We start from the raw sequence: 57,490 nt of genomic DNA, 5'->3' as shown, positions 1-57,490 counted from the left end.
GACAGGGCAAGCGGTCGCTGCGGATGATCAACCGGATGCACGGGCGCTACGACATCAGCAACGACGACATGCTCTACGTGCTGTCCACCTTCGTCTACGATCCGATCCGGTGGATCGACGCCTACGGATGGCGTTCGTTGAGTGAGCACGAACGACTGGCCGCCTACCACTACTACCGGCAGGTGGGACGGCGTATGGGGATCCACTCCATTCCGGACTACGTGGAGTTCGAGCGGTTCAACCGGGAGTACGAGGCGGAGCACTTCGTGTTCGCCGAGAGTAACCGGGCCGTGGGCCTGGACAGTCTGGCGATGGTGTGCGCGTGGTTTCCCCGTCCCATGCGGTGGCTGGTCGCCCGCGGTTTCATCGCCGGGTTGGAACCGGCCATGCGCACGGCCTTCGGGTTCCCCGAACCGAGGGAGTGGGAGGAGCGGGCGGTGGCCGGGGCCCTCCGCTGGCACGGTCGGCTCGAACGGCTGCTTCCCTCCCGACGGGTGAGCAGGCTCGGCCGGGGCAGGAAACTCAGCTATCCCGGCTACCCACACGGCTACGACCTCGACGACCTCGGGGCGTTGGACCGTTGTCCGGTGGAGGCGAGCGGGTGACTCGCGCTCCGGGCCCCGGAGGAGGGCCACCGCCTGGCTTCGTGGGTGTGCGTACCGGCATCCTCGGAGGATGTCCCTTCCTTCGATCAACGGCCTGAGGTCGCTGCCCGCCACCGAGCACCCGGAACTGCTGGCCCCGCCCGTCGCCGAGGCGCTGTCCGGCTGGCCACACGCCTCCGCCGTCGCCGTCGCCGAGATCGAACCGTCGGTCGCGGACACGGCGGCGTTGATGTCCACACTGGAGGCGCCCCTCTCGGCTGCGGCCAACTGCGTGGTCGTGGCCGGACGACGTCAGGGCGAGGAGCGGATCGCCGCCTGCGTGGTGCGGGCGGATCGGCGGGTCGACGTCAACAACACGGTCAAACGCACCCTCGACGTACGCAAGTCCTCGTTCCTGAATCCCGACAGGGCGGTCGAGGAGACGGGAATGGAGTACGGGGGGATCACCCCGCTGGGACTGCCCGACTCGTGGCGGGTGCTCGTGGACGGCGCGGTGCGCGACGTCGAGGTGGTGATCATCGGTTCGGGCACGCGCCGGTCCAAGCTGCTGCTGTCCGGGAAGTCGTTGACCGAGCTGCCCCGGGCCGAGGTGCTCGACGACCTGGCACGCGGGGCCACGTGAGGGACCACGTGGGACGGGCGGCCGTCCGTTTCCCGGTGGTTCCGGGTTCCCTCCTCGCGGGTGCTGTCGGATTCCCGGGGACCTGCTCGCTGATCGCCGTCCGAGACGCTCCGCCGTGGGTGAACTGTGATCTCTTGTATCCAAGTCGTATTCAAGCTATGATCCACATGACATCGCCGAACCCGTTCGACGACGGCGAGACGAGGAGGCGGGCCATGGAGTCCGGCGCCCTGACACCTCCAGCCCGACAGGAGCCCCGCGGCGACCTCGACGGGTGCACGGCGCGGCTGAGGGAGTTGCTCGGTCGGGAGTCGGTGATCACCGACAGACAGCGGGTCCGCACCTACGAGTGCGACGGCCTGGCCAGTCACCGCACCGTCCCCGCCGTGGTGGTGCTGCCCGAGAACGCCGAACAGGTCCGTGCCGTGGTCGCGACCTGCTCGGCGCACGGGGTTCCCTTCGTCGCACGCGGATCCGGCACGGGTCTGTCCGCCGGGGCCCTGCCCCGTTCCGACGGGGTGCTCGTGGTGACCTCCAGGATGCGCCGCATCCTGGAGCTGGACGTCGCCAACGAGCGTGCCGTGGTCGAACCCGGCGTCGTCAATCTCGACGTCACGAGGGCGGCCCAGCCGTACGGCTACTACTTCGCCCCCGACCCCTCCAGCCAACAGGTCTGTTCCGTGGGCGGCAACGTCGCGGAGAACTCCGGTGGGGCGCACTGCCTGAAACACGGGTTCACCGTCAACCACGTCCTGGCCGTCTCCGTGGTCACTCCGGACGGGCAAGAGGTCGAGCTGGGCGGACACGCCCGGGAGGCACCGGGCTACGACCTGCTCGGCGCGTTCGTCGGCAGCGAGGGAACGCTCGGAGTGGTCACCTCGATCACCGTGCGGCTGCTGCGCGTTCCGGAGAGCGTGCGGACGCTGCTGGCCGGTTTCCCCACCACCGACGACGCCGGGGCGGCCGTGTCCGCGATCATCGCCGCCGGGATCACCCCCGCCGCCGTCGAGATGATGGACGCCCTCTCCATCAGCGCGGCCGAGCAGGCGGTGCGGTGCGACTATCCCGAAGGGGCCGGGGCGGTGCTCATCGTCGAGCTGGACGGTCCGCACGCCGAGGTCGAACACACCTTCACGGAGGTCTCCGAGCACTGCGTCGCACACGGGGCCTTCGAGATCCGCACCGCCGCCGACGAGCGGGAACGCGCACTGATCTGGAAGGGACGCAAGTCGGCCTTCGCCGCCGTCGGACGGATCAGCCGCGACTACATCGTGCAGGACGGGGTGATACCGCGTACCGCCCTGCCGGAAGTGCTGCGCCGCATCGCCGAACTGTCCGCCTCCTCCGGGGTGCGGGTGGCCAACGTCTTCCACGCGGGGGACGGGAACCTGCATCCCCTGGTGCTGTTCGACGGTTCCGACCCCGGCGAGACCGAACGGGCCGAGGAGGTCTCCGGGGCGATCCTCGACCTGTGCGTGGAACACGGCGGTTCGATCACGGGGGAGCACGGCGTCGGAGCCGACAAGGTGCGCTACATGGGACGCATGTTCACTCCCGAGGACCTGGACACCATGCAGTCCCTGCGCTGTGCTTTCGACCCCGAGGGGCTGTGCAACCCGGGTAAGGTGTTCCCCACGCCGAGGTTGTGCGGGGAGACCCCGGGCCGGCGGCGTGGCGTGCACCCACTGACCGAAGCGGGATTGGCCGAGCAGTTCTGATGGGTACCCCGGCGAAGGAAACCGTCCCGGAGGAGCTCCGTAGGGCGGCCGGAGAGGAACGGGTCGGGCGTCCCGGCCCGGCCGACGTGGTCGACGGAGGCGCTCCTCGTTGGGTCGCTCGGGCGGACGGCACCGACAGCGCCGCCGCGATCCTGCGGGTGGCCGCCGAGCACGGGATGACCGTGGTGCCGCGCGGCAGCGGCAGCAAGCTCGACACGGGTGGGCCCGCCGCGGAGGTGGACCTGCTGCTCGATTTGTCCGCGGCCGACGAGGTGCTCGAACACGCCGCCGGTGACCTCGTGGTGCGCGCCCAGGCCGGTGCGCGGCTGCGGGACGTGCAGCGCGTGGTGGCCCGTGCGGGACAGCAGCTGTCCGTGTCCGATCCGCGCCCCACGGCCACCCTGGGTGGCGTGATAGCGACCGGGACCTCGGGACCGTGCCGCCAGCTGTACGGGGGAGTGCGGGACCTGCTGCTCGGCCTGACCGTGGTTCGCGCCGACGGCACCGTGGCACGGTCCGGGGGAAAGGTCGTCAAGAACGTGGCCGGATACGACCTGGGCAAACTCTTCACCGGTTCGTACGGCACGCTCGGTGTCGTGACCGAGGCGATCTTCCGGCTGCACCCGCTGGCGGGGGAACGCCGGTGGGTCGCGGTGCGGGTTCCCGATCCGGAGAGCGCCGCGGAGGCCGCCCGGTTGTTCCGGGTCTGTCAGGCCGCACCGAGCGGCGTCGAACTGGACCGCCCCGCCGGTGGGGAGGGGATCACCGTCTGCGCCGAGCTGGAAGGGCGCGTCGGGGCCACCGCACACCGGGCCGAGGAACTCGCCCGTTCGTTCGAGCGGACCCTGGGAACCGCCGCCGAGGTTCTCACGCGGGCCCCGGAATGGTGGGACGAGCTGCCCCACGAGTCCGGGGGAACACTGCTGCGGCTGGCGAGCGCCCCCGCCGACCTCGGCGAGCTGGTCGAGCTGATCGGCCGAGTGGAGCGGGAGCACGGGGTGTCGTTGGCGCTTCGCGGGGCGGCGGGACTCGGGGTGCTATACGGTGCCGTTCCCGCCGGGGTCGCGCCGGAGTCGGTGGCCCGGCTGGTCGAGGGGGTGCGGGCGGAGACCGGAAGGCTCGCCGGCTACACCACGGTGGTGCACACCCCGCCTCGGGTGAAGGAACTCGTCGACGTGTGGGGGCCGGTGGCCGCCGGTGTCGGGGAACTGATGCGGCGCACCAAGGAGCGGTTCGATCCCGAACACCGGCTGGCGCCGGGACGTTTCGTCGGAGGGCTGTGATGAACGAGCGGACTCCCGAACAGGAACCGGCCCCACGGGAGAGTGGCCGACTCGATCCGTCCGCACCGGTCTCCTCCGGTGCCGGTGGCGCGTTCGACGCGTTCCACCCCCCGCAGCGGGAACTGATCGACGACTGTGTGCACTGTGGATTCTGTCTGCCCGCGTGCCCCACCTACGAGCTGTGGGGCGAGGAGATGGACTCCCCCAGGGGGAGGATCCACCTGATGGAGACCGGTCTGGACGGGGAACCGCTCTCCGAGAGTATGGTCGAGCACTTCGACAACTGCCTCGGCTGCATGGCGTGCGTGACGGCCTGCCCGTCGGGAGTGCGGTACGGTCCCCTGATCAACAGGACCCGGGCCCAGGTCGAGCGCAACCACCGTCGTGAACTCGGGCAGCGCCTGCTGCGTCGGCTGATCTTCGGACTGTTCCCCCACCCGCGACGGTTGCGCGCGTTACGCGGTCCGCTCGCGCTGTACCAGCGTTCGGGACTGTCCGAACTGCTGCGCCGCACCGGGTTGACGGACGGCTTGCCCGCCTCGCTGCGGACGATGGAGGAGTTGGTCCCTCCGGTCCGGAGCGCGCCCCGGATTCCGGAACGCGTCCCGGCACGGGGAGAGCGTCGGGCGGTGGTGGGGATGCTCACCGGCTGTGTGCAGCACGCCTTCTTCCCCGAGGTCAACACCGCCACCGCGCGGGTACTGGCCTCCGAGGGGTGCGAGGTGCTCGTCCCGCGGGGACAGGGGTGCTGTGGCGCGCTCAGCGAGCACACCGGCCGGGAACGGGAGGCCGTGGCGTTCGCCAAGCGCGTCGTGGACACCTTCACCACGGCGGGGGTGGACTACGTGGTCGTCAACTCGGCCGGATGCGGTTCCACGCTCAAGGAGTACGCCCGGTTGCTGGCCGACGAGGGGGAGTACGCCACGGCGGCCGCGTCGTTGGCCGAACGGGTGCGCGACGTGGCGGAGCTGGTGGCCGAGCTCGGTCCGGTGGCCGAACGGCACCGGCTGGAGCTGACCGTGGCCTACCACGACGCCTGCCACCTCAGCCACGGACAGGGGATACGGAGCCAACCGCGTGAACTGCTGCGTTCCGTTCCCGGGCTGGAGGTGCGGGAGATCGAGCGCGGGGAGATCTGCTGCGGTTCGGCCGGGGTGTACAACCTGCTGCGTCCGGAACCGGCGGCGGAGCTGGGCGAGCTCAAGGCGGGCAACGTCCGTGCCACGGGGGCGGAACTGCTGGTGACGGCCAATCCCGGGTGTGCGATGCAGATCGGCGCCGCCCTGCGTCGTCGTGGTGAACGGATGCCGGTGGCCCACACCGTCCAGGTGTTGGACGCGGCCGTGCGGGGGCTTCCGGCGGAGACGTTGTTGGGCCGCCGGGCACCGGCGGAGAGCTGACCCCGAGGACACGGGTCTCCCGCTCCCCACCGTGGTGGGGAGGTTGTCCCGGTCCTCCCGAGTGTTTCCCATTGACTGTGACAGTGTTGGTGTCACACTCTTCATGGAGGAAAGTCACAACGAGGAGGCTCCCCACACATGTCCGAGGCGTTTGTCTACGACGCGATCCGCACTCCGCGCGGTCGCGGCAAGAAATCCGGTGCGTTGTACGGGACCAAACCCATCAGTCTCGTGGTCGGGCTGGTGGAGGAACTGCGTCGCCGTCACCCGAACGTGGATCCGGAGGTGCTGGACGACCTGGTGCTCGGTGTGGTCACTCCGATAGGAGACCAGGGCGGGGACATCGCCAAGTCGGCCGCGCTCGCCGCCGGACTGCCCGAGACCGTCAGCGGTGTCCAGCTCAACCGCTTCTGCGCCTCCGGGCTGGAGGCGGTCAACACCGCCGCGCAGAAGGTGCGTTCCGGATGGGAGGACGCCGTGCTGGCCGGAGGGGTGGAGTCCATGTCCCGGATCCCCATGGGCACGGACGGAGGTGCCTGGGCGATGGACCCCGAGACCAACCTGGAGACCTCCTTCGTCCCCCAGGGCATCGGAGCCGACCTGATCGCCACCCTCGAGGGCTTCGACCGGGAGACCGTGGACGCCTTCGCCGCGGAGTCGCAGACCCGTGCGGCCAAGGCCTGGGCGGACGGCCGCTTCTCCCACTCGGTGGTGCCGGTGACCGACCGCAACGGCAGGACGGTGCTCGACCGTGACGAACACGTGCGCCCGAGCACCACGGTGGAGGCTCTGGGGGAGCTGGAACCCTCCTTCGCGGGTATCGGGGACATGGGCGGTTTCGACGCGGTCGCCCTGCAGAAGTATCACTGGGTCGAGCGGATCAACCACGTGCACACTCCCGGCAACTCCTCCGGGATCGTCGACGGGGCCGCGCTCACCCTGGTCGGCAGCGCGGACTTCGGCGAGCGGTCCGGAATGCGACCGCGAGCCCGGGTCGTCTCCGCGGCGCTCAGCGGGGCGGACCCGACCATCATGCTGACCGGCCCCGGTCCGGCTGTGCGCAAGGCCCTGGACAAGGCGGAACTGGGGATCGACGACATCGACCTGGTCGAGATCAACGAGGCCTTCGCCGCCGTGCCGCTGAAGTTCATGCGGGACTTCGGGGTCCCGCACGAGAAGGTCAACGTCAACGGCGGAGCCATCGCCATGGGGCACCCGCTCGGGGCGACCGGCGCGATGATCCTCGGCACCCTGATCGACGAACTCGAACGCCGTGGCCTGCGCTACGGGCTGGCGACGCTGTGCATCGGGGGAGGCATGGGCATCGCCACCGTCGTCGAACGCGTCAGCCAGTGACCGGACCCCCTCCCTCCCGCCGGGCAGCGGCGGAGCTTTCCGCCACGACGGTCCCCGTCGGACACACCGGTCGCCCACAGGCGGTGCCTCCCCGCGCGGCCCGGCGCGAACCCGCCCATCCCGAAGTCTGTGAAGGACGAACCACATGAGCGAACAGAGCACCATCCGCTGGGACGAGCCCGACGCCGACGGTGTCGTGGTACTCACCCTCGACGACCCCGCGCAGCAGGCCAACACCATGAACGAGCGCTACCTGCGTTCCATGGAGGAGACGGTACGACGCCTGGAGGACGAGCGGGACCGCCTCTCCGGCGTGGTGATCACCTCGGCCAAGAGCACGTTCTTCGCCGGGGGTGACCTGCACGAGCTGATCAGGGCGCGTCCGGAGAACGCCGCACGGGCGTCCGAGACGAGCACCCAGGCCAAACAGCAGTTGCGCAGGCTGGAAACCCTCGGTGTCCCGGTGGTGGCCGCGCTGAACGGAACGGCCCTCGGCGGTGGACTGGAGATCGCGCTCGGCTGCCACCACCGGGTGGCGTTGAACGACCCGAAGGCGCGTTTCGGCTTCCCCGAGGTCAGTCTGGGACTGCTGCCCGGGGCCGGTGGTGTGGTGCGCACCGTGCGGATGCTCGGGATCGCCGACGCGCTGCTCGGAGTGCTGACCCAGGGGCAGCGGATGCGGCCGGGCAAGGCCCACGAGCTCGGGCTGGTCGACGAGCTCGTCGAGGACACCGACTCCCTGATGCGGCGGGCCAAGGAGTGGATCCGGGAGAACCCCCAGGCCGCACAGCCCTGGGACAGGAAGGGATTCCGTATCCCCGGCGGCACTCCCTCCGACCCCAAGTTCGCCGCGAACCTGCCCGCCTTCCCCGCCAACCTGCGCAAGCAACTCAAGGGAGCCGATCTCCCCGCGCCGAAGAACATCCTCTGCGCGGCCGTGGAAGGCGCCCAGGTCGATGTGGACACCGCTCTCGAGATCGAGGGACGCTACTTCGTGGAGCTGGTCTGCGGGCAGACCTCCAAGAACATGAGCAAGGCCTTCTTCTTCGACCTGGAACACATCAACTCCGGCGGCAGCAGGCCGGACGGCCAGCCGCGGTGGTCGGCGAGCAGGGTCGCCGTGCTCGGCGGGGGGATGATGGGGGCGGGCATCGCCTACGTCTGCGCCCGGTCCGGCATGGAGGTGGTGCTCAAGGACCTCTCCCGCTCCGCCGCGGAGAAGGGCAAGGAGTACTCGGCACGAGTGCTGGAGAAGGACCTCGGCAAAGGACGGATCACCGAGAGCGAACGGGACGGGGTGCTGGCCCGGATCACCCCGACCGACCGCGGCGAGGAACTGGCCGGCTGCGACCTCGTGATCGAGGCCGTCTTCGAGGACCCCGAGGTCAAGCACGGGGTGTACGCCGAGGCCGAGGAGTGGATCGAGGCCGACGCCCTGATCGCCTCGAACACCTCCACGCTGCCCATCACCGAACTCGCGGAAGGAGTGCGGCGGCGGGAGGACTTCATCGGGCTGCACTTCTTCTCACCGGTGGACAAGATGCCGCTGGTCGAGATCGTTCGCGGTGAGCACACCAGCGACCACGCCCTGGCCAGGGCGTTCGACGTGGTTCGCCAGATCAACAAGACCCCGATCGTGGTGCAGGACAGCAGGGGTTTCTTCACCAGCAGGGTCATCGGCACCTTCCTGAACGAGGGGGTCGCGATGCTGGGCGAGGGGGTACCCGCCGCCTCGATCGAACAGGCCTCCGCCCAGGCCGGGTTCCCCGCGCCGGTGCTGCAACTGTTCGACGAACTCACCCTGACCCTGCCGCGCAAGATCCGGGAGGAGACCAGAAAGGCCGTCGAGGCCGCCGGGGGAACCTGGCGGGACCACCCCGCCGACCCGGTGCTCGACCGGATGGTCGAGGAGTTCGGACGCAAGGGCCGCTCCTCTGGGGCGGGTTTCTACGAGTACGCCGAGGACGGACAACGACTGGGACTGTGGAGCGGACTCGGTACGCACTTCGGAGCGGGCAGCCTCTCCCCGGAGGAGATCCCGTTCACCGACCTGAAGGAACGCCTGCTGTTCGTGCAGGCCCTGGAGACCGTGCGGTGCCTGGACGAAGGGGTGCTCACCTCGGTGCCGGACGCCAACATCGGATCGGTGTTCGGGATCGGATTCCCTCCGGCCACCGGCGGGGTGGTGCAGTACATGAACGGCTATCCGGGAGGACTGCGTGGCTTCGTCGAACGGGCCAGGCAGTTGGCGACCCGCTACGGTGACCGGTTCGAGCCGCCGGCCTCGCTGGTGTCCAAGGCCGAGTCCTGTGAGGTCTTCGACGTCGGCGAGCCGGATCCCGAGGTGGTCACGGCCGTGGCGGCGTGAGTCTCGCCGCGGACGGATCCGGGCGCGGAGTCGGACTCCGCGCCCGGGTGTTCGTTCAGCCCGCCTGTCGGGGAGCGCGGAGCACGTCACCGACCGGCAGGGTCCGGGCGAGGCTGGTGCCCTGTCCCACGGAGAGGGTCTTCGAGGGGTTCTCCACCACGCCGGTGATGGCGTCGCGGACGGCCTCGGAGGGGTTGTCGTCCAGCCTGCGCACGGTCGGCACCTGCTTCGTGGCGGGAACCACGTGCTCGACCTCGGGGAGTTCGACCGGGTTGTCCGAGGCGTTCAGCGGTGACTCGGTGACGGCCTTGGCCAGTGCGCCCACCGGGTTGGTCAGTGGCTCGGCCTCGTATCCCTCGGCCACGGTGGCGTCCACAGCGGTGTCCAGCGTGGACATGCCCTCGTGGTTCTCTCCACGTGGGCCCACCTTCGCGTCCAGTAGTTCGGCCCTGCCGTTTCCGTCGTCCACGACACCGGTGTAGCCGGGCTCGACGTTGACTCCCACCTCGGGACGGGTCTTGGTCATCTGCTGGAGCCGGCTCGTGGTTCCGCCGACCTGGCCGATCAGCCTGGTGGCCTCACCGGACTCCAGGACGGGTTCCTCGTCGCGTACCTCGTTGGCCAGGCCGTGGGAGGTCCTGGTGATCTCCTTGCCGACCTCCTTGAAGAGGTTCGGGCTCTTCACGCTCACCGTGGTGTCCGCGCAGGGCATCTTCTCCCGCCCGGGAACGCCGGGGTCACGGCAGGCATCCACCGGAGCGGTGAAGGAGATCTCGTCGGGGACCTGGGACAGGTCCGGCTTGGCGAGGTCCGACGTCGTGGGGTCGGAGGAATCGGCCGCGGCCGTTCCCGCCCCGACTGCGGCGAACCCCGCGGCCACAACAACAGCGTTCAACGTGCGCGTGGTCCAGGGGCGCAAGATCAGTACTCCTTGAATCCGAGTTCACGGGCTCGGTCGTTGACACGCCGGCAGCGTCTTCGGCCGGTACTGGGAATCCGTGCGTGACAATCGACCTACGCGACCGCATCGGAAACACCGAGATTGATCTTGAGTGGGCCTTCGCCCCTTACCCCTGATCGTGTGAGGCGGGATACGCGCGGTGCGCGGCGGCCACCTCCGCGGACAGGCTCGGCCAGATCAGGGCCATCAGGTGCTCGGTCACCCGCTCCGGAGTGATCTCGGGACGGTTCTCCCGCCACAGCGCCATCCGCTCGCAGGCCCCTATGATCGCCTCCGCGAAGGCCTCGAGTCGGGCGGGGTCGGTGTTCGGCAGTGCGACGCGCAGCATCTCCTCGGTGAACTCGGCCTGCTGGGTGCGGAAGCCCTCCAGCTCGGTGTCCAGTCCCGCCCCGACCACCGCCGACTCGGTACGTAGCAGTGCCCAGGACTGCTTGTGCTCCTCACCGAAGCGGAAGAACGCGAGTAGGCCGTCGTGGAGCTGTCGCTCGGGGTCACCGGCGTTCGCCGCCGCGGCGGAGGTGGTGGCCTCCAGCAGCTCCCGCCTGACCCGCTCCAGACAGGCCAACAGCAGTCCCTCCTTGGAGCCGAAGTACTCGTAGAGCATCGGTTTGGACAGGCCGACACGCCGGGCGATGTCGTCCATGGAGGTGGCCTGGTAACCCCGGGTGGCGAAGACCTCCTCGGCGACTCCGAGGATCTGCTGCTCCCGCTCGGCCCGGGACATTCGTTTGCGACCGGAGGCGGCCCGCTGCGCAATCTCCACGAAATTCACCCTACCGTAAGTAACCCTACTAGTAGTAGCCTACTGGTTAGTAAGATCACTCCGCTCGATTAGGGAGGCACCGGGGGATGGTTAAGCGACAGCGGGAACAGCGTGGGCACAGCACCTCCGTCGTCATCGTCGGCAGTGGTTTCTCCGGCCTCGGCACCGCCATCCGGCTGAAGAAGGAGGGAATCTCCGACTTCGTACTGTTGGAGAAGTCGTGGGATCTCGGCGGGACGTGGCGGGACAACACCTATCCCGGCTGCGCCTGTGACGTCCCCTCGCTGATGTACTCCTTCTCCTTCGAACAGAATCCCGACTGGTCGAGGATGTTCGCCGAGCAGGGCGAGATCGAGGACTATCTGCGCCACTGTGCCGAGAAGTACGGCGTCGAGGAGCACATCCACTACGGTGTCGAGTTCACCGGCGCCGAATGGGACGAGGACAACCACACCTGGCACGTGTTCACCGCCGACGGTGACGAGTACGTGGCCAGGGCCCTGGTGTCGGGGGTGGGTGCCCTGCACCTGCCGAACTACCCCGACCTGCCGGGGATGGAGAGGTTCCGGGGAGAGGCCTTCCACTCCGCGGAGTGGAACCACGACTACGACCTGACGGGCAAACGCGTCGCCGTGGTCGGCACCGGCGCCAGCGCCATCCAGTTCGTTCCCAGGGTGGCCCAGCAGGCGGCGAAGCTGAACCTGTTCCAGCGCACCCCGCCGTGGATCCAGCCCAAGCCGGACCGCCCCCTGCCGGAGCGGCTGCGGAAGGCCTTCCGGCGGGTACCCCTGTTGCAGCGCGCGGTACGTTTCGCCATCTACATGACCCTCGAAGTGCGTTCGGTGGCGGTGCTGCGCGAACCACGCCTGCAACGTGTCTCGCAGTGGCTGGCCAAGCGCTTTATCCGTAAGCAGGTCAAGGACAAGGGAATCCGTGAGGCCGTCACCCCGGACTACGCCATGGGGTGCAAGAGGATCCTGCTCTCCAGCGACTTCTACCCGACGCTGAACCGGTCCAACGTGGACCTCAACACCAGCGGGGTCAGCGAGGTGCGCGAGAACTCCGTGGTCGACGGCAACGGGGTCGAACACCCGGTGGACGCGATCATCTTCGGAACCGGCTTCCACGTCACCGACGCCTTCGACCACCTGTCGATCGTGGGACGCGGCGGACGCAAACTCCAGGAGGCCTGGAAGGACGGGATGGAGGCGCACAAGGGGATCACGGTCTCCGGGTTCCCCAACCTGTACTTCCTGCTCGGTCCCAACACCGGTCTCGGACACAACTCCGTGGTCTTCATGATCGAGTCCCAGATCAACTACGTGCTCAGCATCCTGCGGCCGCTGCTGCGCGGGGAGTTCACCCAGGCCGACGTGCGGCAGTCGGCCCAGGACGAGTTCAACGCGCGGATCCAGTCCAAGCTGAAGGGAGCGGTGTGGTCCGCCGGCGGCTGCCAGAGCTGGTACCTGGACGCCAACGGGGTGAACCGGACCCTGTGGCCCGGGTTCACCTGGAACTACTGGTGGGAGACCCGCAAGGCCGATCCCAGGGACTACGAGATCCAGCGCGCGGGGGCGCGTTGAGCATTCGCACGTACGTTCGATAGGCTGCCTTGGTCAGTTCGTGTGAACCCACGCCGGTGCGCCCGCGCGTCGCGAACGGGCGGCCCTCTCCGAGCGAGTCCACGGGGTCCGTTCCCACGCGGTGCGGGGCGCATGCCGTTGTCCACTCGGGGGAGGCCCGATGTCCGAGGCCCGTGCACTGTCGTCCGAGCAGATTCGCGGTCTCCGCGCGGAACTGGATAACGGAACCACGCCGACGGTCTGGTTCACCGCCTCGGCGGTGGGAGTGGACCCGGGCCGTTCCGGCAAGGTCGTCTCCATGGAGGAACCCGCCGAGGGGGAGTTCCTGCAGGTGCGTCCGGCCGGTTCCAAGGACGTGCTCTCCTTCTCCGCGGCCGAGGTGACCCTGGACAAACCCGCGCGCAAGCGCGGGGAGTCCGCGACGGCCGGAAAGGGCGCCTCCCGGAAGGGATCCGGTTCCGCGAAGGCGGAGACCTCCTCGCCGGCGGAGGCCTCGCGCGGAACAGCCTCCCACGCGGAGGGTTCGCGGGGCTCCACGTCCGCGTCCACCTCGCGGCGGACGAAGGGGACCGGAGAGCGCGGTGGAACCTCCTCCGAGGGGCGGAACTCGGAGGAGGCGAGCACGAAGCGTTCGGCCACCTCGCGCGGCGGTACCTCGACCCGCTCCGCGAGCCGACGTCCCTCGGGGGCGACGGTGACCCTGACCGCGGGCACGGAGGGAACGTGGACCGTCGAGGTCAGCAACGGCAAGAAACGGGTGCTGCGCCCCACCGAGGTTCCCGCCTCCGCCGTGGGGCAGGCGGCGAAGGCCCTGCACGAGGACGTGGCCGCCGCCGTGGAACCCCTGCTGGAGGCGGAACGGGAACACCAACGGGCTCGGGTCGAGCAGTTGCAGCGTGAGCTGGAGGAGGCCCAGCGCAGGCTGGAGGAGCTCAGCTGAACGGTCCGTGACCTCGTCGGGTCCGGAACCACAGGCGCTGGCCGGGGCGGGCCTGGGCGGCACGGTCCACCTCCGTTGAGCGGAGTACGGCGATGACGGGATATCCCCCGGTGACCGGGTGATCGGCCAGGAACAACGTCGGTCTCCCCGAGGGAGGGACCTGCAACGCCCCGGCGACCATGCCCTCACTGGGCAGTTCCCCGCCGTGGCGGCGTTCCAACGGGGGACCGTCCAACCGCATCCCCACCCGGTCGCTTTCCGGGGTGACCCGGTAGCCCGTCCCGAGCAGCGTGGCCAGCGCCTCCCCGGTGAACCAGTCGGCACGGGGGCCGGGCGTCACCGTGAGCACGAGGTCCCCTTCGGGGGGTGCCGGGACCGGAGCCGTGTCCACGAGCGGGAACTCCGCGGGTGCGGGCCCCACAGGCAGCACGTCCCCGGCACTCACCGGGGGCGGTCCCAGCCCGGACAGCGTGTCCGTGGCGCGGGAGCCCAGCACCGGATCCACCTCCACCCCGCCGCGTACCGCCAGGTAACCACGCGCCCCGTGGGACGGCGTGCCCACGGTGAGGACCCCTCCGGCGGGAACGCGCAGCACGGTGTTCGGGGCCGCCGCGTAGCCGTCGACGGCGAGCGGACAGTCCGCCCCGGTGAGGGCCACGGTGAGGGGATGCTCGGCCCGCAGACTCAGCCCCCCGAGGGTGACCTCCAGGCCCGCGTACCCCTCCGGATTGCCGACCAGCCTGTTGGCCAGCCGGAACGATCCCCGGTCCGCCGCCCCCGAGACGCCGACGCCGATGTGGGCCGCTCCGGTGCGTCCCAGGTCCTGCACGGTGGTCAGCGGTCCGGTGGTGAGTATCCGCAGTTCGGTCAACCGGCCTCCTCGAAACGGACGCGCACGCCGGGGCGCAGCAGGGCCGGAGGATCCCGGTCCGGTCGCCAGATCTCCAGTTCGGTGTGTCCGATCAGCTGCCACCCTCCCGGAGAACTTCGCGGGTAGACACCGCTGAAACTCCCGGCCAGCCCCACGGATCCCCGGGGAACCCGCGTGCGGGACTCGGCCCGCCGTGGCACCTCCAACCGGGCCGATCCTCCGGTCAGGTAGCCGAATCCGGGGGCGAACCCGCCGAAAGCCACCCGCCACTCGGTGCCGGTGTGCTCCTCGACCACCCCGCGTTCGGTCAGTCCCGTCAGGGCCGCCACCTCCGCGAGGTCCGCACCGTCGTAGACGACCGGAATCCGCAGCGACTCCTCCGTGGCGAGTCCACCGGGTTCGACAGGGGTTCGCCGGACCAGGTGTTCGATCCTCTCGGGATCGGCGTGGCGTGGGTCCAACTGCAACAGCAGGGTGCGCGCGGCCGGAACGAGGTTGACCACTCCGGGAATCCGCTGGTGCCGCAGCGCCGTGTAGAGCCCGTGCACGCTGTCGAGGTCGTCGAGCTCCACCAGCAGACCGCTGTCGGCCAGGGGAAGTATCCTCATCCGGCCTCCCTCCCGTGCGGGCTGCGCAGGGGGACACCCGCGGAGGTCAACCGTTGCCGCACCCGCCGGGCGATGGTGATCGCCTCCGGGGTGTCGCCGTGGACGCAGATCGAGTCAGCCACCACCGTGATCTCGGTACCGTCCACGGCCTCGACCGGCTCCGCCCGCGCCAGGCGCAGGCAGCGTTCGGCGATGCGTTCCGGGTCGGTGAGCACCGCGTGGGGTTCACCGCGGGGCACCAGCGTCCCCTCCGGGGTGTAGGCCCGGTCGGCGAACGCCTCGACGAGGGTGCGCAGCCCGGCCTGCTCGGCCTGGCGCAGCCATTCCGAGCCGGGCAGCCCCAACACCGCCAGCCCCGGGTCGTACCGGCGTACCGCCTCGACCACGGCGGCGGCCTGCTCCCGGTGGCTCACGACCGCGTTGTAGAGGGCACCGTGCGGTTTGACATAGCGTACCCGGGTGCCCTCGACCCGGGCGAGCGCTTCCAGGGCGCCGATCTGGTAGATCACCTCGTCGGTGAGCTCGCTCGGGGCCACGTCGACGAAGCGTCGCCCGAACCCCGCCAGGTCCCGGTAGCTCACCTGCGCTCCCACGGCCACCCCGCTCCGGGCGGCGTGCGCGCAGGCCCGGCGGATCACCCGGGGGTCTCCGGCGTGGAAGCCGCAGGCCACGTTCGCGCTGGTGACGATGTTCAGCAGTGCTTCGTCGTCGCCCAGTTCCCATCGGCCGAAGCTCTCGGCCAGGTCGGCGTTGAGGTCCATCCCGCGGATCCTTTCACGGTGATTCGAACGGAGGGGTTTCCCGGAGTGCTGCCGGTTGTTCGGGGCTCAGGGGTCAGTGCCACAGCGCCGCCACCCCACTCACCGAGCTCACCCCGATGTAGAGCGTCGACAACCAGGCCAGCACCCCGACGGCCAGCAGCGGGCGGGGGTGACGGTGGCCGCCGAGCAGGTCCGCGCGGCGTGCGGCCACCCAGAGCAGTACCCCGAATCCCAGGGGCAGGATCAGCCCGTTCAGCGCCCCGGCGAGCACCAGCAGGGTGGTGGGGGTCTGTTCCAGCACCAGGAACGCTCCCGCCGACACCGCGATGAAGGCCACGACCAGCCCGGTTCGGCGGCGTCGCAGCATCGGGGAGAGCGTGCTCAGGAAGGAGACCGAGGTGTAGGCGGCACCGATGACCGAGGTGATGCCCGCCGACCACAGGATCACCCCGAACAACCGCACCCCCACGGGTCCCGCGGCGTGCCGGAACGCCTCGGCGGTCGGGTTCGTCCCGGAGAGCGTCACTCCTCCGGCCACGACACCGAGCAGCGCCAGGAACAGCACCACCCGCATCACGCTGGTCGTCAGCAGCGAGAGGACCGAGCTGCGCGTGATGTGCCCGGTGTGCTCCGGTCCGGTGATCCCGGCGTCGACGAGCCGGTGCGCGCCCGCGTAGGTGATGTAGCCGCCGACCGTTCCGCCGAGCAGGGTGGTGATCGCCAGGAAGTCCACCCGGTGCGGCAGCACGGTCTGGCGCAGTGCCTCCCCGACCGGCGGCGCGGAGGACAGCGCCACGTACAGGGTCAGTCCGATCATGACGACGCCGAGTACGAGTACCAGACGGTCCACGGCCATCCCGGCCCGTCCGCTCAGGAAGATCGCTGTGGCGATCAGCGCCGAGACCGCGCCTCCGAGCTTGACGTCGAGACCGAGCAGGGCGTCCAGCCCCAGCGACGCCCCGGCGATGTTGCCGATGTTGAACACCAGGCCGCCGAAGACGACCAGGGCGGCCATCAGCGACCCCAGTCCGGGCAGCACCCGGTTCCCCAGGTCCTGGGCCCGCATCCCGGAGACGCCGATGATCCGCCAGACGTTGAGCTGGACCGCGATGTCCAACAGGGTCGACAGCAGGATCGCGAAGGCGAAGGCGGCCCCGAGGCGCACGGTGAACTCCGTGGTCTGGGTGATGAACCCCGGCCCTATGGCACTGGTCGCCATGAGGAAGACGGCTCCGAGCAGGCTGCCCCGGCCGACGGTGGACCCGCGTGTTCTCGCGACGTCTTCGGCCATCGTTCCCCGTCACCCCGGTTCCTCTTGGTCGTGGTGTCCTCGGACGAGTGAATTGTTGAACAATTCTGCCACGAGAGGAGCGTTTCCGGCCAGATACAGGGGCTTGAGGAACATCCGAACGACAGACGGCGCTAAGCCGTGAGCTGCCATTCTGTTCGTTGATGATGGTGTGGTCGGCTGCTGTGGTTCGTTGTGGTTCCGCCGTGGTGGGTGGATGATGCGACGGGAGACATGTTGTGCCGGTGGAGTTCCTCTCCGATGAGCAAGCGGGGGCCTATGGTCGGCTCGATAGTGGGTTCACTCGGGCTGAGTTGGAGCGTTACTTCTTTCTTGATGACGTCGACTGGACGTGGGTGACCCCGAAGTGGCGGGACCACAACAAGCTGGGGTTCGCTGTGCAGCTGGCCACGGTGCGCTATGGGGGCCGGTTCTTGGACGACCCGCTGGATGTGCCGACCGAACTGGTGGAATACCTGGCTGAGCAGCTCGGGGTCGCTGACGCGTCGTGTGTTAAGTCCTACGGAGACCGAGAGAAAACTCCGCCGGAGCACAGTTGGGAGATCCGTCAGAAGGATCAGTGACGGGAGTTTTCCGAAGTCGAAGACGAACTCGGCGAATGGGTCGAGGGACGGTCGTGGACGACTGGGGACGGGTCGACGGTGCTGTTTCAGGCGGCGGTGGCCTGGTTGCGGCAGCGTCGGGTCCTGTTGCCGGGGTTGACGACGTTGGTGCGGCTGGTGGCTGCCCGGCGGGAGGCGGCGTCGCAGCAGTTATGGGAGGCGCTGTCGGGGCTGATCGATGACGAGCAGCAGGCGATGCTGGACGCGTTGCTGGAGGTGCCTGAGGGAGAGCGCTCGTCGCGGTTGGATACGTTGCGGCGTGCGCCGACGCGGGTGTCGGGTCCGGGCATGGTGGCTGCGTTGGAGCGGGTCGCGGAGATCCACGGGATCGGGACCGTCGAGGTGGATACGGCGGTGGTGCCGCCGCGGCGGTTGGCGGAGCTGTCGCGCTATGGGATGCAGGGCAAGGCCAGTTTGCTGCGACGGCACGGGGATTCGCGTCGGCTGGCCACGGTGGCGCGTCTGCGTACCCGCGCGGTCGATGACGCGCTGGACCCGCTGGATCTGTTGATCACCAGCAAGTTGCTGGCCCGGGCCGAGCGGGAGTCGAACAAGCAGAAGTTGCGCAGTTGGCCCAAGTTGGAGAAGGCCTCGAAGGCTTTAGCGGTGGCGCTGGACACCTTGCGCGAGATCAGTGACCACGACGAGGAGCTGCCTCGGCAGGCCGCCGAGGACGGTGACGAGGCCGCGTCGATGAGCTTGGCGCAGGCCTGGGCCGAGATCGACGCGGTCGTTTCTCGGAATGCGCTGGACGAGGCGCTGTCCACGGTCACCGAGCTGGCCGGCCCGTCGGATTCGGACGAAGACGAGGCGTGGCGGGCCGAGCTGGTGCGCCGGTTCGACACGGTACGCCCGTTTCTGCGCCCCCTGTGCGAGGTCGTGATCTTCGACGCCTCACCGGAAGGGGAGCGGGTGTTGGCCGCGCTGCGCGATTTGCCCCGCTTGTGGGGCGGGGACCGAAACAAGGTCGACTGCGGCGAGATCGACGAGGGGGTGTTGGTCGGCTCGTTGAAACGCCTGGTGCTGGCCGCTCCCGAGCTGGAACCCGGGTGTGTGGACTGGAAGGCCTACACCTTCTGCGTGCTCGAGCAGTTCCACCGGTTGTTGCGGCGTCGCGACATCTTCGCGACCAACTCCAGCAAGTGGTCCGCTCCCCGGGCGAAACTGCTGTCCGGGTCCGCATGGGAGGCCACGAAACCGCGAGTACTGGCCGGCTTGGAACTGCCCACCGATCCCGAGTCGCTGCTGGCCGAACGGGCCGAGTAGCTCGATGCCACCTACCGCGACGTCGGGCAACGCCTGTCCGGCAACACGGTGGTGCGGTTCGACGAGCACGGTCGGCTGCACCTGAAAGCGCTGCCGGCCGAGGCCGACCCGCAGAGCTTGGCCAACCTGCGGGTGCTGACCAGCCGGATGCTGCCGCGGGTGGATCTGCCCGAGCTGCTGCTGGAAGTGTTCGCCTGGACCGGCGCCGGTGAGGCGTTCACCTCGATCACCGGCGGCGAGGTCCGCCTGGCGGAGTTGAGCACCACGATCGCGGTGCTGTTGGTCGGCGAGGTCTGCAACGTCGGCTGGCAACCCGTGATCAAACCTTGAGCGCCCGCGTTGACCCGTGACCGGTTGTCCCATGTCGACGCCCACTACCTGCGTCCGGAGACCCTGTCGGCGGCTAACGGCGTGTTCATCGAGGCCCAGTCCGGTATCGCACTCGCCCACACCTGGGGTGGCGGGCACGTGGCCAGTGTGGACGGACTGCGTTTCGTCGTGCCCGTGGGAACCGTGCACGCCGGGCCGAATCCGAAGTACTTCAACCGGCGCCGTGGGGCGACCTGGCTGAACATGCTCAACGACCAGGCCAGCGGGCTGGGTGGCACCGTAGTGGCCGGCACCCCGCGAGATTCGCTGCACGTGCTCGACGTGTTGTATGACCGCGACGGCGGCAGGCCACCGGAGATGCTGGTCACCGACACCGCCTCGTATTCCGACATCGTCTTCGGGCTGCTCACCCTGGCCGGCTGGACCTACGCGCCGCAGCTGGCCGACATTCCCGATCAGAAACTCTGGCGCATCGATCCGAAAGTCGACTACGGCCCGTTCAACCATGCTGCCCGCCGCCGCATCGACCTGGAGCGGATCCGGCGGCACCGGGACGACATCCTGCGGGTGGTCGCCTCCATCCACACCGGCGCGGTGCGGGCCTACGACGTGATCCGCATGGTCTCCCGCGACGGACGTCCCACCCCACTGGGCGAGGCCATCGCGGCCTACGGGCGGATCCCGAAAACACTGCACGTGCTGCGACTGGCCGACATGCCCTGGCCCGCAAAGTCTTCCACGGTCAACGCGGCGAACTCCGGCAGCGCTACTACGAAGGCATGGAAACCAACTCGGCGCCCTGGGCCTGGTGCTCAACGCGATCGTGCTGTTCAACACCCGCTACCTCGATGCCGCGATCAACCAACTGCGCGCCGAGGGCTACGAGGTCCGCGACGAGGATGCGGCACGGCTGTCGCCGTTCGTGCACGGCCACATCAACATGCTCGGCCGCTACTCGTTCCTGCTGCCCGACATGGCCGGGCTGAGGCCGCTGCGCGATCCGTCCACACCGGATTAAGAAAACTCTCTCTGACACCGGGGGCTGCTCATCGACTATCGCTCCCAGCGGGACGGAATTCTGATCCATGAAGGATGGGGTCCAAAGGAGGTACATGTTGTACTCCATGTGACTTCGTGACACACGCGATCGTGAAGGATACGATTTTTTCGGCATGATCGCGGGGGTTTATTCCGGAATATAACACCATGACATCGGCATTATAAGACTGAAGGATTACACACGTTGCTGACGACGAGGATGGCGGCTCGTAAGCGTTTCGCGAGCTCACTGAAGATGGTCGCTGCGGCTGCCGTCACGATGGCCCTACTGCCGACGGGGTATGCTGCTGCGCAGCAAGCTGGCACAGCAGCGCCGCAACCTCCTGGGGCACCGGAATCGTGGCACCAGACCGGAAGTGAGTCCGAGTCATTCATGATCACGGCGACACGATCGACCGGCGTTGGCGCTCGCGACGTCATCACCTGTGAAGCGGATAAACAAGTCCCCCATAAATCGACGCATAATCCTGCTTCAGTCAATGTCGTCGCCGTCGTAAAGTGCACGAAACCTGTCGATAGGATTTCAGCGAATATTGCCCTCTATCGGAACGGTGCATTGATTCGGCAATCCGGGTATCAAAACAGCTTCGGCAAGGCCCGAGCCAAGGTGAATACATCCGGGGCGTGTTTGAACGCGACATATGGTTCCTGGCGCGGATTTACGATCGATTTCCCAACTGGTTACCTTCCCCAGTCTCAGACTTGGCCTCCTGAGGGGCAGAACGATCTGGGGTATGGGCCTGCGAACCAGGTCACCACCTGTTGAACACGACGGTCAGCTCGGGTCACTGCGTGGCTCGCCCGCCTGGCCCGTTCAGGCGGTCCGATTTCGCGGTGATGGAATCGGTCGGGCCCACCCGGAACGTCTCCAGTTCCGGGTGGGCCAGGATCGCCTCCACACAGGGGGTACTCGCGGCGAGATAGGTGCTTTGCTGATCCACGTCGGTGGCCATCACCCACGCACGATCCTCCGGCCAGGCCAGTTGTGGCAGGCTGAGATGTGGCTCGGGTGCCAGGTTCTGGGTGAGTCCGGACACCGGCCCACGCAGCACGTACATGTCGCGCAACGCGAACCGGGCCAACGGAGCATGGTTGGGCACCCGTAATGGTTGTTTGCCGTGCCAGATACCGAACCAACAGCTCTCCGGTGTCGTGGTGTGCTGTCGCAACACCACAGCCAACGCCGCGGCGCATTCGACGGCCAGCGTGCCCGTCTCCGGCTCGTCGAACCACGGAACGGCCGGGGCGATGGAGTCCCACTGCATATGGGCGTGCACACGCGTACCGGTGCTGTGGGCCACTTCGGCCCAGCGCACAGGGTGTGTTCCCGTCGCGGTGTGCTGGTCCCCACGATGTAGGAGGCGTGCATACGCGGTGAAATCATCGGGAACGAGCATCCCGACGTCACACGGCGTGGTGTGCAAGGCGGACCGGATCCAGGCGGTGCTCGTGGTCTCCGTCGCGGTTTCCAACGGCCCCGGGATGATTCGCGTTCCCACCACTCACGCCTCTCCACGATATACCGGGCACAGCCACGGCACGGACCATCACGTTCTCCCATTCCACAGTGGCAGATACCGAACACCGCTGACCATGGGAACTCTGTTCACCTCGCTCCAGCACCGCATAGCACAGCCTTGTCTGTGCGGAACCGGTCGGAACCGTCCTGGAACCTCGCCTACCTCGACACGGCGAACGTCCCGTGTTCGTCACCGCCGGTGCGGAAGCACTACCGCCGCGTAGCGGGATCTCGCTTCTGCTGCCATCGGGCCAGCGCCTCCGGCGAGACCTTCGGGTAGCGGGTCAGGGAGGCCACTGAGGTGTGTCCGGAAAACGCCAGTAGGGTGGAGGTGTTGGTCCCGTCCTCTGCGGCGTGGGCCAGCGCGGAGTGCCGCAGCTGGTGCAATCTGTAGGGGTCCGCCGGTCAGCTCCTTGGTGGCCTGCTCGAAGGTTTCGGCCGCGCGTCGATACGACAACCGAGCTCGCCCGGATCCCGGGGCCACATCCACCGGCGGTAGCTCGACGCGGGCACGCCGGTCAGTGAGAAACACCGGTCCTGACCTCCGACCGCCCAACAAGCGCGGAAGCAGCCGAGCGGTGGCGGTACGCCACACGATGACATCGGCCGCACCGCCTTTCCGACGCACCCTCGCGCGACGGTTTCGCAGATCCAGCTCGTCGACGTCCAGCGCCAGGATCTCCTCGGCGCGGGCGGCGGTCTCATACAGCATCCGCCACAATGTCCGTTCCCGAATCGGCAGATGCGTCCGGGCCAGCAGGTTCTCGACCTCAGTCAGGCCTATCGCTCGGGTGCGGCCCGGGCCGCGCGGCCGCCGACGGATCGGGGATCGCCCACGAGCCAGCCCTGCGCCCGCCACCAGTCGGCCGCCGAGCGCAGCGCGTCCAACCGCGCGTTGACCGTCGCCGCCGCGCAGGCACCCCAACGGCCGACGAACCACAGCCCGATCCTCTCGACCGTGGACTCCTCGTCCAACACCGCCACCGATGTGGCCGCGCCGACCTCGGCGACCAGAGCACGCAGCGCGGTGCCGTACGCCCGAGCGGTGTTGCGTTGGTCACCTCGCCCAAAACCCCTCCACCGCGGCCGCGAGCCCCGGCGGGGTGGGACCGACATCGAGCCGGTGCACAGTACCCAACAGCAGGCTCCCGGCGCTATCGCGGATAAGCAGGCAGAGTCACCACGCCCGCAGGAGCGGGTTCTGCCGGACCGCCGAGCACACTACCGCAGATAATCACGAACCCTCTACGGTACAGCCCACAGCCTTCAGTGCACCAACAGGCCGAGTCTCCGACCAGGAGCGTTGAAGCTTAGCGCCGTCTGTCGTTCGGATGTTCCTCAAGCCCCGTACACTGCGGACGTCCCGCACGGGATCGGTGGATCCGGCAGCGAGCACACCCGGTTGGAGCGTGGATGGACACCCCGGACACCTGGGAGGAACTGCTCACCTCCGACCGACCCCTGCTCGATCGCGCCAGCACGGCGGAGCGAGTGGCCGACGTGCTGCGCCGACGGCTGCTGGAGGGGGACCTTCCCCCGGGGACCCGGCTGTCCGAGGAGAACGCGGGGCGAGCACTGGCCGTGTCCAGGAACACACTGCGGGAGGCCTTCCGGCTGCTGGTGCACGAGCGGCTGCTGGTGCACGAGTTCCACCGGGGCGTCTTCGTGCGCGTGCTCTCCGTGGCCGACGTGGTCGATCTCTACCGGATACGTCGCCTGTTGGAGTGCGGTGCGGTGCGCGCGGCCCGGCAGGTTCCCCGCAGCCGCGTGGAGGCGGTCGAGCGTGCGGTCGAGGAGGGCGAGCGCTCGGCGGCCCGGCACGGATGGCGCGAGGTCGGCACCGCCAACATGCGTTTCCACGAGGCCCTGGCCGCGTTGGCGGGCAGCCCCCGGGTCGACGAGACCATGCGGCAACTGCTCGCGGAGCTGCGGCTGGCCTTCCACGCGATGCCCCGGCTGCGGGAGTTCCACCAGCCCTACCTGGCCCGCAACCGGGAGATCGCCGAGTTGGTGGCGCGCGGAGAGTACGCGGCAGCCGGGGACCGGCTCGACGAGTACCTGGACGTGGCCGAACAGCAGCTGCTCGCCGAGCACTGAGTCACCTGCGGGGTGACCGCCGGTTCCCCCGGCCGGGAGCTCCGGTGGGCTCGCCGTGGGGAACTGTTCCGCCACGTCCTCGGGAGTCGCCTTCGCGAGTGATCCACCGGGACGAGCCCTCACTGGTGTCGCCGGGCTGCGGGGACCTCAGCAGCGACGGAGGAGAGTGATGTCCGTTTCGACCAGGCGTGGAGCCCGTTCCGGTCACGGCCGCTCCTTCACCGCGTTGCTCGTGGTCACCTCGGGGGCCTTCGTCGGCTATGTGCTGCTGCTGCCGGTGGTGCCGCTGTGGGCGGTCCGGTCCGGGGCGGGTGAGACGGGAGCCGGTCTGACCAACGGGGTTTTCATGCTGGTCACGGTGCTGACCCAGCTGATGATGCCGTGGTTGCTGCGCACCCGTTCGCCCCGCTGGCTGCTGGCCGTCGGAACGCTGCTGCTCGGGGCGGGCGCGCCGCTGTTCGGGCTGTTCACGACGCTTCCCGGGCTGTTGACGGTCTCCGGAGTGCGTGGCGTCGGGTTCGGACTGCTCACCGTCACGGGCAGCGCGTTGGTGGCCGAACTCGTGCCCGCCCACCGACGTGGTCGTGCTTCGGGACTGTACGGACTCGCGGTCGGGCTGCCCCACGCGGTGATGCTGCCGGTGGGAGTGCGGCTGGCCGAACTGCTGGGGTTCGTCCCGCTCTTCTGGATCTCCGCCGTGGTCCCCGCGCTCGCCGCGACCGCCGCCACGGGGCTCGGTCGGGTCACCCCGTCCCGGGACCGCCCCGCCGAGGGCGGGACACCGCTGAGGCGGGGGCTGCTGATGCCGTGGCTGGCCATGACACCGGTCTCGGTGGCCGCCGGCGGGCTGGTGGCCTTCCTGCCGCTGGCCGTCGGATCCGGGGAGGGTTCGGCGGGTCTGCTGGCGTTCGGTGCTGCCACGGTCGGTTTCCGCTGGGTCGCCGGGCACCTCGGTGACCGGATCGGCTCCTCCCGACTCCTGCTGCCCGCCGTCTCCGTCGCGGCCGTGGGGTTGGTCTCACTCGCGCTCGGCAGCACCGGGAACGGCTGGCTGGCCGTGCTCGGGGCCTTCGGGGTGGGAGCGGGCTTCGGAGGGTTGCAGAACGCGGCGTTGGTGCTGATGTTCGAGCGCGCTTCCGCCGGGGCGGCCAGCACAGCCTGGAACATCGCCTATGACGCGGGCAACGGGATCGGCTCGGCCGGTTTGGGGGCCGTGGTGGCCGTGGGCGGGTATCCCACGGGGTTCCTCGTCTGCGCCGTGCTCGTCGCGGCGGGTTTTCCCGCCGCCCTGCACGTGGCGCGTCGGGCACGGCAGGGAGTGACTCACGCCTCCCCGGCGTCTCGCTGTGGACGGAACAGGTGAGCGGCCACCGTGGGCCCACCCTACAATGGCCGTGTGAAGGGCAGGTTGTTCGCACCACGGCTGGTGCTGCTGCACCTGGTGTTCCTGGCGGCGGTGGTCGCCTCCGGCTGGCTGGGCTGGTGGCAGTGGGAACGTGCCCACGAGGCGGGAGGCAGTTTCCAGAACCTCGGCTACGCGCTGCAGTGGCCGTTGTTCGGTGGTTTCGCGCTGTTCCTGTGGTACCAGGTCGTGCGGATGGTCAACGGCACCGAACTGCACCGGCAGGGAGAGGCGATCACCGTGCCGAGCGCGACCGAAGGCTCCGAGTCCGCCGGTGAGGACGCCACGGAGCGGGCCACGGGACGTGCCCGCCGGCGCTCCCCGGTGCCTCCGCCCGCCCCTCCCGTCACCGAGGAGGAGGATCCCGAGCTCGCCGAGTACAACCGCTACCTGGCCGAGCTCAACGCGGCGGCACGGTCGCGGTGACCCTCGGCGCCGCCGCCTTCAGTGGAACTCGATCCTGTCGAACCGCTCCCCCTGGACCACGTTCTTCGCCTCCCCGGAGAACTGGTTGGTGACCGTGTGTGTCCCCCCGTTCAGCTCGCGGTGGATCGGGGCGCCTTCCGCGCGCAGCCGCTCGGAGAACTCCTCGTCGGCGGACTCCAGTAGGCGCAGCTGCCGGGCCAGCGCGGTCACATCCGCCCGCCGCGTGGCGTCGTTCTCGACGGTGTCCAGCGCCGCCCGTGCCCGCTGGTCCTGTTCGGACTTTCCGCGCAGCAGCTCGCGTACTTTGACCAGCGCGGCCCTGCCCGCGCTGCCGAGCGCGACGGCGGCCTGCCCCGCGAGTGCGGTGGCCACGGACTCCAGGAAGGGATCGGACATGGGATTTCCTCCCGACGGGGGACCGGCCCGGTGATCCGGTCCGTTGTGGGCGGTGTCTCGTCCCGCGAGTGTATCCGGACGTGTGCGCGGTGTTGGTCGTTCTCCGAAAGGAGCATTCCCCTGACACCGAGCACCCCGGTATCCTTTCCGGTGATGTCGATCACTTTTCGCTGACCCGGTGCGCGGTCGTTCCGGCGCAGCGGCGCACAGCGGAACCGGGGGTCGGGAGGGTGTGATATCAAGTGGTTGAGCGACGACGGGGGAATCGGCGCGGCGTCCGATCCGACCCGGCGCCACGATCCCCCGGGGGTTCCGGATTCGCCTGTGACGAAGACGTGGTTCGTTGCGAACCCCGATGTCGATGCTCTGCTCCGTGGACACGAGCATGATTGGGGCTGGCGTGCGGCGCGGTGGCGTGCTGTTGAAACTGTTCGGACTCTGTGTACTCGCCGGGGTGCTGGTGGCCAGCCTGATGCTGCCCGCCGCGCTCGGGGCCGGTGCCGCGGTGAACCAGACCTCCTCGGCGATGGCGCGGATGTCCACCTCGCTGCAGAAGGCGCGGATGCCGTTGACCACCAAGGTGCTGGACCGCAACGGCGATCCGATCGCCTACTTCTACGACGACTACCGGGTTCCCACCTCCGCCGACGAGATCTCGGACACCATGAAGGCCGCGATCACCGCGGTCGAGGACAAGCGCTTCTGGGACCACAACGGCGTCGACTGGCAGGGCACCATGCGTGCGCTGGCCACCAACCTCAGCAGTGGTTCGGTGGAGGAGGGTGCCTCCACGCTCACCCAGCAGTACGTGAAGAACTACCTGGTGCACGTCGTGGCCGACACCGGCATGGAACGCCACGAGGCCAAGGAGACCACCGTCGCCAGGAAGCTGCGCGAGGCGCGGTTGGCGGTGGAGCTGGAACGCACCATGAGCAAGAAGGAGATCCTGACCGCTTATCTCAACGTGGTGCCGTTCGGCAACCAGACCTTCGGGATCGGAGCGGCCGCGCGGACCTACTTCGGGACCACACCGGACAAGCTGACCATCTCACAGTCGGCCCTGCTGGCCGCGTTGGTCAACGCTCCCGGCGCCTTGAACCCGAACCTGAACCCGGAGGCGGCCAAGGAACGGCGTGACCTGGTCATCGAGCGGATGACCGAGCCGGGTAACAAGATCCGCATCACCAAGGAGGACGCCGAACGGGCGAAGAAGCAGCCCCTCGGGGTGCTGGATCCGCTCGGGCGTCCGCCGAGCAGCTGCATCGGGGCGGGTGGAAGCGCCACCAACGGGTTCTTCTGCACCTACCTGCGGAACTACCTCAACCGCGTGGGCTTCAGCGACAAGGATCTCGAACAGGGCGGCTACACCATCCACAGCACGATGGACCCGGAGGCCACCAAGGCGGCGAAGAAGGCCGCCGAGGCCCAGGTCCCCAAGCGTTCCGACAACATCGCCAACCCCATGGCGATCGTGGAGCCCGGCAAGGACAGCCACAAGGTCCGCGCCCTGGTCGCCAACCGTGACTTCGGCAACGACGCCAGCAAGGGGCAGACGGCCTACAACATCACCACCCGGGTCGCCGGTTTCGGCGCCGGTTCGGTGTTCAAGATCTTCACCGCCGCCGCGGCGATCCAGCAGGGCTGGAGCCCCGAGGACACGGTTCCGGTGCCGTCCTCCTACACGACCTACGAGTTCGGTCACGGCCAGGAGTGGACCGTGCACAACGCCGAGGGTGTCTCCTCCGGCAGCAGGAGTCTGCGGAAGGCGCTGGCGACCTCCCCGAACACCGGCTTCGTGTGGCTGCTGGAACGGGTCGGGCTGGACAACGCCGTGGACATGGCCAAGAAGATGGGGCTCCGGAAGAGCCTGTCCCAGAAGGTCGACCAGGAGGGGAGGCCTTCTGCGGACGGTGAGCTCACCCGCGCCCAGTTCGTCAAGCGGACCGAGCAGGGGTCGTTCACCCTCGGTGTCGATCCGGTGAGCGTGCTGGAGTTGTCCAACGTGATGGCCACCATCGCCAGCGAGGGGACATGGTGCCCGCCGACTCCGGTGAGTTCGATGACCGACCGTAACGGCGATCCGGTCGAGATCGAGGAACAGTCCTGCGAACAGGCGATCTCACCGAGCACGGCACACGGGCTGGCGCAGGGGTTGGCCGACGACCACAAGGCGGGCGGTACCTCGCACGCCGCCGCCGAGGCCGCTGGTTGGCAGCGCCCGCTGATGGCCAAGACGGGAACCACACAGAACTACCGCTCGGCCGCGCTGGTCGGGGCCACACCCCAGATGGCCGGAGCCGTGATGACCTACTCCGACGGTCCGCCCTACGACGGCATCTGCGTCAACGGCAGTGCACCGCCGTACCAGTGCGGTAACGCGGTGGGCAACCTCTACGGCGGCACCATACCGGCGCGGACCTTCTACCCGGCGATGAAGAAGGTCCACGAGGGACTGCCGGTCGAGCGGCTTTCGAGCATCGGGAAGAACTGAGCCGACACCGGGCCCTGCCCGTGGAGGGCCCGGTACGTCGAGGACGGCTGTTCGCCCGGAACGCCTCAGGTGTGGTGGAACCGGCGAACGCCACGGCTGATGCCCGGTTCGTCCTCCCGGCGGGCGGGCAGCCGCACCGGCAGGCGCTGCAACGCGACGAGCACCAGGATCAGCAGCGCCAGTACGATCCAGCCGCTCCACCCGAGCAGTCCCACCGACACGTTGGAGACCGGTTCGCCGGGCGCGTTGAACACGGCGGGCAGCACCGCCGAGGCGTTGAGGAATCCGTGGGCGACGGCGGCGGGCCACACGCTGCCGGAGGCCAGTCGCAACCATCCCAGCAGGGTGCCGACCAGGCCGCAGAACACGATCATCATGACGAAGGCGGCCACCACGGGAATCGTCGGGTAGTTGTAGCCCAGCACCAGCAACGGTGCGTGCCACAGTCCCCAGAGGACACCGGTGACCAGGAAGGCCCCGGGCTGTCCCAGCGGAAGCAGCGCCCTGGTCAGATAGCCGCGCCAGCCCAGTTCCTCCCCCACGGCCGGGATGACGTTCAGCCAGCCGAACACGAACACGTTCACCAGCAGCAGTGCCAGGCCCGACACCGCCGAGCCGGGGGAGTCCTCGGTCAGCGTGAACCGCAGTTGTCCCGGCAGTCCGGAGAAGTCCAGCCAGTGCGCGTCGTAGACGGTCAGCGCCCAGCCGACCAGCAGAGCCAGCATCATGGCCACCGGCGCGCCGATCCAGCCGAGCAGCGCGTACCTCCACCACCCGCGGATTCCGCGCTGGTGCGTGATGCCGACCGCGCGCAGCGGCCGACGTCGGGGACTGATCCACCGCTCGGTCACCAGCGCGGCCACACCGGGCATGAACATCATCGCGACCAGCAGTGGCGGGGACCAGCCCGAGGACAGTCCCTGACCGGACAGCCACAGGGGCAGGGTCAGCAGCCACGCCGGAACATAGGCGATCAGCACGAAGCCGACCACACCGCGAACGTCCACTCGGTCGTACTCGGATCTCATCCGTACATTCTGCCAAGACCGCGACCGCTCGGGGCGTGAGAGCCCCGCCAGCGAAACGGGCCGCCGCCCGTGGGAGCGCGGACGGCGGCCCGGAGGGCCTCCCCGCCGCTCATGGCTGGGGAAGCGGCGCGGAGGCCCTTTCGGCGTGCGGAATCAGTTCAGAGAGTCGCGCACCCGTACGGCGGCGGTGCGCATGTTCGCCAGGGCCGTTCTCACCTCCTCGTAGCCACGGGTCTTGAGCCCGCAGTCCGGGTTCACCCACAACCGGTCGGCCGGGACCGCCTCCAGCGCGGCCCGCAGCGACTTCTCGATCTCGCCGACCTCGGGCACCCGGGGGGAGTGGATGTCGTAGACCCCGGGGCCGACCTCGTTGGCGAAGCCGACGGAGTTGAGGTCGTCCAACACCTCCATCCGGGAGCGCGCGGCCTCCAGACTGGTCACGTCCGCGTCGAGGTCCACGATGGCGTTGATGACCTCGCCGAACTCCGAGTAGCACAGGTGGGTGTGGATCTGGGTCGAGTCCGCCACCCCCGAGGTGGCCAGCCGGAAGGACCGCACCGCCCACTCCAGGTACTGGCCGTGCTGCTCCGAACGCAGCGGCAGCAGCTCGCGCAGGGCCGGTTCGTCCACCTGGACCACCCGGATCCCCGCGGACTCCAGGTCCACCACCTCGTCGCGGATGGCCAGGGCCACCTGTTCGGCGGTCTCGGCCAGCGGCTGGTCGTCGCGCACGAACGACCAGGCGAGGATGGTGACCGGCCCGGTGAGCATCCCCTTGACCGGTTTGTCCGTCATGCCCTGGGCTTCCTTCGCCCAGCCGACCGTGATCGGGTCCGGTCGGGAGACCTCGCCGAACAGGATCGGCGGGCGCACGCACCGCGAGCCGTAGGACTGGACCCAGCCGTTCTCGGTGCTGACGAAACCCTCCATGTGCTCGGAGAAGTACTGCACCATGTCGTTGCGTTCGGGCTCGCCGTGCACGAGCACGTCCAGTCCCAGTTCCTCCTGCAGCTCGATCACACGGCGGATCTCGTCGAGCATTCTGGACTCGTAGGTGGCCCGGTCGATCCGTCCGTTGTTGAGCTGGGCGCGTGCCTTGCGCACGTCGGCGGTCTGGGGGAAGGAACCGATGGTGGTGAGGGGAAGCGGTGGCAGCCCGAGCGCCTGCCGCTGATCCGCACGCCGTTTCGCCCTGTCGCCACGCCGGGCGTGTTCGGGACGTAGCTGCCCGGTGCGGGCGCGTACTCTCTCGTCGCGCAGCCGGGTGGCGTTGCGCCGGTCCTCGATGGCGGCTCGGGCGTTGTCGAGCTGTTCCCGTACGACCTCCCGGCCCTCGTGTAGCGCACGATCGAGCAGCACCACCTCTTCGACCTTCTGCTTCGCGAAGGCCAGCCACGACTTCACCTGTGGGTCGACGTTCCGCTCGAACTCCACGTCGTAGGGAACGTGCAGCAGCGAGCAGGAGGTGCCGACCGCCACCTCCCCGGCCAGGCCGAGCAGGGTGGCCCCCGTGGCCAGCGCGTGGTCGAGGTCGGTGCGCCAGATGTTGCGCCCGTCGACCAGCCCGGCCACGAGGGTCTTGTTCCGCAGCCCGGTCAGGCCGGAGAGCACGTTCGTCGTGGTGGCACCGGCGACGAGGTCGACACCGAGGGCCTCGATCGGGGTCGAGGTGAGCACCTCGAGGGACTCACCGGGGTCCCCGAAGTAGGTCGGCACGAACAGCTTCGGCCGGGCCGAGAGCCTGCCGAGCCGTTCGTAGGCACCGCGCAGCTTCTCCAGCTCGGAGGACCGCCGGTCCGCGGCGAACGCCGGTTCGTCCAGCTGCACCCACTCCACGCCGGCGTGGTGCAGCTCGCTCAGCAGTTCGGCGTAGCTCCGCACCAGGTCGTCCAGCCTGTCCAGGGGAGTGAAGGAGTCGGGGGCCTCGGCGGTCTTCTTGGACAGCAGCAGGAAGGTCAGCGGTCCGACGAGTACCGGGCGGGTGGTGATCCCCATCCGTTCCGCCTCGCGGAACCGCTCCACCGGGGTGCGGTCGGCGAGGGAGAAAGTGGTCTCCGGGCCGATCTCGGGGACGAGGTAGTGGTAGTTGGTGTCGAACCACTTCGTCATCTCCAGCGGGGGAGTGGACTCCACTCCCCGGGCCATGGCGAAGTAGGTGTCCAGCGGGTCGAGCCCGAGCGCGCGGTAGCGTTCGGGGATCGCCCCGAAGGTCACGGCCGTGTCCAACACCTGGTCGTAGTAGGAGAACGTGTTGCTCGGTACGGATCCCAGACCCGCGTCGTGCAGTTCCCGCCAGGTTCGGGCGCGCAGTTCCGCCGCCGTTTCACGCAGTTGGTCCTGGCCGATTTTGCCGACCCAGTAGCTCTCCAGCGCGCGTTTGAGTTCGCGGCGCGGCCCGATCCTGGGATAGCCGAGTACGGTGGATCCGATCTTGCTGGTCAAAGCCCTCTCCTCGCGAGCTCGACGACACGGTCACCGAGACCCCGGAGGAAGGCGGCACAGACGGCACGAGGTGAGTGGGAGCCCGCACCCTCGGTCCTGTCGGCCTTCCCGCGAGGCCCCGGACTCGCGCATCCGTGCACCGGACGCGCACCGATGGCAGGTCTTCGGACTCGTGGGCGTCTCCGGCGTACCGGTTCTCCTAGTGGCCGTCGGCTTCCCGGGTGCGCACACCCAGTGCCGGGTTCCGCGGACGACTCTCGACGTGTCCGGGGACGGCGTTCGTTCCCACACACCGCTGCGGGGCAGTCCCGGATTCGCACCGGGTTCCCTCTTGCCTCACCGTGCCGGTTCGTTCGCACCGGCCGGTGAACCATCGGCGCCGGAATGGTTGCGCGTGTGGAGTCTTTTGGCAACCCCCGGTGGCGGATCCGCTCCTTCGGCGGGCCGAGTCCACCGCCTCGTCCGCTGGGATTTCACCGTCGGGTGTATCGGTGATCACAGTGCGAGGCGGGATCCGCGGCAACTTGCCAAGCGGTGTGTCCGCGCGAAAGCATGTCCCCATGCCGAGCGAACTGCTTCCCGCGACGCGACGCGCGTTGTTGCACAGGCTGGCCGTGGAACAGTCCCGCAACCGGGTTCCCTCACTGGTAGCCGGGTTGGTCCGGGACGGTGAGACCCTGTGGGTGGACGGTCGGGGGACGGTGCGTACCGAACGTCCCACCGTGGACACGCAGTACCGCATCGGCTCGATCACCAAGACGTTCGTCGCCGTCCTCGTGCTGCGGCTGCGGGACGAGGGGCTGCTGGAGCTGTCCGACCGCTTCGGCGAGTACGTCCCGGGCACCGTGGTGGACGACCGGCCCGTCTGGCAGCTGCTGGCGCACAACAGCGGGTTGAGTTCCGAGCCGGCGGGGCAGTGGTGGGAACGGGTCCCCGGCTGGGCCCCGGAGGAATTCCTGTCTACGGTGGATGATTCGCAGCTGCGCGGGGAGCCCCGGCACGTCTTCCACTACTCCAACACGGCCTTCGGGCTGTTGGGGCGGCTCGTGGCCCGACTGCGCGGAAGGGAGTTCGGTCGGGTGCTGCGCGAGGAGGTGCTCGACCCGCTCGGCATGAGCCGCACCACCCTCGAACCCGTCGAACCGTACGCTCCCGGCTGGGCCGTTCATCCGTGGGCCGACGTGCTCCAGCCGGAGCCCGCCGAGGACGCCGGTGCGATGGCTCCGGCGGGACAGCTCTGGTCCACGGTGGGCGACATGATCCGCTGGCTGCGCTTCCTCACCGGCGAGACCGGGGGAGTGCTGAGTCCGGAGACGTTGACCGAGATGTGTCAGCCGGTCAGCGTGGACGACGGCGACGAGTGGACCCGTGGTTTCGGGCTCGGCCTGCAACTGGCACGGCACCGGGGGCGCAGGCTGGTCGGTCACGGTGGTTCGATGCCGGGCTTCCTGGCCAACGTGCTGGCCGACCCGGCCGAGGCCACCGGGGTGGTCTTCCTGGCCAACACCACCTCCGGGGTGGGGCCGCTGGCCACCGATCTGCTGGACGTCCTCGAGGAACACGAGCCGCGGATCCCCCCGGAGTGGCATCCGAGCACCGAGGTCTCCGAGCGGACGCTCGAACTGACCGGCCTGTGGTACTGGGGTCCGATCCCGCACCTGCTGCGGGTGTTGCCGGACGGGCTGCTCGAACTGTCGGCCTGGAAGGGGCCGGGAAGAACCTCCCGGTTCCGTGCCGAGGAGGACGGGACCTGGGTGGGACTGGACGGCTACCACCGTGGCGAGGTGCTGCGTGTCGTCCGTTCCGGGGACGGAAGCCCGCACTGGCTGGACCTGAACACCTTCGTGCTCACCCGGAGTCCCTACGACCCGCAGGCACCCGTTCCCGGCGGAACCCGTCCGTGGACGTGACCGCGTCGAGCCGGGGGCGGCACCGTGCGGTGGTGGGTGCTGCCCCCGGCTTCGGCGTGTCGGACTGAGCGGGTGCACCGCGGACGTCCGCCGAGGATCGCGGGGGCGTGGTGTGGACGAGCGTCCCGCACGGTCCCGTGGACGTGCTACCGACGGACGCGGGGCCTGGTCGCGGTCGGCGACCGGCTTCTCGTGGCCGGGTCGGACACCCGCTCCCTCCGATACGCGGGAACCCGCTGACTGACCGGAACCGGTTTCACTCGGATGTGGGACCGGTGAGTGCGGCGAACAGGTCGACGTGGACGCCGTCCGTGTCGAGCACGCGCGCGTAGTGCTGTCCCGTCCCACATCAGGCGGAGTCGTCTCCATGTGGGGCAGTGTCGGACTCCGACGGCAGGTCCGGACCGAGTCCTCGGTAGCACGCCAGGGGCCGTGCCACCCCCTCGGCCACCAGGCCGATCGCGTTGAATTTCCTGGTCATGGCTGCGCGTTTGTCGCGCTCGGCGACACTCGTCCCGACCGGAACGGAGACCGCTCCCCGAAGCGGTGCCCTCTTCCGTCGCGGCATGGGGCTCACTCGAAAAGTGGAGTAGCCGTATGTGTTGACCGTCACTCGATCGTGTCGTAGGTTGTCCGAACAACGTTCGGCATACCGAACATGCGATTGGAGAGCCAACTCGCGGACAGCGACAGGATCGGACGACGATGCACACTCTGGCCGATGGGCTAAGGCTGTCGATGAACTGGATGGACAGCCTCATTCTTGTCATCTATTTCGCGGTCGTACTCGGGATCGCGTTCGCCGCCAAACGCAGCGTGCACACCACACTGGACTTTTTCCTGTCCGGGCGTTCCCTGCCCGCGTGGGTGACCGGACTCGCGTTCGTCTCGGCGAATCTGGGCGCCACCGAGATTCTCGGAATGGCCGCCAACGGGGCACAGTACGGTGCCTACACCATCCACTGGTACCTGATAGGCGCCATCCCGGCCATGGTTTTCCTCGGCCTGGTGATGATGCCTTTCTACTACAACTCCAAAGTACGCAGTGTTCCGGAGTTCCTGCTCCTGCGGTTCAGCCGCTCCTCGCACCTGCTGAGCGCGAGCATATTCGCGGTCGCCTCGGTGCTGATCGCGGGAGTCAACCTGTACGCGCTGGCGATCGTGCTGCAGGCGCTGCTGGGATGGCCGATCCCGGTGTCCATCGTGGTGGCCGGGCTGTTCGTGCTCGCCTACATCGTCATCGGCGGACTCACCTCGGCCATCTACAACGAGGTGCTGCAGTTCTTCGTGATCGTCGCCGCGCTGGTCCCACTCACCGTGCTCGGACTGGTCCGGGTCGGCGGGGTGAGCGGACTGATCGACAAGGTGACGGCCGCCGAGGGCACGCAGTTCCTCACCGCGTGGGGCGGAACCGGATTCGGCCAGGACAACCCCCTGGGCGCCAACTGGCTGACCATCACCCTCGGGCTCGGATTCGCCATATCCTTCGGCTACTGGACCACCAACTTCGCCGAGGTGCAGCGTTCCCTGTCGGCCAAGAACCTCTCGGCCGCGCGGCGCACCCCGCTGATCGCGGCCTTCCCCAAGATGTTCATCCCGCTGATCGTGGTGTTGCCCGGGCTGATCGCCCTGGTCGTGCAGCCGAACATCGGCCAGCCCGGCAGCGAGTACGACTACAACTCGGCGATACCGCTGCTGATGGCGGAACTGTTGCCGAACGGTGTGCTCGGTCTGGCCGTGACCGGGTTGATGGCCTCCTTCATGGCCGGTATGGCGGCCAACGTCTCCAGTTTCAACACGGTTTTCACCACCGACATCTGGCAGGCCTACATCAAGCCCGGGAAATCCGACGCGCACTACCTGGTCGTCGGGCGTGTCATCACCGCGGTGGGCGTGGTCGTCGGAATCGGAACGGCGTTCATCGCCGCGTCGTTCAGCAACATCATGAACTACATGCAGACGTTGTTCTCCTTCTTCAACGTCCCGCTTTTCGCCACCTTCATTCTCGCCCTGTTCTGGAAGAGAATGACGGCCCAGGCGGGATTCTGGGGACTGTTGGCGGGAACGGTCGCGCCGATAGCCTTCTACAGCATGTACCGGGCGGGAATCGTGGACATGAGCACCGACCAGGCGGTGAACATGACCTCCTCGATCATCGCCTTCGCGGTCGACGTGGCCGTGAGCGTGCCGATCGCGCTGGCGACCCGGCCGAAGACGGAGGCGGAACTGGCCGGGCTGGTCTACACGAAGGCCGACGCGCGGACCAAGGGAGAGCTGCAGAAGGGTGACGACGCCTGGTACCGCAAACCGGCCCTGCTCGGTTGGGGAGCCGTGGCACTCGCCGCGCTGTGTTACGTGCCGTTCTCGGTGTGAGGTTCCACCGGCCGGGACCGGCGACGGGGCGCTCGTCGAAGACGCCCGGTCGAGAAGCTACGTTGGGAGGTAGTCCTTGTCCGAACACCCGGATTCCCCGCAGGAGCAACCCGAGGCCGTCGCGCGCAGCGGTGCCGGCAAGCTGTTCGACGTGCGGACCGTGATCGGTGGTCTGTTCGTGGTCTACGGCGTGCTGGTGGGCGTGGCGGGGCTCTTCCCCACCGAGGAGGGGCTGGCCAAGGCCCAGGGGATCAACATCAACCTCTGGACCGGTCTGGCGATGCTGGTGCTCGGTGGTCTCTTCCTGCTGTGGGTAAGACTTCGCCCGCTGGAGACACCCGGGATCCCCGGATCGGGGGACTGAACGGGTTCACCCCGCGGCGGGGGTCAGTCAGCGCGGTGCCCGAGCCTCTCCGAGAGGTTCGCGGCACCGCGCACTACTGTCTCGGCCAGTTCGCGCTCGACCCGCTCGTTCCAGCGCAGGATGGGAACGGCGATGCTCATGGCGGCCACCACCTCGTGGGAGTGGTCCCGTACCGGGGCGGCCACGCAGGCGACCGAGTCGTTGGACTCGCAGTACTCCCTGGCCTGACCGGAGCGGCGGGCGACCTCGGCCAGCTCGGTGAGCAGGCTCGGGTAGTCGCTGATGCTGTTGTCCGTCATGGGAGTCAGGGTCGTCCCGCCGTAGAGCTCGTCGAGTTTCTCCCGGGACAGTGGGGCGAGCAGCGCCTTGCCCACGGCGGTGCAGTGGGCGGGGATCCTCCGGCCCACGGCCGAGACCATCCGCACCGGGTGCCCGCTGTCCACTTTGGCGACATAGAGCACGTCGGTGCCCTCCCGGATGCCGATGTGCACCGTCTCGTTGCACTGGCGTGAGGTTTCCTCCGCGGCGAGGTGTCCCTCGCGGGCCAGGTCGAGCCGGTCCGCGTAGGCGGATCCGAGTTGGAATCCCCGTACGCCCAGTCGGTAGCGGGAACCGTTGTCGCCGGCGTGGGTGAGATAGCCGCGTTCCACGAGGGTGCCGAGCAGTTCGTGCACCGTGGTCCGGGGAAGTCCCAGCCTGGACGTGATCTCGGGAGCGCTCAGTTCCGGCTCGTCCAGGAAGAGCTCCAGGATGTCGAAGGCCCGCTCCAGGGCGGGTACTGCTCGTGCCACCGCGGTTTCTCCTCCTGTTCTGCGGCGGATGCGCCTCGGGTCGCGCCGGCTTCGTGAGCGGGTGTCGAGCGGTTTGGGGCCGGTATTTCGGACAGTTTACCCGTCACCGGCTCGTCCGTTCGGTCGTGGCTTCGTCCCGTTCGTTTCCCGGCGTCGCGGCTGGGCGGTCGCTGTTTCCGTGTGGGCGGCACCTCGCGGCCTATTGACCCGGTTGGACGCCGTGATTATTGTTCGAACAGCGTCCGATATTTCGAACGGAGTGGGTGTTGGATACACGAACGTTCTTGCGATCCCAGGGGTTACCCGCGGAGGATGTCGGATCCCCGCCCGCCAGCCCCAAGCGTTTCCCGGACGGGGCGCAGTACCGGGTGGAGATCCCCAGCACCGAAGGTCCCGAGGTGCTCGACGCTGTGCTCGCCGAGGCCGCCGAGCGGGACGTGCCGGTCCACCGGATCTCGCAGGGCAGCGGGGCCCTGCTGCTCACCGACGAGGAACTGGCCAGGATGGCCGACACGGCCGGGCGCGCCCGTGTGGAACTGAGCCTGTTCGCCCGCCCCCAGGCCGGATGGCACACCGGGGCCATGGTCGCCGCGCCCGCCGGAGGTCTCGTCGCGGCCCAGGCCCGGGGCACCGAACAGCTCGTGCACGTGCTGGAGGACGTGCGCCGCAGCGCCGAGGCGGGCGTGCGCAGCGTGCTGATCACCGACCTGGGCGTGCTGTCGGTCGCCGCGCGGATGCGTGAGCAGGGCGAACTCCCCGCGGACATGCGCTTCAAGAGCAGCGTTCAGATGGCCCTGTCCAACCCCGCCTCCGTGGCGCTGGCCGAGCGGATCGGCGCCGACACCTACAACGTGCCGACCGACCTCTCCGTCGGCCAGCTCGCCTCGATCCGTGCCGCCACGGACCTTCCGCTCGACGTCTACGTCGAGTCCCCCGACGACCTGGGCGGGTTCGTGCGCCACTACGAGATCGCCGAGATAGTCCGGGTGGCCGCCCCCGTCTACGTCAAGTTCGGGCTGCGCAACGCTCCGGACATCTACCCGAGCGGCAGCCACCTGACCTCCACGGCGATCGCGCTGGGACGGGAACGCGTGCGCCGCGCCCGGATCGGCCTGGACATGCTGCACCGGTACATGCCCCAGGCGACCACCTCGGAACTGCCCACCCCGGACCTCGCCGTGCCCCACGGCGAGCCCGTCGCGAGCGAGACAGCGGGAGAACTGCGATGAGAATCACGAAACTGGAACCTCTGGTCCTGGGAACCCCCTGGCGGGACATGACCTACGTACGGCTGCACACCGACGACGGACTCGTCGGGGTGGGCGAGACACGGATGCTCGGGCACACCGAGGCGCTGCTGGGCTACCTCAACGAGGCGGCGCGCAACCACGTCGTGGGAGCCGATCCGTTCAACATCGAGGCGCTGGTGTGGCGGATGAAGCGCGGCGACTACGGCCGGGCCGGTGAGGTCGTGATGTCCGGCATCGCCTGCGTGGAGACGGCCTGCTGGGACCTCATCGGCAAGGCGCTGAACCAGCCGGTGTGGCGACTGCTCGGCGGCAACGTCCGGGACCGGATCAAGGCCTACGCCAACGGGTGGTACACGGTGGAGCGCACCCCCGAGCAGTTCCACGAGGCGGCCCGCACCGTGGTGGAGCGTGGTTACCGGGCGCTCAAGTTCGACCCGTTCGGACCCGGACGCTGGGAGCTGGAACCCGCCGAGACCCGCCGCTCGGTGGAGCTGGTGGAGGCCGTGCGGGACGCGGTCGGTCCCGACGTCGAGATCCTGATCGAGATGCACGGGAGGTTCACCCCCGCGCAGGCCACCCGCATCGCCGCCGACCTCACCCCCTTCTCCCCCAGCTGGATCGAGGAACCGGTTCCGCCGGAGAACCCCGAGGCGCTGAGCAAGGTCTCGGCGGGCACCACCATTCCGGTGGCCACGGGTGAGCGCATCCACGACCGCTTCGAGTACCGCGAGCTGTTCGCCCGGCAGGCCGCCGACGTCATCCAGCCCGACATCGGCCACTTCGGCGGGATCTCCGAGACCCGGAAGGTGGCGGCCACAGCGGAGACCCACTACGTGCTGCTCGCCCCGCACAACGTGGGTGGTCCGGTGCTCACGGCGGCGAACCTGCACCTGGCCGCCGTCACCGAGAACTTCAAGATCCAGGAGCACTTCAACGACTTCGCCGACGCGCACGTGAAGCAGGCCGCCCCGGGACTTCCCGAGGTGGAGGACGGTTACTTCGCGCTGCCCTCCGGGCCCGGTCTCGGTGTCGAGCTCGACGTGGACTTCGTCCGGGAGCACCCGGCACGGGGAGCCCGCTTCGACCTCTACGCCGAGGACTGGCAGTTCCGCGGGACCAAGGGAACCCAGGGAGCTGCCTCATGAGCGACGCGCCCCGCGCGGTGCGGATCGAGGAACCGGGCGTGCTCCGCCTGGTTCCCACCGATCCGACACCGCCCGGCCCCGGCGAGGCCCTGGTCGAGGTGGCCTACAGCGGCATCTGTGGCTCCGACCGGGAGGTCTTCACCGGTGGACGGCCCGAGGGCTTCGTCCGTTACCCGGTGGTGCCCGGCCACGAGTGGTCCGGCAGGGTCGCGGCGGTCGGCACCGGTGTGGACGAGGGGCTGCTCGGGCGGCTCGTGGTGGGCGAGGGGTTCCGCTCCTGCGGGGTGTGCCCGCGGTGCCGTCGAGGGGACACCAACCTCTGCGCCGCCGAGTACGACGAGACCGGGTTCACCAGCCCGGGGGCCTGGGCGGACTGGCTGACCCTGCCCGCCCGGCTGCTGCACGTGCTGCCCGACCACGCCGACCCGCGCAGCGCCGCCGCGCTGGAGCCCGCCGCGTGCGCGGCGGCGGCCACGCTCAAACTCGCCCCGGTGCCGGGCGAACGGGTGGCCGTGGTCGGCGGCGGCAGTCTGGGACTGCTGACCACCCAGCTGATCGCGGCCTCCTCACCCGGTGAACTGACCATGGTGGAGCCGAACGAGCGTCGCGCGGAACTCGCCGAGAACTGCGGGGCGAGCCGGGTGTGTTCCCCGGAGCGGGCGCGGGGCGAACTCGGTGGTTACGACGCGGTAGTGGAGGCGGCGGGGGTCTCGGGCACGGCGGAACTGGCCACCGCCCTCGCCCGACCCGCCGGACGGGTGGTGCTCACCGGGGTCGCCGCCCAGGACTCCGTCCCACTGGATCCGGCCCGGCTGGTTCTCTCGCAGCTGACGGTGCACACCGTGTTCGGCGCTCCCTCCCACGCCTGGGTGCACGCCGTGTCGAGTTTCACCAGTGGGGCGCTCGACCCCGGGGTGATCGTCACCGAGGAGTTCGGACTGGAGGAGGCCGAGCGGGCACTGCGTTCCCTGGAACGGAACGTGAAGACGCTGCTGAGGCCGTGAACGACGACGAATACCCGAGGAGGTTGCACACTCCATGACAACGACACCTCCGAGCACCACCGAGGCTCTCGACTCCGTGCTCGACAGGGCCAGCGCCGCCTCCGAGAAGCTGGAAGGTTTCCGGCCGGCGGACACGGCCCGGCTGCTGCGTGGGATCGCCGACACGCTGGACGCGGCGGGCGAGGAGCTCGTTCCCCTGGCACAGCGGGAGAGCAACCTGCCGGAGGGGCGGCTGCGCGGAGAGCTGGTGCGCACCACGTTCCAACTGCGCCTGTTTGGTGACCTCGTCGAGGAGGGCGCCCACCTGGCGGCCACGATCGACTCCGCGGATCCGGAGTGGCCCACCGGGGCCCGCCCGGACCTGCGTCGGATGCACCTGCCGCTCGGGCCGGTTCTGGTGTTCGCGGCCAGCAACTTCCCCTTCGCGTTCAGCGTGGCCGGTGGGGACACGGCCTCGGCCCTGGCCGCCGGATGCCCCGTGGTGGTCAAGGCCCATCCCGGACACCCCGAACTGTCCCGGCGCACCGCCGAGCTCGTCGAGGGAGCACTGGCCGAGGGCGGCGCGCCCGAGGGGACCTTCGCGCTCGTCGAGGGCACCGACACCGCGCGCGCGGCGCTGCTCGACGAACGGATCCGCGCCGGGGCCTTCACCGGTTCGCACGGCGGTGGTCGCGCGTTGTTCGACCTGGCGTGTTCCCGGGCCGAACCCATCCCCTTCTACGCCGAGATGGGCAGCGTGAACCCGGCGTTCGTCACCCCGGAGGCGGCCTGGCGGCGCGGAGCCGAGATAGCCCGCGGCTACCTGGACTCCTACACCCTGGGTGTCGGGCAGTTCTGCACCAAACCGGGACTGCTGTTCGTTCCACGCGAGCAGCTGCCGACCTTCGAGGAAACCCTGCTCGCCGAGGTGGGGAAGCGTTCCGCCGCCCCGATGCTCAACCCGGACATCGAGCACGCCTTCCACGACACCCTGGCGTCCCTGCGGGGGCACTCGGCGGTGCGGGAGCTGGTCGCCGGGACCAGCACCGAGGAGGGGGTGAGCCCCACCCTGCTGGCCACCGGGGCGAACGAGTTCCTCGACCACTCGGACGAGCTGCTGCGGGAGTGCTTCGGCCCCGTGTCGGTGCTGGTCGCCTACTCCGACACCACGGAACTGTTCCGCGTGGCCGAACGGTTCTCTGGCGAGCTGACCGCCACGGTCCACGGCGAGGAGGACGAGCAGCCGGTCGCCTCCCTGTTCGGGATCCTGCGCCGCAGGGCGGGGCGCCTGGTGTGGAACGGATGGCCCACCGGGGTCAGCGTCACCCACGCGATGCAGCACGGTGGACCCTACCCGGCGACCACGGCCCCCACGCACACCTCGGTGGGGACCGCCGCCGTGGAGCGCTTCCTGCGGCCGGTCTCCTTCCAGAACTCGCCGCGGGTGGTGCTTCCCGAGGCGCTGCGGGACGACAACCCCCTCGGGATCCCGCGTCGGGTGGACGGGGTCCGGCACTGCTGAGTGGTGGTCCCCGCGTCCCGGTGCGGAGACCACCTCCGCACCGGGACGGGTGTCGCGGCTCACGTCCCGGAACACCGGACGGATTCCGGATTGATGTCCGAGCAGGCCGGGCGGGATGCTCGGGGTGTGGCCGACGAACTGCGCGTGAACCACCGTGTGAGCATCCCGGAGTCCGAACTCGTGGAACGGTTCTCCCGGTCCTCCGGGCCGGGAGGCCAGCACGTGAACACCACCGAGTCCCGGGTCGAACTCGTGTTCTTCCCGGAGAGTTCGCGGGCGCTCTCGCGGCGGCAGCGCGAGCAGGTGCTCACACGGCTCTCCCACAGGATCTCCGCGGGAGCGTTGACCGTGGCGGAGGACGGCAGACGCAGCCAGCTCGCCAACCGGAGGCAGGCCCGGCGCAGGCTCGCCGACCTGCTGGCCGAGGCGTTGCGCCCCGCCCCGGCTCCCCGCAGGCGCGGCGGACCCAGCACCGGGGCGAAGCGCAGGAGGCTGGAGGACAAACGGCACCGTTCCGCGATCAAGCGCACCCGCGGGCGCGGCCGGATGGAACGGGAGTGACTCCCGCCGCGGGTGCCGTGCGGCGAGGGGGCGAGGCAGAACCCGATATCCTGGGACACCGTGTGCGCGGGGTGTCCGTGGCGGCCACCGCCACCGGCAGGTGCCCCGAACACGAGAACGGCGGAGTCCGAGACGAGGGGGACACGGATGTCGACGGCGTGGGTGCTTCCGGGCGGATCCACGTTCGGGGCCGTGCAGGCTGGTCTGGTCAGCGCGTTGTTCGAGGTGGAGTCCCCACCGGACATGCTGCTCGGCACTTCCGCCGGGGCGTTGAACTCGGCCTGGCTGGCCGCCGACCCCACGCCGCGCGGTGCCGAGCGGCTGCGCGAGATCTGGCGGACGATGCGGCGCGGTGAAGTGTTCCCGGTCGAACCGATGCGGATCCTGGCCGGGAAGCTCGGACTGTCCGACCACCTGATGAGCAACAGGGGACTGGCCGGGTGGCTGCATCGCACGTTGCCCTTCCGGCGTCTCGACCAGGCCGAGGTGCCCCTCACGGTCACCGCCACCGACCTGGAGAGCGGCGAGGCCGCCTACTTCACGAGTGGCCCGGCCCTGCCCGCCCTGGTGGCCTCCTGCGCCATCCCCGGCGTGTTCCCCCCGGTGGAGATCGGAGGACGTCGTTTCGTCGACGGTGGCCCGGCCGCGTTCATGCCCATCAGCCGCGCCGTGGAGCAGGGCGCGGAGCGGGTGTACGTGCTGCCGTGCGGGGGAAAACGGCCGCTGGACTCGGCGGACTTCGAACAGCTCCCCGACAAGGGAGTGGGCGGATCCATTCCGGCGGTCAACGGTGCCGCGTTGAGCGCGGCCATGTACGCGGCCTCCGAACTGGACATGCAGCTCAACGCCGCGCGTTGTGAGCTCTACGTGCTGCCCGCTCCGAAGGTCGACCGGCTCTCCCCCTACTCGTTCAAGCACTCCGCGGCCCTGATCGACTGGGCGTGGCGCACCGCCGCGGAGTGGCTGCCGAAGGCGTGTCCCGTGCCCGCCGAGCCGGTGGACATCGCGGGGGTTGCTCGCACAGCCCGGCGGGGTGTGGAAACGGCCTGATCCAGGCGGGACCGCCGTCGAGGAGTCCGCGAGGGTGGTTCGACGGGTTCCCGTGTGTTTCCCGGGGTTGCGGGACTGTTTCCCGCCCCGGCCCGCGGCGGGTTCGCCTCCGGTGCGGCGAGCCGCTCACCGGCGACGAAACGGACGCGGAGTGACGATCCGGTCCGAACCGGACGGATTTGTTTCTTTCCGGTGACGTTCGTGTTGTGCGTGCTGCCGAAAAAAGTTCGCGATGCTAAAAACGCGTCATGCACCTCGCACCCCAGGAACGTGACAAGCTGCTCGTCTACGTCGCGGCGCAGCTCGCGCGGAGCAGACTGGAGCGCGGGCTGAGGATGAACCACCCCGAGGCGGTCGCGCTGATCACCGACCACGTGGTCGAGGGGGCCCGGGAGGGACGTAGCGTCTCCGAGCTGATGTCCAGCGCACGTCACGTACTGAGTCGGGAACAGGTCATGGACGGGGTGGCCGAGATGATCGACGACGTGCAGGTGGAGGCCACCTTCCCGGACGGAACGAAGCTCGTCACCGTGCACGCGCCGATCCAGTAGGAGTCCCAGTGCGTCCAGGAGAGATCCTTCCCGGCAGCGAACCGGTTCCCCTGCATCCCGGGCGTGAGCGGATCCGACTGCTCGTGGTCAACGAGGCCGACCGGCCGGTTCAGGTCGGTTCGCACTATCACTTCGCCGCGGCCAACCCGGAGCTGTCGTTCGACAGGACGGCCGCGTGGGGACACCGGCTGGACATTCCCGCCGGAACGGCCGTGCGTTTCGAACCCGGAGTCGAACGCGAGGTGCGGCTGGTTCCGATCGGGGGACGCCGCACCGTGCCGGGCCTGCGTCCCGAGTACTCCGGGGACCTGGACCGCCGTGCCGAACGGGAGACCGTGGGAGAGGAGGAACGGTCGTGAGCGGGGACGAGGCGGAGCCGGAGATCTCCCGGCAACGTTATGTGGAGCTGTTCGGTCCCACCACCGGTGACCGGATACGGCTGGCCGACACCGATCTGCTGGTCGAGGTCACCCGCGACCTCTCCCGGGGAGAGGGAGGCTCGGGGGAGGAGACGGTGTTCGGGGGCGGCAAGGTCGTCCGCGAGTCCATGGGCCAGTCGGTGGCCACCCGGGCGGAGGGAACTCCGGACACGGTCATCACCGGAGCGGTGATCCTGGACCACTGGGGAGTGGTCAAGGCCGACGTGGCCATCCGGGACGGCAGGATCGTCGGCATCGGCAAGTCCGGGAACCCGGACACGGCCGACGGGGTGGATCCGGCGATGGTGATCGGCCCCTCCACCGAGGTGATCTCCGGCAACGGTCGGATCCTCACGGCGGGCGGCATCGACTGCCACGTGCACTTCGTCTGCCCACAGGAGGTCGACACGGCGCTGGCCTCCGGAGTGACCACTCTGGTCGGCGGGGGAACAGGCCCCACCGAGGGTTCCAAGGCCACCACCGTCACCCCCGGGGCCTGGCACCTGGGACGGATGTTGCGCTCCCTGGACGACTCCCCGGTGAACATCCTCCTGTTGGGCAAGGGGAACACGGCGGCCGAGGAGCCGTTGGAGGAGCAGCTGCGGGCCGGGGCGGGCGGACTCAAACTGCACGAGGACTGGGGCGCCACACCGGTGGCCGTGGACACCGCTCTGCGCGTGGCCGAACGCAGCGGCGTGCAGGTGGCCATCCACACCGACACGCTCAACGAGGCCGGATTCCTCGAGTCCACCCTGCGGGCCATCGGCGAGCGCTCCATCAACGCCTACCACGCCGAGGGAGCGGGCGGCGGCCACGCGCCGGACGTGATCCGGGTGGCCGCGCGGTCCAACGTGCTGCCCTCCTCGACGAACCCCACGCGCCCCCACACGGTCAACACCATCGACGAGCACCTGGACATGCTGATGGTGTGCCACCACCTGAACCCCTCGGTGCCCGAGGACCTGGCCTTCGCCGAGAGCCGCATCCGCCCCACCACCATCGCGGCCGAGGACGTGCTGCACGACCTCGGCGCCATCTCGATGATGGGCTCGGACGCCCAGGCGATGGGACGGATCGGTGAGGTCGTGACACGGACCTGGCAGACGGCCCACGCCATGAAGAGGCGACGGGGACCCCTGCCGACGGACACCGACGCCGACAACCTGCGCGCCCGGCGCTACGTGGCCAAGTACACGATCGCCCCGGCCGTGGCGCACGGCATCCAGGGCTCGGTCGGCTCGGTGGAAACGGGCAAGCTCGCCGACCTCGTGCTGTGGGAGCCGAAGTTCTTCGGGGTTCGTCCGCACATGGTGCTCAAGAGCGGTTTCCCCGTCCGGGCGGCGATGGGGGACGCCAACGCCTCCATCCCCACGCCGCAGCCGGTGCTCTCCCGCCCGATGTTCGGGCAGCGGGGAGGCGCCCCGGCGGCGGGGTCGCTGTTCTTCGTCGCGCCCGAGTCCCTGGAGTCCGGGTTGGACGAGCGGCTGGGACTGCGCAGCGGGCTGGTCGGTGTCTCCGACACCCGCGGGGTCACCAAGGCCGACATGCCGCTCAACGAGGCCACTCCCGAGATCGAGGTGGACCCGGACAGCTTCGCGGTGCGCGTCGAGGGCGAACTCGTCGAACCCGAACCGGTGGACGAGGTTCCCCTGGCACAGCGCTACTTCCTGTTCTGAGGCGACGAGTGTGATGACCGAACGACAGCATCCCCCGCCCTCCGGTCCGGCGAGTTCGCTGGCCGTGCTCGCGTTGGCCGACGCGCGCCTTCCGGGAGGCGGCCACGCGCACTCGGGAGGTCTGGAGGAGGCCGTCCACCGTGGCACCGTCACCGGCCCGCACGAGCTGCGGGAGTTCCTGCGCGGACGCCTGCACGGCGCGGGACGGCAGGCCGCCGTGTTCGCCGCCGCCGCTGCCCACGCGGCGGCCCGGAAAGCTCCCCGGCGATGCTGGTCCGAACTGGACACCGAGTACGACGCCCGCGTTCCCTCTCCGGCCCAGCGTGCTGCCTCCCGCTCGCAGGGTCGCGGTACCGCCAGGGCGGGGCGGACGGCGTGGCCCTCCCCGGCGCTGCGCGAGCTGATGAGCGTCACGGACAGTCCCCACCACCCCCTGGTGGTCGGGGTGCTGGTGGGGGCGAGTTCCCTGGCTGGGCCGAAGGACGCGGCGGCGGTGGTGGCCTATCTCTCGCTCAGCGGCCCCGCCTCGGCGGCGGTGCGCCTGCTCGGCCTCGACCCCTTCGCGGCCAACGCGGCGGTGGCGGCCTTCGAGGCGGACACGGAGCGGCTCGCGCGGGCGGCGGCCCGCACGGCGGGACTGCCCGCAGCCGAACTGCCCTCGACGGGGGCTCCCGCGCTGGACCTGCTCGCCCAGGCACACCGGAAACACCACGAGGAGGAGGTACGACTCTTTGCCAGCTGAACACTCCCACGAGCACACCGCCGGTGCCCACCGGCACCCGGTCGACTTCGACCCCACCGCGGCCGGTCCGGACCCGTTCAGCGCGGAACGCCGCGCGGACCGGCCACTGCGGATCGGCATCGGAGGCCCCGTCGGCAGCGGCAAGACCGCGTTGACCGCGGCGCTGTGCCGCACCCTCGGCGCGGAGACGGAACTGGCCGTGGTCACCAACGACATCTACACCACCGAGGACGCGGACTTCCTGCGCCGCGCGGCGGTGCTGGACACCAGCCGGATCGAGGCGGTGCAGACGGGAGCCTGTCCCCACACCGCCATCCGGGACGACATCACCGCCAACCTCGACGCGGTGGAGCGGTTGCAGCGGGCCCACCCCGGCCTGGAACTGGTGCTGGTGGAAAGTGGCGGGGACAACCTCACCGCCGTGTTCAGCCGGGGACTCGCCGACGCGCAGATCTTCGTCGTCGACGTCGCGGGAGGGGACAAGGTTCCCCGCAAGGGCGGCCCCGGGGTGACCACGGCGGACCTGCTCGTGATCAACAAGGTGGACCTGGCCGAGCGGGTCGGGGCCGACATGTCCGTCATGTGCGCGGACGCCCACCGGATGCGCGGGGACCTTCCGGTGATCACCCAGTCGTTGACCGACGACCCGAGTGCCGGGGACACCGCGAACTGGGTGCGCCACCGGCTCGCCGAGTGGAGCCGTTCCGACGAACCGGTGGTGTGATGCGCTCCAGAGCCAGGTTGGTGGTGGAGGCGGACGAGCGGCGTTCGGTGGTGCGCGAGCTGCGTTCCCACGCGCCGCTGACGCTGTTCCCCCGGCGTCGGCGCGAGGAACCCTCCGGGGCGGTCGTGGTGCACCTGGTCGGATCGGCCACCTCCCCGCTGGGAGGCGACGACCTCGAACTGGACGTGCACGTCGGCCCGGGGGCCCGACTGCTGCTGCGTGGCACGGCGGCCACCCTGGCGCTTCCGGGACACCGTCCCGGCGGAAGCCGCGGCTCGGTCCGGATCGAGGTGGCCGACGGCGGCACGGTCGAGTACCTCCCCGAGCCCACGGTGGTGACCTCCCGGGCCGAACACGAGGCCGAACTGGCGGTCCGGATGGGCGAACACGCCAGGCTGTGCTGCCGGGAGGTCCTCGTGCTGGGACGCAGCGGGGAGCGGCCCGGCAGGCTGCGCAGTCGCCTGGAGCTGGAACGCGCCGGAACCGCGTTGTTGCGCAACGGTTTCGACACCGCCGACTCCCGGCTGCGCGACAGCCACGCCTATCTCGGAGGGGCCCGCGTGCTGGCCACCGAGGCCGTGGTCTGGGACCGCGATCCCGCGGAGTGCTCCGGGGACGGGTGGGCGCTGATGCCGCTGGCCGGGGGCGGGGCGCTGAGCACGGTGCTGGCCGGGGACGTGGTCACGGCCGGATCCGCCCTCGCTCGGGCCAGGGAGGCCCACCCCTGTGGGACGGAACTCTCCCCCGTCGCCGGATGAGCCCGGTCTCACGCCCGCGTGAGACCGTTCCACGGTGTCCGGCTGGCGGCCTCCACCAGTTCTCTCCCCGACTCCTCATCCTCGGACAGTGGCGTGTTGGCGGGAAACTCCCCACTCACAGTGGCGGGACCGTGCCGGACTCGCACCGGCTTCCCGGGCGTCGCCGCGTTGTTGGCACGCAAGACGTTCACACCGTCGTGTCTGGGTGTCAAGTCCCCCGTGGACGGAGCGTTCAGGGCCGTTCGGATGTTCCGGCAGCGCAGGACATGATCCGTCCACGCGATACTGTGCGGAAAGTGCTGCTTTTCCCGAGCGACAGCATTTTCTTGGTGAGGAAACGATCTCACACCTTCGGGTGAAATCTCGTCCCGTGAAGCCGTGCGCGTACTGTGATCCTGGCGGACACTCGACGGCAACGGTGCCACACCGGGGAACAGGAGGCGGTGGAACCGGTCGGGGTTCGGAACGTGCGGGACACTGATTCGTAAGGACGGGTCGGCTGACGAGACCACGGGCCGATCGCGACTCGGTAGCCGGAGCGGGTACATGAGCGACGCGGACAACCAAGGCGGGATTCGGATCGACACGGAGGAACTGGTCGGCAAGCTCGGGGCCTCGCTGCGGGAATACGCGGTCTACACCCTCGACCCGGACGGTGTGGTGTCGAGCTGGAACACCGGAGCCGAACACATCACCGGGGCCTCGGCCGCGGAGGTGGTCGGCAACAACATCGCGCTCTTCTACACCGAGGAACAGATCGCGGCCGGGAAACCACGGCAGCTGCTCGACAGGGCGGTTCGGGAGGGCAGCTGCGTCGACGAGGGGTGGAGGGTCCGCAAGGACGGCAGCCGTTTCTGGGCCCACGTGGTCACCACCGCCCTGTGGTCCAGCGAGGGTGAACTACGCGGTTTCGCACGAGTGACCAGGGACGAAACCGATCTGCACTTCCAGCTGGAAAGGTCGCTGCAACAGTTCCGCGACCTGTTCTCCCTGGCTCCCGTGGGAATCGGCGTGTTCGACTCGTCCGGCCACCTGCGTGACTCCAACGTCGCCCTGTGCGAGCTGCTCGGTCACGGCGGGGAGGAGCTGCGCGGCGTCCACGCCGCGGACATGGTCCATCCCAACGTCTCGGACCGGAGGCGACTGCGTGAGCTGTTCCGCGCCGAGACCCCGCCCGAACGGGAGATCGTCCAGGAGTGGCCGCTGGTCCGGGCGGACGGCAGACGACTGGTCTGCGAACTGCACATCAGCCGTTCGGCGGGGCCGGACGGCGAGCCGTTCTGGCTGGTGGCCTTCCAGGACCTCACCGAACGTCAACGGGTCATGGAGGAATGGCGTTACTGGGCCACCCACGACGAGCTGACCGGTCTGCCCAACCGTGCCGCCATCACCCAGCTGCTCGGCAACGCCGACACCGAGCGCCTGGCCATGCTCTACTGCGACATCACCAACTTCCGCCGGATCAACGAGTCGCTGGGACTACAGGCCGGTGACGACCTGCTCGTCGAGATGGCCAAAAGGCTGCGCGGCGACCTGCCGGAGGGCTGGCTGGCGGCGCGGATGGCCGCCGACGAGTACCTGGTGGTCTGCCCGGACGTGGCCGAGGCGGGCGGAGTGGACGAGATGGCCACCCTGGTGACCGACCTGTTCAACCGCCCCGTGTACCTGCGGGGACACCCACCCATCCAGGTCTCGGTCTCGGTGGGCGTGGCCGTGGCCGAGGGGGAGACCAGCCCCGAGGACCTGCTGCGTTCGGCCAGCGCCGCCGTGATGGACGCCAAAAGCGGCGGCAGGGACCGGATCTCGGTGGCCAGCACCGCGCTGATCGACTCGATGGACCGCCAGCTCCAGCTGGAGAGCGAACTGCGGGCGGCGATCGAGTCGGAGGAACTCACCCTGCACTACCAGCCGGTGGTGGACGACACCGGCGTGATCGTCGCCGCCGAGGCCCTGGTGCGCTGGCACCATCCCGAGCGGGGGCTGCTGAGCCCGGGGAGTTTCCTGCCCGTGGCCGCACGGGGGGACATGCTGCGCTCGCTGGACCACTGCGTGCTGCGCTCGGCGATGCGGGACGCGGCGAGCTGGCCGCGCAGGCCGGACGGGGGACGCGTGGTGGTGGCGTTCAACCTGGGTGAGTTCTCCCCGGCCGACCACGACTTCGTGGAGGTGCTGGAGTCGGCCCTGGAGGAGTCCGGCCTCGGATGGTCCGACATCGCCGTCGAACTGGTGGAGACCTCGCTGATCAACCTCCCCACCAAGGGAGCCGAGACCATGAGCGAGCTGACCTCCAAGGGGGCGCGGTTCGCCCTGGACGACTTCGGCACCGGCTACTCCTCGCTGGCGCGGTTGAAGGAGTTCCCCATAGACATCATCAAGATCGACCGGAGCTTCGTCTCCGAGGTCACCACCGGATGTTCGGGGCTTTCCGTCGTCAAGGCCATCGCCGACCTGGCCGAGGCCCTCGGGTGCACCTGCACGGCCGAAGGGGTGGAGACACGCGAGCAGTTCGAGGTGCTGCGTGGGGTGGGCGTGCACACCTACCAGGGGTGGTTGTTCTCCCGTGCCATGTCGTGCGAACGGCTGTGGGAGACGGTGCGGGCGGGCGGAGTGCGTCTGTTCGGGGGATGAGGACTTCCGAAGGCGGCCCACACCTGACGCGTGGGAGACCACCCGGCGACAACCCCGGAAGGTTCGTCTGCCGGGTGGCCCCCGCGCCGTTCCCGATGCGGTCACCGCCGCGCTTCCGTGTTCTCAGCAGGAGGGGGGCTCGGCCCCGGCCGGGTTCAACGCGTTGAACACCAGCTGCTGAGCGGCCGAGTCGTAGGAGATCCCCACGTGCTCGGTCAGCCTGCCGGAGCAGAAGTCCTGCAGGGTCTGGTTGGTCACGTTCGGCGCCTCCTCCAGGAACGAGGAGGTGTAGGGGGTCACCACCTCGTCGAACTTGGTGGCGATGACGGTGTAGTCCACCTCGGGATGGGTCTCACCGCCCGCGTTGAGTTCGGTGATGAACTCGGAGTCCTTCAACTGCTGGGTGCACGCCGCGCACGGCGGGGTCCCCTCGGGCAGGAACGACCCCAACCTGTCCAGTCCCCACAGTGTGGTGCCGTGGTTGGAGGGAACGAGCCCGACCAGCGAGTCCACCCGGTCCGCACCGCCGAGATTCTCGATGTAGTACCGGGGCATCATCCCGCCCTGGGAGTGGCCCACGATGTCCACCTCCTCCGCCCCGGTGGCCCGCAGCACGCGCTCGACGAACCCGTCCAGTTGCCGCGCGGAGCGGGTGATCTCCTTCGTCCCCTTGATCGGGTTGCCCTCGCTGCCCCCGTAGTTCAGGGCGAACACGCAGTAGCCGCGTTCGGCGAGTTCGGGGGAGAGCCCGGCCCAGTTGTCGTAGCGGTTCTCGAACGTTCCGTGCACCAGAACCACGGGATCGGGGTGTTCGGGGCCGGGGGTGCACGAGAAGTCGTTGGCCCCGGCGGGCACCGCCTCCGGGTGCTTCTGCGAGTAGAAGAACGCCGACAGGAAGTCGTCCTGCCGTGGGCCGTTTTCCGGGGCCCCGTCGTCGGCGGCAGCCGTGCCGATTCCGGCCGTCGTGGCCAGCGCGACGGCACCGAGAGTGGCGAGGAGAACCCGCCAGGTGCGCTTTGTTCGATGCATTGTGCTCCTTCGAGGGTGCTGCGGAAGGCGTTTCTGCCGGTGGGAATCCGGTGTTTCGCCCCCGTTCGTCCGTGATTCGTCAGCTTCCACACGAAGTGAGAGCGGATCAAGGATACGAAAGCGTTCCGATGGATTTTCCCCGGTTTTTTCTGCGGATCGTGCGGAAGAAGCTCGCGGGGATGAGCACTGTCGGCGTGCCGTTTGTCATCAGAATGAACGCCGCGTTCTCCGCTCCTCCACAGCTCACCCCTCATACGAAGGGAGGAACACGGATCCCGTGAAGCGGCCTTCCGGCTTGGCACGGCGGTGACACCGGAGCGCGGAGCGGTGAGCGGTCCCCCGGGGAATCTTTGTCAACGAGGTTATGAACTCCCGCAGATGTCCGGGAGATTTCTTGTGGCGACCCCGTGCTTCGAGTATCTTGGCTGCCCCGCCCGTGGAAGGGGAAACGATTCTTTCGAAAAAGAACGGCAGCCGGTGAGAGGACGGAGCGGATCCGATGAGGAAAACGGGGCACTGTTCCGGAGGTGGGTGTCGCGGTCCGTCCCGGACGTTGGGGGCCGGCACGTCCGCGCGCGGAGGAAAACCGGTGGTTCCGTGACCACTCCGCAGAATCCGCCTCGACAGTTCCGCCGGAATCCGCTGGTGATCCTCACCGTCGTCGCCTCGGTCGGTTTCGTCACCGCCCTGGACAACACGGTGGTGGCCGTGATCGCCCCGTCCGTCGGCGAGGACTTCGCGATGGACCTGGGCACACTCCAATGGGTGAGCATCGCCTATATGCTTCCCTACGCCGGGCTGGTGCTGGTGGCCGGAGCGGTGCTGGACCGGCTCGGGGACCGCGCGTTGTTCGCCGGACTCGTGTTGTTCTGTGTCGGAGCCGTCCTCTGCGGACTCTCCTGGAACGCCGTCTCGTTACTGCTCGGACGGATTCTGCAGGGCATCTCGGCGGCCGTCATCGTGCCGGGCACGCTGGGGCTGCTGCGCACCGAACTGCCCGGCGGGTGGAGAGCCACCGCGGCCGCCACATGGACGGCCGCCCTGGCCGCGGCGCTGGCCTCGGGACCGTGGCTGGGTGGGCTCGTGGCGCGTCACGCGCACTGGAGCTGGATCTTCCACGGCAACGTGCTCTTCGTGGCGCCCGCCGTCGCGTTGCTCCTCGCGCGCGGAGTCTCCGGCCGTGGTGGTGGGCGACGTGACCCGGTGCGACTGAGTGCCGCCCTGGCGGTGACCACGGGGCTCACCCTGCTGCTCGCCGCGTTGGTGACCTCCGCCGAGGGAGAGCTCGGTGTGCGGGCCGCCGTGCTGCTGGGAGGAGCCGGCGGGGTGGTGCTGTGCGGTTTCGTCCTGGCGGAACGGCGCAGCACCGCGCCGCTGGTACCGCCTCGGTTGGTGACCGACCGTCTCTTCGCCGGGTCCAACTCGCTGCTGGTGCTGTGGGGGCTCGGCATCAGCGGCGTGGTGTTCTTCACCCCCCTGCTGCACCAGCGCTACCTGGGACTCGCACCGGATTCGGCGGGACTGCCGCTGGTGCTGGTGGCGGTCGGGGTGGTGCTGGCCACCCCCTTCGTCCCCCGCGCCACGCGCGTCTTCGGGGTCGCCGCCGTGGTGGCGTGTGGACTCGCGACCGTCTCGGTGGGGCTGTTCCTGCTGGCCTCGGTCAACCATCTTCTCCAGCTCCCGCCGCGTTTTCCGGCGCTGTTGGTGATCGGGCTCGGTTCGGCGCTGACGGCTCCGCTGACCTCCCACGCACTGGAGGCGAGCGGGGAGTCCGAGGCGGGCGGGGCCTCGGGGGTGCTCACGGCCTCCCGCGAGGTGTCCAGCGCCTTCGGGGTGGCCCTGATCGGTGCGGTGATCAGCGTGGTGTTGGCCCGGGGGATCGACTCCGATCTCGACCGGCCGGAGGCGTTGGCCTCCGGCTACACCCACGGGCTGGTGGTGGCCGCGGTTCTGCAGGGGATCGCGGCGTTGGCCGCGTTGCCGCTGCTGCGTCCGAAGGATCCCGAGCGTGGTGGGAGCTCCGGCGACACCGACCCCGCCCCGGAGGTCTCCGCCGCGCGCGAGGAGGGTGTGTGAACCGCTTGCCGGGCTCGCGGAGGCACACCCCGGGATCGGCGTCGTCACGGGTCGGTTTCGGAGAGGAGTTCTGGTGCGCAGACCGTCGCGTGTGCTCGGTGGTGTTCTCACCGTCCTGTTCCTGGTGCTGTCCGTGCCCTTCTCGGCGGGCGGTGCCTTCGGCTCGGCCGAGGATCCCTGGTCCGGGCACGCCTTTCCCGACTGGTTCCCCCGCGACCCGCTGCCCGGATTCTCCGGCGGCTACGGCGGCAACGTCCCCGCCGACAACGGGGCCCGCATCGCCGAGCGGAGGATACTCGGGCCGCGAACGATGGATCTGGCCATCGACTCGCCTTCGCTGGGGGAACCCGGCATGGTGCGGGTGCTGTTCCCACCGGGCTGGCAACAACAGCCCTGGCGCAGGTGGCCCGTGCTGTACCTGCTGCACGGCTGCTGCGAGGTGGCCGACTACGAGTCCTGGACCAGGTTCACCGACGTCCGGGAGTTCACCGCCGACAAGGAGGTGATCGTGGTGATGCCCAGTGACGGCCCGGCGGGGATGTACAGCGCCTGGCACAACCACGGGATGGTCGACATCCCGGACTGGGAGACCTTCCACCTCACCGAGGTCAGGCAGATCCTGGAACGCAATTTCCGTGCCGGGCAACGGCGGGCCGTGGCCGGGGTGTCCATCGGTGGTTTCGGCGCCATGCACTACGCCTTCCGACATCCGGACATGTTCGACGCGGCGGCCTCCTACAGTGGAATGCTCAACACGATGGGGCCGCTGATCCCGGCGGTGGTGAAGGGGATCCTGATCCGGGAGGGCTACTACGACTGGCGAGCGCTGTGGGGCGACGACCGGCTCGCTCCGCACCTGTGGCGTTCGCACAATCCCTACGACAACGTGGAGAGTCTGCGGGGCACGGATCTCTACGTCTCCAGCGGGAACGGGGTGAGCGGGCCGCTGGACGACGGTCCGGGTTTCGACGTGCTGGAACCCGCCGCGCTACGGACCTCGGAGTCCTTCGTGCGCAAACTGCGGGCACGCGACATCCCGGTGACCACCGACTTCTACGGACGGGGGACGCACAGCTGGCCGTACTGGGAACGTGCGCTGCACCGTTCCTGGCCGTTGTTGAGTCGGGACTTCTACCGCTGAGGAGGGATCGGACAGGGGGCCGTCCGTTCCGAGGGGAGGTTGTTGCGGGCCGGGGTGGGCCGGTTTCAGGCAAAATCGGGCCACCTACCCCGTCCCCTGACGGGGCATGAGACGAGAACGGCGCCCCCGGGGACCACTTCAGAAGTCTCGGGGGCGCCGTGCTGTCGTTACGGGCTCACTCGAAGCGGTTGCTTTTCACCGCGTCGAGGAACGCGGTCCACTGCCGGCGGGTGGTGGTGAAGTACCCGGCCGAGCGGTTCTTGGTGTCGCGTACGGCGGCGCCGTCGCCGACGCGGCCGACCTCGACGCAGTTGGTTTGGTTGCTCGATCGGCTGGATTTGCGCCAGTTGTCAGGGTTCTGCGGTAGCGTCACGCTGTATTCTCCCATCGATTGACCACGGCGGCGATGTGTCCGATTGAGTCCTCCGGGTTCATCGCCGCGCGTGCGAGATGATCTCGTGCTTCGAGGTAGGCTGTCACATCGTCCTTGTCGCGGAGCGTTGCGCTGGACCTGTGGTGTTCCAGGTGCACTACGGGGTCGGCGCGGTCGAATTCCAACAGAACGAACGGGCCCGTGTGTGCCGGGGTCCACCCGGCCGTCGTCGGGATCACACGAATCTTGACGTTGTCGCGCTTGCCCAGCTCGATCAGATGGTGCAGTTGGTCGATGTGGGTCTCACGGTCACCGATTTGCTGGTGGAGAACCGACTCCAGGAGAAACGCCACGTAGTGGGTGGGGTTCCGTCGTCGGGTGATGATGTCCTTGCGTCCCAGCCGCATGGTGACCCATTTGTCGACGTCACCGTTTTCGGTGCCGACGATTGCTCGCACGTAGTCCGAGGTCTGTGTCAGTCCCGGCATGAGTACCGGCGCCACGTCAGTGATCGTGCTCGCGTTGCGTTCGTACTCCAGCAGTGCGGCAAGTTGGTCCTGCTCACCCGTGGATCCCACCGAGACGGAGTTCGCCGGTTCGGCGGCTGCTTCCCGTGCCATCTCGGCCAAGCGATCCCGCTCCGAACTGGACAGACCGAGGACGGCGCACACTGCGGACACCGAGTCGGACGAGGGTACTCGAGATCCGTTTTCCCACCGGACGATCACGGAATGCGACAGGTCCAACCGTTCGGCTAGATCGCGCATCGTCATGTGAGCTTGCGTCCGGGCGTAGCGCAATTCAGAGCCCAACAGGTAGGCACGCGGCGCCGGATTTGTGGTCTCGGCCATGTCACCAAACTCTAACGCGCGTGACCAGAGCAATGAATCACCCAATCAAGCGATTGATCACATGGTGCCGGAACCTAGATTATTTGGTGACAGCACCAAGTTGGTGTTCGGATTGGAGATTACTGAATGCCCCAGATTCCGTTTACGTGGGTGCCCGCTGATAAGGGGCGTCATGTCAGTAAGGATGTGGTGCCTGCCGGGCGGGTGCAGTTTCCCGAAGGTCAGGTGGTGTCCACATTGTGTGGACGGACGGTGGAGGCTTGTGAGGGCGACGTTCCCTGGCTGTGGTGGACGTGTCCGGAGTGTGACACCAGAGCCAGGGAGATCGTGGGGGCTCCGCCGCGTTCGGACGTGGGGAGGCAGGCGT

Annotated in this window: 48 protein-coding genes, 2 pseudogenes and 2 riboswitches (1 of these 52 running past the window's edge); of the genes and pseudogenes, 33 read left to right on the top strand and 17 right to left on the bottom strand. The window is 69.1% G+C overall.

What is annotated here, in order from left to right; all coding sequences use genetic code 11:
• From ACTMO_RS0113860 to ACTMO_RS0113830, 7 genes are all read left to right on the top strand, one after another.
• Window positions 1–605, top strand: partial view of an oxygenase MpaB family protein gene (locus ACTMO_RS0113860; protein WP_019855290.1) — the 3' portion only. The gene continues 301 nt to the left of window position 1, outside the view; only the last 605 of its 906 coding nucleotides appear in the window; the start codon falls outside the window, past its left edge; it ends in the stop codon at window positions 603–605.
• Window positions 606–675: 70 nt separating this feature from the next.
• Window positions 676–1,227 (top strand): YbaK/EbsC family protein, encoded by a 552-nt coding sequence (locus ACTMO_RS0113855; protein WP_019855289.1) that lies wholly within the window; start codon window positions 676–678, stop codon window positions 1,225–1,227.
• A 215-nt stretch (window positions 1,228–1,442) separates the two neighbouring features.
• Window positions 1,443–2,945, top strand: a complete 1,503-nt coding sequence (locus ACTMO_RS0113850; RefSeq protein ID WP_019855288.1) for an FAD-linked oxidase C-terminal domain-containing protein — start codon at window positions 1,443–1,445, stop codon at window positions 2,943–2,945.
• A complete protein-coding gene (locus ACTMO_RS0113845) occupies window positions 2,945–4,228 on the top strand; it encodes an FAD-binding oxidoreductase (protein ID WP_019855287.1) in 1,284 nt (427 codons plus the stop codon). The genes ACTMO_RS0113850 and ACTMO_RS0113845 overlap by 1 nt, the downstream gene beginning before the upstream one ends.
• On the top strand, window positions 4,228–5,628 hold the full coding sequence (locus tag ACTMO_RS0113840; RefSeq protein WP_019855286.1) for a (Fe-S)-binding protein: 1,401 nt from the start codon (window positions 4,228–4,230) through the stop codon (window positions 5,626–5,628). Before ACTMO_RS0113845 ends, ACTMO_RS0113840 begins: the two co-directional genes overlap by 1 nt.
• Window positions 5,629–5,766: 138 nt before the next feature.
• A complete protein-coding gene (locus tag ACTMO_RS0113835) occupies window positions 5,767–6,984 on the top strand; it encodes an acetyl-CoA C-acetyltransferase (RefSeq protein WP_019855285.1) in 1,218 nt (405 codons plus the stop codon).
• A gap of 145 nt (window positions 6,985–7,129) precedes the next feature.
• Entirely contained in the window at window positions 7,130–9,352 is a 2,223-nt protein-coding gene (locus ACTMO_RS0113830) for a 3-hydroxyacyl-CoA dehydrogenase NAD-binding domain-containing protein (protein ID WP_019855284.1), read from the top strand.
• Window positions 9,353–9,407: 55 nt separating this feature from the next.
• On the opposite strand, the gene ACTMO_RS0113825 is transcribed toward ACTMO_RS0113830, so the two are convergent.
• Window positions 9,408–10,271 (bottom strand): hypothetical protein, encoded by an 864-nt coding sequence (locus ACTMO_RS0113825; RefSeq protein WP_157062893.1) that lies wholly within the window; start codon window positions 10,269–10,271, stop codon window positions 9,408–9,410.
• 148 nt (window positions 10,272–10,419) lie between these two features.
• A complete protein-coding gene (locus ACTMO_RS21085; RefSeq protein WP_019855282.1) occupies window positions 10,420–11,037 on the bottom strand; it encodes a TetR/AcrR family transcriptional regulator in 618 nt (205 codons plus the stop codon).
• A 125-nt stretch (window positions 11,038–11,162) separates the two neighbouring features.
• Here ACTMO_RS21085 and ACTMO_RS0113815 point away from each other — a divergent pair, with 125 nt between their 5' ends.
• Window positions 11,163–12,659 carry a flavin-containing monooxygenase gene (locus tag ACTMO_RS0113815; protein ID WP_019855281.1) on the top strand — a complete coding sequence of 499 codons (1,497 nt, stop codon included), beginning with the start codon at window positions 11,163–11,165 and terminating at the stop codon, window positions 12,657–12,659.
• A gap of 160 nt (window positions 12,660–12,819) precedes the next feature.
• Entirely contained in the window at window positions 12,820–13,599 is a 780-nt protein-coding gene (locus ACTMO_RS0113810; RefSeq protein WP_019855280.1) for a DUF6319 family protein, read from the top strand.
• On the opposite strand, the gene ACTMO_RS0113805 is transcribed toward ACTMO_RS0113810, so the two are convergent.
• The 4 genes from ACTMO_RS0113805 to ACTMO_RS0113790 all read right to left on the bottom strand — a co-directional run bounded on the left by ACTMO_RS0113805 (window position 13,592) and on the right by ACTMO_RS0113790 (window position 17,130).
• The gene (locus tag ACTMO_RS0113805) at window positions 13,592–14,470 is read right to left on the bottom strand and encodes a 5-oxoprolinase subunit C family protein (protein ID WP_019855279.1); all 879 of its coding nucleotides are present in this window, start codon (window positions 14,468–14,470) and stop codon (window positions 13,592–13,594) included. The two genes, ACTMO_RS0113810 and ACTMO_RS0113805, sit on opposite strands and share 8 nt — an antisense overlap.
• Window positions 14,467–15,078 carry a 5-oxoprolinase subunit B family protein gene (locus ACTMO_RS0113800; protein WP_019855278.1) on the bottom strand — a complete coding sequence of 204 codons (612 nt, stop codon included), beginning with the start codon at window positions 15,076–15,078 and terminating at the stop codon, window positions 14,467–14,469. The genes ACTMO_RS0113805 and ACTMO_RS0113800 overlap by 4 nt, the downstream gene beginning before the upstream one ends.
• Window positions 15,075–15,839, bottom strand: coding sequence for a LamB/YcsF family protein (locus ACTMO_RS0113795; RefSeq protein WP_019855277.1), 765 nt, complete (start codon window positions 15,837–15,839; stop codon window positions 15,075–15,077). The genes ACTMO_RS0113800 and ACTMO_RS0113795 overlap by 4 nt, the downstream gene beginning before the upstream one ends.
• A 73-nt stretch (window positions 15,840–15,912) precedes the next feature.
• A complete protein-coding gene (locus ACTMO_RS0113790) occupies window positions 15,913–17,130 on the bottom strand; it encodes an NRAMP family divalent metal transporter (RefSeq protein ID WP_019855276.1) in 1,218 nt (405 codons plus the stop codon).
• Between the two features lie 236 nt (window positions 17,131–17,366).
• On the opposite strand from ACTMO_RS0113790, the pseudogene ACTMO_RS24120 reads away from it, so the two are divergent.
• Window positions 17,367–20,364 (top strand): annotated as a pseudogene (locus tag ACTMO_RS24120) (Tn3 family transposase).
• Window positions 20,365–21,190: 826 nt separating this feature from the next.
• Here ACTMO_RS24120 and ACTMO_RS0113765 read toward each other — a convergent pair.
• The 4 genes and pseudogenes from ACTMO_RS0113765 to ACTMO_RS23730 form a co-directional block, all read right to left on the bottom strand.
• The gene (locus ACTMO_RS0113765) at window positions 21,191–21,721 is read right to left on the bottom strand and encodes a hypothetical protein (RefSeq protein WP_245556176.1); all 531 of its coding nucleotides are present in this window, start codon (window positions 21,719–21,721) and stop codon (window positions 21,191–21,193) included.
• Window positions 21,722–22,134: 413 nt separating this feature from the next.
• Window positions 22,135–22,311 carry a hypothetical protein gene (locus tag ACTMO_RS23740; RefSeq protein WP_245556317.1) on the bottom strand — a complete coding sequence of 59 codons (177 nt, stop codon included), beginning with the start codon at window positions 22,309–22,311 and terminating at the stop codon, window positions 22,135–22,137.
• An 85-nt stretch (window positions 22,312–22,396) separates the two neighbouring features.
• A pseudogene (locus ACTMO_RS23735) lies at window positions 22,397–22,636 on the bottom strand (tyrosine-type recombinase/integrase); the annotation flags it as partial.
• A 68-nt stretch (window positions 22,637–22,704) separates the two neighbouring features.
• Window positions 22,705–23,040 carry a hypothetical protein gene (locus ACTMO_RS23730; RefSeq protein ID WP_245556174.1) on the bottom strand — a complete coding sequence of 112 codons (336 nt, stop codon included), beginning with the start codon at window positions 23,038–23,040 and terminating at the stop codon, window positions 22,705–22,707.
• A gap of 297 nt (window positions 23,041–23,337) precedes the next feature.
• Between ACTMO_RS23730 and ACTMO_RS0113755 the strand changes: the two genes are divergently transcribed.
• The 3 genes from ACTMO_RS0113755 (at window position 23,338) to ACTMO_RS0113745 (ending at window position 25,849) form a co-directional block, all read left to right on the top strand.
• Complete coding sequence (locus tag ACTMO_RS0113755) at window positions 23,338–24,021, top strand: GntR family transcriptional regulator (RefSeq protein ID WP_019855272.1); 684 nt, start codon at window positions 23,338–23,340, stop codon at window positions 24,019–24,021.
• Between the two features lie 169 nt (window positions 24,022–24,190).
• On the top strand, window positions 24,191–25,384 hold the full coding sequence (locus ACTMO_RS0113750) for an MFS transporter (protein ID WP_019855271.1): 1,194 nt from the start codon (window positions 24,191–24,193) through the stop codon (window positions 25,382–25,384).
• Window positions 25,385–25,417: 33 nt separating this feature from the next.
• Window positions 25,418–25,849: a hypothetical protein gene (locus tag ACTMO_RS0113745; RefSeq protein ID WP_019855270.1), complete on the top strand. Its 432-nt coding sequence runs from the start codon at window positions 25,418–25,420 to the stop codon at window positions 25,847–25,849.
• A gap of 18 nt (window positions 25,850–25,867) precedes the next feature.
• On the opposite strand, the gene ACTMO_RS0113740 is transcribed toward ACTMO_RS0113745, so the two are convergent.
• A complete protein-coding gene (locus ACTMO_RS0113740; RefSeq protein ID WP_019855269.1) occupies window positions 25,868–26,245 on the bottom strand; it encodes a hypothetical protein in 378 nt (125 codons plus the stop codon).
• 385 nt (window positions 26,246–26,630) lie between these two features.
• Between ACTMO_RS0113740 and ACTMO_RS0113735 the strand changes: the two genes are divergently transcribed.
• Entirely contained in the window at window positions 26,631–28,736 is a 2,106-nt protein-coding gene (locus ACTMO_RS0113735) for a transglycosylase domain-containing protein (RefSeq protein ID WP_026449229.1), read from the top strand.
• Window positions 28,737–28,801: 65 nt separating this feature from the next.
• Here ACTMO_RS0113735 and ACTMO_RS0113730 read toward each other — a convergent pair whose 3' ends face one another.
• Together ACTMO_RS0113730 and metE are read right to left on the bottom strand one after the other, a co-directional pair.
• Window positions 28,802–29,764 (bottom strand): CPBP family intramembrane glutamic endopeptidase, encoded by a 963-nt coding sequence (locus ACTMO_RS0113730; protein WP_019855267.1) that lies wholly within the window; start codon window positions 29,762–29,764, stop codon window positions 28,802–28,804.
• 153 nt (window positions 29,765–29,917) lie between these two features.
• Window positions 29,918–32,206, bottom strand: coding sequence for a 5-methyltetrahydropteroyltriglutamate--homocysteine S-methyltransferase (gene metE / locus ACTMO_RS0113725; protein ID WP_019855266.1), 2,289 nt, complete (start codon window positions 32,204–32,206; stop codon window positions 29,918–29,920).
• 138 nt (window positions 32,207–32,344) lie between these two features.
• A riboswitch (cobalamin riboswitch) is annotated at window positions 32,345–32,596 on the bottom strand.
• 170 nt (window positions 32,597–32,766) lie between these two features.
• On the opposite strand from metE, the gene ACTMO_RS0113720 reads away from it, so the two are divergent.
• The 3 genes from ACTMO_RS0113720 (at window position 32,767) to ACTMO_RS0113705 (ending at window position 36,853) form a co-directional block, all read left to right on the top strand.
• Entirely contained in the window at window positions 32,767–34,116 is a 1,350-nt protein-coding gene (locus tag ACTMO_RS0113720; RefSeq protein WP_019855265.1) for a serine hydrolase domain-containing protein, read from the top strand.
• 705 nt (window positions 34,117–34,821) lie between these two features.
• Window positions 34,822–36,489: a sodium:solute symporter family transporter gene (locus ACTMO_RS0113710; protein WP_026449228.1), complete on the top strand. Its 1,668-nt coding sequence runs from the start codon at window positions 34,822–34,824 to the stop codon at window positions 36,487–36,489.
• A gap of 76 nt (window positions 36,490–36,565) precedes the next feature.
• Window positions 36,566–36,853, top strand: a complete 288-nt coding sequence (locus ACTMO_RS0113705) for a hypothetical protein (RefSeq protein ID WP_019855262.1) — start codon at window positions 36,566–36,568, stop codon at window positions 36,851–36,853.
• Between the two features lie 23 nt (window positions 36,854–36,876).
• On the opposite strand, the gene ACTMO_RS0113700 is transcribed toward ACTMO_RS0113705, so the two are convergent.
• Window positions 36,877–37,644 carry an IclR family transcriptional regulator gene (locus ACTMO_RS0113700; protein WP_019855261.1) on the bottom strand — a complete coding sequence of 256 codons (768 nt, stop codon included), beginning with the start codon at window positions 37,642–37,644 and terminating at the stop codon, window positions 36,877–36,879.
• Between the two features lie 263 nt (window positions 37,645–37,907).
• Between ACTMO_RS0113700 and ACTMO_RS0113695 the strand changes: the two genes are divergently transcribed.
• The 13 genes from ACTMO_RS0113695 (at window position 37,908) to ACTMO_RS0113630 (ending at window position 51,653) form a co-directional block, all read left to right on the top strand.
• Window positions 37,908–38,873 (top strand): U32 family peptidase, encoded by a 966-nt coding sequence (locus ACTMO_RS0113695; RefSeq protein WP_342670110.1) that lies wholly within the window; start codon window positions 37,908–37,910, stop codon window positions 38,871–38,873.
• Window positions 38,870–40,039 (top strand): mandelate racemase/muconate lactonizing enzyme family protein, encoded by a 1,170-nt coding sequence (locus tag ACTMO_RS0113690; protein WP_019855259.1) that lies wholly within the window; start codon window positions 38,870–38,872, stop codon window positions 40,037–40,039. Before ACTMO_RS0113695 ends, ACTMO_RS0113690 begins: the two co-directional genes overlap by 4 nt.
• Window positions 40,036–41,043 carry a zinc-dependent alcohol dehydrogenase gene (locus tag ACTMO_RS0113685; protein ID WP_019855258.1) on the top strand — a complete coding sequence of 336 codons (1,008 nt, stop codon included), beginning with the start codon at window positions 40,036–40,038 and terminating at the stop codon, window positions 41,041–41,043. The genes ACTMO_RS0113690 and ACTMO_RS0113685 overlap by 4 nt, the downstream gene beginning before the upstream one ends.
• Before the next feature lie 34 nt (window positions 41,044–41,077).
• Window positions 41,078–42,544, top strand: a complete 1,467-nt coding sequence (locus ACTMO_RS0113680) for an aldehyde dehydrogenase (NADP(+)) (RefSeq protein WP_019855257.1) — start codon at window positions 41,078–41,080, stop codon at window positions 42,542–42,544.
• A gap of 93 nt (window positions 42,545–42,637) precedes the next feature.
• On the top strand, window positions 42,638–43,105 hold the full coding sequence (gene arfB, locus ACTMO_RS0113675) for an alternative ribosome rescue aminoacyl-tRNA hydrolase ArfB (RefSeq protein ID WP_157062892.1): 468 nt from the start codon (window positions 42,638–42,640) through the stop codon (window positions 43,103–43,105).
• Between the two features lie 147 nt (window positions 43,106–43,252).
• On the top strand, window positions 43,253–44,155 hold the full coding sequence (locus ACTMO_RS0113670; protein ID WP_019855255.1) for a patatin-like phospholipase family protein: 903 nt from the start codon (window positions 43,253–43,255) through the stop codon (window positions 44,153–44,155).
• 248 nt (window positions 44,156–44,403) lie between these two features.
• Window positions 44,404–44,706, top strand: coding sequence for an urease subunit gamma (locus tag ACTMO_RS0113665; RefSeq protein ID WP_019855254.1), 303 nt, complete (start codon window positions 44,404–44,406; stop codon window positions 44,704–44,706).
• Between the two features lie 8 nt (window positions 44,707–44,714).
• Window positions 44,715–45,065, top strand: a complete 351-nt coding sequence (locus ACTMO_RS0113660; protein WP_019855253.1) for an urease subunit beta — start codon at window positions 44,715–44,717, stop codon at window positions 45,063–45,065.
• Window positions 45,062–46,801 carry an urease subunit alpha gene (locus ACTMO_RS0113655; protein ID WP_019855252.1) on the top strand — a complete coding sequence of 580 codons (1,740 nt, stop codon included), beginning with the start codon at window positions 45,062–45,064 and terminating at the stop codon, window positions 46,799–46,801. The genes ACTMO_RS0113660 and ACTMO_RS0113655 overlap by 4 nt, the downstream gene beginning before the upstream one ends.
• A 13-nt stretch (window positions 46,802–46,814) precedes the next feature.
• Window positions 46,815–47,543 carry an urease accessory protein UreF gene (locus ACTMO_RS0113650; protein ID WP_019855251.1) on the top strand — a complete coding sequence of 243 codons (729 nt, stop codon included), beginning with the start codon at window positions 46,815–46,817 and terminating at the stop codon, window positions 47,541–47,543.
• Window positions 47,533–48,267: an urease accessory protein UreG gene (gene ureG, locus ACTMO_RS0113645; protein ID WP_019855250.1), complete on the top strand. Its 735-nt coding sequence runs from the start codon at window positions 47,533–47,535 to the stop codon at window positions 48,265–48,267. The genes ACTMO_RS0113650 and ureG overlap by 11 nt, the downstream gene beginning before the upstream one ends.
• Window positions 48,267–49,025: an urease accessory protein UreD gene (locus ACTMO_RS0113640; RefSeq protein WP_026449224.1), complete on the top strand. Its 759-nt coding sequence runs from the start codon at window positions 48,267–48,269 to the stop codon at window positions 49,023–49,025. The genes ureG and ACTMO_RS0113640 overlap by 1 nt, the downstream gene beginning before the upstream one ends.
• 32 nt (window positions 49,026–49,057) lie before the next feature.
• A riboswitch (cobalamin riboswitch) is annotated at window positions 49,058–49,181 on the bottom strand.
• 390 nt (window positions 49,182–49,571) lie between these two features.
• On the top strand, window positions 49,572–51,653 hold the full coding sequence (locus tag ACTMO_RS0113630; RefSeq protein ID WP_019855247.1) for a putative bifunctional diguanylate cyclase/phosphodiesterase: 2,082 nt from the start codon (window positions 49,572–49,574) through the stop codon (window positions 51,651–51,653).
• A 123-nt stretch (window positions 51,654–51,776) separates the two neighbouring features.
• Here the strand turns inward: ACTMO_RS0113630 and ACTMO_RS0113625 are convergent, their stop codons facing one another.
• Entirely contained in the window at window positions 51,777–52,682 is a 906-nt protein-coding gene (locus tag ACTMO_RS0113625; RefSeq protein WP_019855246.1) for an esterase/lipase family protein, read from the bottom strand.
• 597 nt (window positions 52,683–53,279) lie between these two features.
• On the opposite strand from ACTMO_RS0113625, the gene ACTMO_RS0113620 reads away from it, so the two are divergent.
• Entirely contained in the window at window positions 53,280–54,758 is a 1,479-nt protein-coding gene (locus tag ACTMO_RS0113620; protein ID WP_019855245.1) for an MFS transporter, read from the top strand.
• A 73-nt stretch (window positions 54,759–54,831) separates the two neighbouring features.
• Window positions 54,832–55,899 (top strand): alpha/beta hydrolase, encoded by a 1,068-nt coding sequence (locus ACTMO_RS21070; RefSeq protein WP_211212958.1) that lies wholly within the window; start codon window positions 54,832–54,834, stop codon window positions 55,897–55,899.
• A gap of 175 nt (window positions 55,900–56,074) precedes the next feature.
• Here ACTMO_RS21070 and ACTMO_RS0113610 read toward each other — a convergent pair whose 3' ends face one another.
• Together ACTMO_RS0113610 and ACTMO_RS0113605 are read right to left on the bottom strand one after the other, a co-directional pair.
• The gene (locus tag ACTMO_RS0113610; RefSeq protein WP_033401546.1) at window positions 56,075–56,287 is read right to left on the bottom strand and encodes a DUF397 domain-containing protein; all 213 of its coding nucleotides are present in this window, start codon (window positions 56,285–56,287) and stop codon (window positions 56,075–56,077) included.
• Window positions 56,269–57,123 (bottom strand): helix-turn-helix domain-containing protein, encoded by an 855-nt coding sequence (locus tag ACTMO_RS0113605; protein ID WP_026449222.1) that lies wholly within the window; start codon window positions 57,121–57,123, stop codon window positions 56,269–56,271. Before ACTMO_RS0113605 ends, ACTMO_RS0113610 begins: the two co-directional genes overlap by 19 nt.
• Before the next feature lie 126 nt (window positions 57,124–57,249).
• Between ACTMO_RS0113605 and ACTMO_RS22455 the strand changes: the two genes are divergently transcribed.
• On the top strand, window positions 57,250–57,490 hold a 241-nt coding region (locus ACTMO_RS22455), incomplete at its 3' end, for an HC3 family zinc finger protein (RefSeq protein WP_084792131.1).

The organism is Actinopolyspora mortivallis DSM 44261, assembly GCF_000384035.1.
Lineage (GTDB): Bacteria > Actinomycetota > Actinomycetes > Mycobacteriales > Pseudonocardiaceae > Actinopolyspora > Actinopolyspora mortivallis.
This window is presented reverse-complemented; position numbering and strand designations above follow the sequence as displayed.

Coding starts and splice junctions, on each gene's coding strand:
- ACTMO_RS0113810 (WP_019855280.1), top strand. CDS start 12,820: ATGTCCGAGGCCCGTGCACTGTCGTCCGAGCAGATTCGCGGTCTCCGC.
- ACTMO_RS0113670 (WP_019855255.1), top strand. CDS start 43,253: ATGTCGACGGCGTGGGTGCTTCCGGGCGGATCCACGTTCGGGGCCGTG.
- ACTMO_RS0113720 (WP_019855265.1), top strand. CDS start 32,767: ATGCCGAGCGAACTGCTTCCCGCGACGCGACGCGCGTTGTTGCACAGG.
- ACTMO_RS0113610 (WP_033401546.1), bottom strand. CDS start 56,287: ATGGGAGAATACAGCGTGACGCTACCGCAGAACCCTGACAACTGGCGC.
- ACTMO_RS0113800 (WP_019855278.1), bottom strand. CDS start 15,078: ATGAGGATACTTCCCCTGGCCGACAGCGGTCTGCTGGTGGAGCTCGAC.
- ACTMO_RS0113835 (WP_019855285.1), top strand. CDS start 5,767: ATGTCCGAGGCGTTTGTCTACGACGCGATCCGCACTCCGCGCGGTCGC.
- ACTMO_RS0113640 (WP_026449224.1), top strand. CDS start 48,267: ATGCGCTCCAGAGCCAGGTTGGTGGTGGAGGCGGACGAGCGGCGTTCG.
- ACTMO_RS0113750 (WP_019855271.1), top strand. CDS start 24,191: ATGTCCGTTTCGACCAGGCGTGGAGCCCGTTCCGGTCACGGCCGCTCC.
- ACTMO_RS0113605 (WP_026449222.1), bottom strand. CDS start 57,123: ATGGCCGAGACCACAAATCCGGCGCCGCGTGCCTACCTGTTGGGCTCT.
- ACTMO_RS0113815 (WP_019855281.1), top strand. CDS start 11,163: ATGGTTAAGCGACAGCGGGAACAGCGTGGGCACAGCACCTCCGTCGTC.
- ACTMO_RS23730 (WP_245556174.1), bottom strand. CDS start 23,040: ATGTCGGTCCCACCCCGCCGGGGCTCGCGGCCGCGGTGGAGGGGTTTT.
- ACTMO_RS0113685 (WP_019855258.1), top strand. CDS start 40,036: ATGAGCGACGCGCCCCGCGCGGTGCGGATCGAGGAACCGGGCGTGCTC.
- ACTMO_RS21085 (WP_019855282.1), bottom strand. CDS start 11,037: ATGTCCCGGGCCGAGCGGGAGCAGCAGATCCTCGGAGTCGCCGAGGAG.
- arfB (WP_157062892.1), top strand. CDS start 42,638: ATGTCCGAGCAGGCCGGGCGGGATGCTCGGGGTGTGGCCGACGAACTG.
- ACTMO_RS0113740 (WP_019855269.1), bottom strand. CDS start 26,245: ATGTCCGATCCCTTCCTGGAGTCCGTGGCCACCGCACTCGCGGGGCAG.
- ACTMO_RS0113790 (WP_019855276.1), bottom strand. CDS start 17,130: ATGGCCGAAGACGTCGCGAGAACACGCGGGTCCACCGTCGGCCGGGGC.
- ACTMO_RS0113665 (WP_019855254.1), top strand. CDS start 44,404: ATGCACCTCGCACCCCAGGAACGTGACAAGCTGCTCGTCTACGTCGCG.
- ACTMO_RS0113850 (WP_019855288.1), top strand. CDS start 1,443: ATGGAGTCCGGCGCCCTGACACCTCCAGCCCGACAGGAGCCCCGCGGC.
- ACTMO_RS0113630 (WP_019855247.1), top strand. CDS start 49,572: ATGAGCGACGCGGACAACCAAGGCGGGATTCGGATCGACACGGAGGAA.
- ACTMO_RS0113840 (WP_019855286.1), top strand. CDS start 4,228: ATGAACGAGCGGACTCCCGAACAGGAACCGGCCCCACGGGAGAGTGGC.
- ACTMO_RS0113855 (WP_019855289.1), top strand. CDS start 676: ATGTCCCTTCCTTCGATCAACGGCCTGAGGTCGCTGCCCGCCACCGAG.
- ACTMO_RS0113845 (WP_019855287.1), top strand. CDS start 2,945: ATGGGTACCCCGGCGAAGGAAACCGTCCCGGAGGAGCTCCGTAGGGCG.
- ACTMO_RS0113650 (WP_019855251.1), top strand. CDS start 46,815: ATGACCGAACGACAGCATCCCCCGCCCTCCGGTCCGGCGAGTTCGCTG.
- ACTMO_RS0113710 (WP_026449228.1), top strand. CDS start 34,822: ATGCACACTCTGGCCGATGGGCTAAGGCTGTCGATGAACTGGATGGAC.
- ACTMO_RS0113690 (WP_019855259.1), top strand. CDS start 38,870: ATGAGAATCACGAAACTGGAACCTCTGGTCCTGGGAACCCCCTGGCGG.
- ACTMO_RS0113680 (WP_019855257.1), top strand. CDS start 41,078: ATGACAACGACACCTCCGAGCACCACCGAGGCTCTCGACTCCGTGCTC.
- ACTMO_RS0113755 (WP_019855272.1), top strand. CDS start 23,338: ATGGACACCCCGGACACCTGGGAGGAACTGCTCACCTCCGACCGACCC.
- ACTMO_RS0113730 (WP_019855267.1), bottom strand. CDS start 29,764: ATGAGATCCGAGTACGACCGAGTGGACGTTCGCGGTGTGGTCGGCTTC.
- ACTMO_RS0113735 (WP_026449229.1), top strand. CDS start 26,631: ATGATTGGGGCTGGCGTGCGGCGCGGTGGCGTGCTGTTGAAACTGTTC.
- ACTMO_RS0113795 (WP_019855277.1), bottom strand. CDS start 15,839: ATGGACCTCAACGCCGACCTGGCCGAGAGCTTCGGCCGATGGGAACTG.
- ACTMO_RS0113830 (WP_019855284.1), top strand. CDS start 7,130: ATGAGCGAACAGAGCACCATCCGCTGGGACGAGCCCGACGCCGACGGT.
- ACTMO_RS0113625 (WP_019855246.1), bottom strand. CDS start 52,682: ATGCATCGAACAAAGCGCACCTGGCGGGTTCTCCTCGCCACTCTCGGT.